This is a genomic window from Thalassotalea euphylliae (assembly GCF_003390335.1).
GTDB classification, from domain to species: domain Bacteria; phylum Pseudomonadota; class Gammaproteobacteria; order Enterobacterales; family Alteromonadaceae; genus Thalassotalea_F; species Thalassotalea_F euphylliae_B.
This window is the reverse complement of record NZ_QUOU01000001.1, coordinates 2190658-2248328: the sequence shown is the minus strand read 5'-3', so window position 1 is coordinate 2248328 and position 57671 is coordinate 2190658. Positions and strand designations below refer to the sequence as shown.

Sequence of the window (57671 nt, the reverse complement as noted above, 5' to 3'; positions counted from 1 at the left end):
CAGCATTAACCACTTACGCCCAGCAAGCTTTAGCCTTGATGGATTTAACCAGCCTAACTGATAAAGAAACGGTTGCCGATATCGAGGTGCTGTGTAGCCAAGCACACAGCGTTGCAGGCGATACGGCTGCTATTTGTATTTATCCGCGCTTTATTCCACATGCGAAAAAGAAATTGAGCGAGTTAAACGCAGCAAACATTAAAATTGCAACCGTCACCAACTTCCCTGGTGGCGGTGACGACCTTGCGATTGCTGTAGCAGAAACGAGTGCGGCGATCGTTTATGGTGCCGATGAAGTTGACTTAGTGTTCCCTTACCAAGCCCTAATGGCAGGTAACGATAGTATCGGTTTTGACATGGTCAAAGCGTGCAAACAAGTATGTGAAAAAGCCGATGTCGTCCTTAAAGTGATCATTGAAACTGGCGAGTTAAAAACAGATGAATTGATCCGCCAAGCAAGTGAAATTTGTATTAACGCAGGTGCTGACTTTATCAAAACATCTACGGGAAAAGTTGCTGTTAATGCCACACCACAAGCTGCAAAAGTGATGCTAGAGGCGATTAAAGCGACCAATCCAAATGTTGGCTTTAAAGCCGCTGGTGGCGTGCGCAGTGCTGAGGATGCAAAAGTCTATATCGACATGGCAGCGAATCTACTCGGTGATGATTGGATTGATAGCCAACGTTTTCGTTTTGGTGCCAGTGGCTTGCTTAACAACTTATTGGATACGCTTGGCCACAATACTCGCAGCGATGCATCATCAAGTAGCTATTAAGCCAATGTAAATTGCAATTAATAAGAAGAAAAAGCACCGAGTGCAATAAATGGTATAAGTAAATGGCACAACTTTATTTTTATTATTCAGCAATGAATGCCGGTAAATCAACGCACCTATTACAATCGGCCTACAATTATCGCGAGCGCGGTATGCAGTGTGTGTTGTTTACCGCAAAACTCGACGATAGATATCAGCAAGGCAAAATTACGTCACGCTTGGGTATAGATGCTGATGCTCAGCTATTTGACGAGCACACTGATCTTTATCAAGCCCTTTGCCATGCTAATGAAACAGCAAAAGTAGATTGCCTACTCGTCGATGAGTCTCAGTTTTTGACGCAGCAGCAGGTAAAGCAATTAACTGACGTTGTCGACTTACTGAAAATTCCGGTACTCGCTTACGGTATTCGCACCGACTTTTTAGGTAACACATTCACCGGCAGTGCCGCCCTACTCGCTTGGGCTGATAAGCTGATTGAGCTAAAAACGATTTGCCATTGTGGTAAAAAAGCTAACTTTGTTGCCCGTATTGACGAAACCGGTAAAGCAGTCACTGCTGGTGCGCAAGTCGAAGTGGGTGGTAATGACAGGTACGAATCGCTGTGTCGCAAGCACTTTAAAGCGCTAGTTTGGTAGTACCAATAAAAAAGCTAACAGCGGTTAAGTCGATTTAGATTAACTTGATTTAGTTCGATGAATATAAAAAACGGCCACTTCAATTTGAAGTGGCCGTTTTATTTTCTACCGTCTTTGGCGGCAGACTTATCTAATCACTTGTTTAACCACTTATTTAACTACTTAGTTAACTACTTAGTTAACTAATGATTTGATAAATTTCCGGTGGTGCTTCAACGGCTTGTTCGCTAAAGCTTAATGCCGCAAGATATTGTTTTGCCGCTGACTCGGCTTGTGCCTGATCTTTGCCGTGAACACGAGCGACAACGTCACCCTTAGACACTTTAGTACCAATTGGCTGGATTTGATCAAACCCTACGGTGTGGTCAATCGCTTGATCGTTAGCCGTACGGCCACCGCCCATACCGACAATAGTTAAGCCAATATCACGCGTATCCATACCCGCAATGTAACCGTCTTGTGGTGCTGTGACGTCTAACATATTGTTAGCTTTAGTCATTGAATCCCAAGGTGATTCAAGTAAGTTAGCTGGGCCGCCCATGCGATGGATCATACGACTAAATAATTCAGCCGCAGCGCCAGAATCTAATGCATGATTAATTTTTTCTAGTGCCTGTGCTTCATTGCCAGCAATGCCTGTGTTGATCAACATGCTTTGCGCTAGACGAACAGTAACATTGTGCAAACGCTCTTCACGATAGGCGCCTGTTAGATAATCGACAGTTTCGATAATTTCTAACGCATTACCCGCACTGTTACCTAATACCTGATTCATGTCGGTAATAATTGCTTGGGTTTTTACACCAGCACCATTAGCCACATTGGCGATGCTTTGTGCAAGTGCCACAGCATCATCCATATTTTGCATCATGGCACCATTGCCAACTTTAACATCCATCACTAACGCATCTAAACCTGATGCAAGCTTCTTCGATAAAATCGAGCCTGTAATTAGTGGAATAGACTCAACCGTTGCAGTGATATCACGAATACCGTATAAGCGTTTGTCAGCCGGTGCTAAGTCATTGGTTTGGCCAATAATAGCAATACCAAGTTCTTTCACTAATGCTTTAAATTCAGGGATAGTTGGCTGAGTGTTAAAACCAGCAATGGCTTCTAATTTATCGACCGTGCCACCTGTATGCCCTAGACCACGACCTGCGATCATCGGCATGTAAGCGCCACAACTGCCCACAATTGCAGCTAGCATAAAGCTAACTTTATCGCCGACACCACCAGTAGAGTGCTTATCGACAATCGGTCTATCTAGCTCAGGCCAGCTCAATACCGTACCTGAGTGCATCATGGCTTGGGTAAAAGACACGATTTCTTGTGTTGCCATGCCTTTTTGGAAAATTGCCATGGCCATAGAACCAACTTGTGCGTCATTAAACTGGCCGTTCGTAATACCATCGACAAAAAACTGAATTTGTTCTTGAGTTAATTCGCCGCCATTGCGTTTTACGCGAATCACTTCTTGTGGAAGTAACATATGTTTCTCTTTGATTTGTATGTGTTTGTTAATTTTCATTAAACGCGCGGTGGCGCACTACTTACTATCTTTCCAAGCCGCTAGAGTAGATCTTTAGGGGTAAATGCATCTGGCAATAATTGAGCAACCGTCCATGTTTTTTCATTACCTAAGTGATTCATTGCTTTGACTTCACTCTCAGGTGCCATAAATTCTGCGATGACTTGACGACAAGCGCCACAAGGTGGCGTCAGTTTTTCTTGCTCTGTGTAAACCACTATTTGCGTTAACGTTTGGCTGCCATTGATAACAGCTTGCGCAATACAGTTGCGTTCAGCACACACAGTTAAACCGTAAGATGCATTTTCTACATTACAACCAAAGAAAACATTGCCATGGTCATCAGTGGCTGCCGCGCCAACTTGAAAGTTGCTATATGGCGCGTATGCGCGATCAAAGCCTAGCTTGGCTGACTGTTTTAATTGGTGCCAAGTTTCTTGTGTCATTTCGATTACCACTTGTTGTATTTTTATATACGTCGATATAATTAAGCCTAAATTGATAGACCATGCAAAGTTCAATGTTCCCAACTGACATCATTTTCTCTGTTGGTATAGCCGAGCTTTAATTCATACTGACCACATGGTCAGGTTTAATGATAAAATACTCACCGTTTAATTACTAGCGAAAAATAAAAAACCGCGCTAAATAGCGCGGTTTTTAAGGCTTTAAGACAAGCTAGTTTTAGAAAGTGTACTTAACACCAATCTTGATACGGTACGCTGAATCACGTGCTTCAAACGTAAAGTCATCGCTCAAGATATCACCGTAGATGTACTGACCTGTAGACGCGTCGATATCCATTTGGATAACTTCGCTAGTATTGAAGTTCTGACGGTATACTTTACCTTTAGATGAGTCGATTAGGTTCAATAAGTTATTAACTACGAAGTAAACTTCACCTTTGTGACCATCCATTAGACCTGGTAACTCTTGCGAGATGTAAAGATCTAAGTTAGTTACCCAAGGAGATTGCGCTTGACCGCGGTCAACATGACCACCAGCGAAACCTGAAAGCCCTAAGCTGTCGAAGTGAGCTAGTACTTCTTGCTCAGTCACGCCTTCGTATCTTACATTTGGATCATTTGCTGTTGGTACGTACGCTAAGTAGTTACCGCCAAATGTGGTGAAGAAACCAGAAGGTTGGATCAAGTCTTGGTTGAAGAAGCGACCGCCTTGTAGGTTAGTCAAATCAACTAAGTGGCTGTAAGCAGAGCCTGAGTGACGTTCGAAGAATAAGTTAAAGCGTGTCGCGTAACCTTCGAAGAACTCAGTTTTGTAACCCAAGTTAAATACAAAACGGTGCTCTGTTTCGAACGGTGAAGTACCGATTTGTGTTTCTTGGTGATCTAAGAAGTGACCGAAACGGTAGTTACTGCGCGCTGTCGAAGAACTGCCCGGGTTACCTTCAGTAATGTCTTGATGCGTGTATGACATATCGAAGCTAAGGCCATTATCCCACTCTTTTGCAATACCTGTACTTAGAATCACTGAGCGACCGTCGCGATCGGCGTTGGTTAGCATGATTTCTAGTTCACGCGTATCGTAGAAAGGAAGTGCGCCACTTGATGTAGAGCCTACTACGTCGCCTTCTTGAAGCAATGCTGCATTGATCCACTCAGCTGAATTTTCTTTCTCTGTGTAGATTGCCGTTGTTGTCCAAGCGTAACCATCACCTAAGTATGGAATGTTTAACGTTACGTCTGAGTTAAGCATGTAAGTCCACTGTGACGGGATATCGAAGTTAGGATCGATAAAGTTCGTCACGCTGCCACGAGTACCACTATCAATAGCAGCAATCGCTTCTGGCGTTGGCGTTGTTAGGATGTTTGCTGGCGCTTCAAAATCACGTTGACCAAAGCGCTGTGCACTGACACCATCGTTTGAGTATGAGTTTGAAATCCAAACATTTGGATTACCACCCGCAAAGCGGCCAACACTACCGCGGAAAGTAACGTCATCGCTGTAAAGGTATGTGAAACCAAAGCGAGGTAAGATAATGTCAACGCCATCTAAGTTAAAGGTGTTGTCAAAACCTGTACGGTCAAGTAAACCTTGGTTGAACGTTGGTTTATCGTCTGACGATAAGCGCTCGTAACGCAAACCAAATGACAGTGTTAATTCGTCATTGAAGTCCCAAGTATCATTGATGTAAAGCGCTAAGTCTTTACGTTCAAAGGTAGCAGCCACGGCTAATGGGTCGTTACCTAAACCGTTTTCGTAGGTGTACTCCGACACTAGGCGGTTTTCGAAGTCAGCTAATGAATCGAAAGTCGTTGTACCACGTGAGTTTGGTAAGAATTGGTTCTCAATTTCTAAAATTTTGTAATCAATACCAAAATCAATCGCGTGATCTTCGTATAAGTAAGTACCGTCAAACTTTAGAATTGTTAAATCATTGCTTAACGAGTTCGAGTGGCGGAATTGGTCAGAGCCAAACGCGATTGAACCCGACTCACCATCGTTATCGGTATCGATATTGTTGATGGTGATATCACCTAAACCTAGCTCACTGCGAAGTGAAATTTGGCCTGTCTCTACTGATTTACGTGTAATACTAATTTCTGAAGAGAAGTCAGCTGTCCAGTCAGAGTAAAGCTTAGCACTGTAGTTCTTTAACTCTTGCGTATTGTTGTACCAGTGAGAGTCTAAACGTAATTCACGCTCGCTGGTCGTCGTGTTACGCGTGTCATTACCTTCGTTAAACATGTAAACGAAGTTCGCACGGTGATCATCATTGATGTTCCAATCTAGTTTGATGATGTATTTTTCATCTTCTAGTTGTGGTTGACTTTCAGCAGAGCCGATTTCAGAAACACCGTAAACGCGGTTAGCAATCTCTTGTACTGCTGCGACATCACCGACTGTTGCAGTCGTTTTGTTAGCACCTTTGCTAGAACCAGTTGGGCCGTATTCTAGTACTTGTGGAGAGTCGTATTTTTCGTATGCACCAAAGAAGAATAATTTGTCTTCAATGATCGGGCCACCTAACGTGAAGCCATAGTTCTCTTCTTCAAATTCGATTGGTACGTCTACGCCGTCATCTTTAGGTGTGCCCGCTAAAGCATCACTTGTTCTTTCGAAGAACATGTTGCCGTGAAATTCGTTCGTACCAGATTTGAATACCGCATCAACCGCGCCACCCGTAAAACCGCTCGATTTCGCATGTGTTGGTGCAACACTTACCGTTACTTGGTCAAGTGCGTCAAGTGGAAATGGGTTACGTTGAGTTGGGTAACCATTGTTGTTCAGACCAAAATCATCGTTCAATGGAATACCGTCGATGCTGATTGAGTTCATGCGAGGGTTAGAACCCGCAATCGTCATTTGGCTTTCGCTACCCGGCTTAATAACAACTAATGGGTTGTTGCGAACAACGTCTTTAAGATCGCGGTTCAAGCTTGGCGTTGACGTGATGTCTTCTGAGTTGAAGTAGCTGTCACTTGCGGTCGAATTGAATAAAACTCGGCTACCAGTTACAACAATAGTTTCTGTATTGTCGCTTTCTAACTGGCGATCGATACGCTGCGTTTCACCTAGTGAAAGGTAAATATTTTCAATTTCAGCGTCGCGGTACTCGTCAGAGTCGATGATCACCTTGTAAGGACCGCCAACACGTAAACCTTTCGCTAAGAAGCTACCGCTTTCGTTAGCCGTTACGGTTTTACGCGTGCCTGTTGGCTCGTGGATTACAACAATGGTTGTACCCGGTGCAACGTTGCCATCAGGGCCAAAAATAGTGCCTCGAATGCTAGATGCTGTATCAGCTGCCATAGCTGAAGTTGTCATGCCAAGCGCGACAACTACCGCACCAGCAATTCTTGAGAGACGATGACTTTTCATCATATTTTCCTTGGTTTTAATTTTTTTATGCTTTTGTGAAGTTCACAACTAAACACTTGTTTCACTTTTGTGACTGACGTCATTAAAGCACAGTTATTTTACAATATGATTACAATTTGTCTATTTGGTCAGGAAATAGCCTGTACGTACATTTACAATTCGCAACATTTAGTAATACGTACAAAAATCTCTTGCAAAGCCTACTGCTACTGCTTTTGGCAAGTAAAACGCCGCGTATTCTAATGCCGATTCAAACGAAAATAAACAAATTTATTTCAGCTATGTTGACTAAATGTTGAGGTATTTACGCGTAACAATTGATAACAAACAGGAGACAAGTAAATGACATGCATAAAAAAACCGCACTTAACAGCGCGGTTTTTTATCTTGGTTATATGACAGTTTGATGAATGAAACTAGAAGTCGTATTTAACACCAATACGCATTTCCCATAACGATGCATCGTTTTGACGGCTTTGTGTCGCAGGGTTAGTAAACTCTTGGAACACATATTGGTTGGCATCGTTGACGCTAGCAGCAACAGCACCTTGCAGCTGCGAACCTTGCTCTAAGACACCCCAATCGTCATTTAAGAAGTTAGTTAAGTTCTCAATCACGAAGAATGCACTAGCCTTATGACCTTCTGCAAAACCGGCAAATTCTTGCTCGATCTTAAAGTCGAACTTAACCCACCAATCACTTTGTAAACGGTTACGCGGTAAAATACGGCCGCGATACTCGTCTAAACCTTCCGCTTCGATAAAGCTGTTGAACGCGGCAAGATCAAAGTCATCTCCGTACACCACTGACGCATCATTCTCTAGTGGTATGTATAGCAATTGACGATCTGCATCGTTAAAGCCTAAGCCACGTGTTCTGCTGGTAAATGAGTAAGTATATGGTTGACCTTGGTTCGCTTGGCCAAACAAGCTAAAGGTGGTTTCATAGCCTTCGAAAAATTCATGGCTATAGCGCAAGTTCAACGTAAATCGGTGAGGAATTTCATAGTTAGACGCTGCTAAACCAGGATTTTCCGGATCAGACGTTGCGATATTGTGGTAGTTAGAGAACGCCACTGAGCTGGTCATCGGATGTACTTCTTTAGCATCGGTATAAGCGTACGACGCAGAGAAGTCGAAGCCATTATCAAAGCTCTTACTCACCGATAGCGAAAGAATCGTCGCTTCACCATCTTCACCACTTACGTTAGTTAACAAGAAATCAGAGTTTCTTGGGTGGTTAACGGAATCATAAACTGGACGTCCATCAGGTGCTGTACCTACTTGAGCGTCAGCTAAATTGCGAACAATCGCTGAATCTTTCTTATCTGTGTATAAGAAGTCAGCCATAATGATGTAGTCGCTTTCGGTGACATAGGTAGCACCTAACGAGTACTTCCATTCAGATGGGATCTCAAAATCAGGATCCGTTACGTTAGTACTTGCATCCGCTGAGCCTGAGCCCACGGCATCAAATAACTGCTGAGGAATATCAAAACCAGGGCGACCACTGCCGTTAAAGGCAATCGCATCAGGTCCTAAGATTTGCAGACCACGTTGGTTGATTTGGATATTGCGAATACCATCGTTTGAGTATGAATTAGAGATCCATACATTCGGGTTACCGCCGGAGTATAAACCTAAGCCTGCGCGAACTTCTAACTGGTCGTTAACACTCCAGTTCAAACCAAAGCGCGGTTGCAGTAGGTCAACGCCATCTAAGTTCTGCTCGTTAGAAAAGCCGTAGCGGTCTTGGAAATTTTGGTTGAATTCAGGGACGTCATCACTTGTGTACCAATCGTAACGCAAACCTGCCGTGATGGTGACGTCATAATTCTCAAGCTCGAATTTGTCCTGGAAGTATACGGTGTTCAACGCGTATTTAAATTCACCTGCGGCGTCGTTTGGATCTTGTGAACTTGCGTTACCGTAGTAAACGCGCGCGATACCATTTTCAAAATCGTCGATTGAGCTAAAGCGGTACTCACCTTGCGAGTGCTGAACGAACAAGTTAAATACGTCTAACTCTTCACGCTCATAACCAAAGTAAAGTTCGTGCTCATCTAAGTAGTACGTTGCCGCTAATTTCAACGACAAGTTGTCATATTTTAATTTGTTTGACTGACGAGAATCATCCGGGCCAAGGTAGACATCGATACCATTGGCTGCTGACACGCGGAATTCACCAAAACCGCTTTCTCTATCCAGTGAAATTTGGCGGTTATCGAGTGTTGAGTAGCCTATTCGCACTTCCGTTGACAGGTTATCAGTCCAGTCTGAGTATATTGATGTTACGTAGGAATTTAACTTAGCGCCGCGCTCATAAAAGTGGTTGTCAAAAGAAATGCGGCTCGAGCCCGCGTCTGATTGCGCTAACGTAAAACCGTCGTTGTAGTTATAAACGAAAGTCGCACGGTGATCGTCATTAATGTTCCAATCAAGTTTTACCAATAGTTTTTCGTCTTCTACTGGTAAGCTTGGTGTAAAACCACCTGGCTCATAGCCGTATGCGTCACGTGAAATTTGAGCAATGCGGTCAAGCGTTGCTTGATCGATACGACCATTAGTTAATGGATCGTATTGGAAAATTTGTGCACCTTCTAGCTTCTCGTAAGCAGTGAACAAGAAAAGTTTATCTTCAATCATTGGCAAGCCAACATTAAAACCATAACGCTTTTCATTAAAATTACCTGTTGGTACGTCTTCGCCCTCTAAGCTATCACCTTTTAGCGAATCGTTCGTGTAGTCGTAAAAGAAGCTACCGTGAACTTCGTTAGTCCCCGATTTAGTGACCGCATTGATATTACACGATGTAAAGCCACCGTATTGAACATCAAATGGCGCTAGCTCAACGGCGACTTGATCAAGGGCATCGAAAGAGAATGGGATGCGCTCTGTCGGATAACCGTTGCTGTTTAAGCCAAAGTTATCGTTCATACGCACACCATCAACCGTTAAACTGTTGAAGCGCGGGTTACCACCTGCACAGCGGATAGCATCTGAGCTTGATTCATCAATATAAATACGCGGGTCAACACGCACTACATCTTTAATATCACGGTTTACCGTTGGTGCTGCTGCCAAATCTTCGAAATTGAAATTGCTTGACGGGCTATTGCTACCATAGTTGCTGTGATAAGCACGGCCTGTGACTTCGATACGCTCAACGTTACTGACACTTTCCAGTGAACGATTGATTTCATATGTTTCACTTAGTGTAAGAAAAACATCGTCAACAACTTGATCTTCAAAAGTGTCTGAATCTATCGTGATGCGGTATGGGCCACCAACACGTAGACCTTTTGAACTGAATCGACCAAATTCATTAACGGTAACGGTTTTGCTTGTACCTGAAGGTAAATGGGTAATAACCACTGTCGTGCCTTGTGCCGGATCTCCAGCCGGGCCGGAAATTTCACCTTTGATACCAGATGATGTGGTATTTGCATATGCTGAAGCTGTCATGCCAAGCGCGACAACGACTGCACCAGCAATTTTTGAGAGACGATGACTTTTCATCAGATTATCCTTGGTTTTAATTTTATTAAGTACGTGAGCTTTGCTACTAATTCGCTAATAAAAGCTTGTAACTCTTGTTGACCAACGCTAATAAAGCATTTTTATTTTACAATTTAATTACATTTTGTCTATTTGGTCAGAATGTTTTTTATACAGTTTAATCAGCCGAGTTACCAGCGTTTTCTCCAACGCAACACCTTGTTATCAAAGTAAAAGCTAGAGGACGTCTTGCGTGCCAAGATCATTCGCCCGACAAATATGGCGATTAAACAGACAAAAATATTTCAAGTATGTGATGACTTTGATGACGTATGATTGACGTATTTTTGAACGACCGCACTAGATTTTGAGACGAAATAACATCTTCATAAAAGTTTAAAATTCAGCGCTAGATTCGTGTAAAATACTCGGTATGATCTTTGACTATTTGGTTAGTAGTCTATTTTGAGGAAAAATTCTATAGTAAACTTAGTAAGTTAACTCATATCGTAATTTTATAATTGGTCAAATAATTGGTTAGTAAAGGATGAATGAAGTAAAAAAAGAATCAAAACAAGGAACTATTCGCGCGTTAAGCGAGGCTAAAATTCTCGAAGCAGCGCAAGAGGAATTTATATTGCAGGGCTTTAAAGGGGCAACGGTGCAATCGATCGCTGATCGTGCAGGTTTACCTAAAGCTAATATCCTTTACTACTTCAAAAATAAAGACAATATTTATCACGCTGTCCTAGAGCGCACACTAGATATGTGGGATCAAGGGATCGGTGATATTGAGCCAGAAGATGGCCCAGCCGCGGCAATCGAAAAGATTATCGCGTCAAAGGTGAAAATGTCATTTCAGCATCCGGGCGCGTCAAAGATTTATGCGATGGAAATTATTCAAGGCGCACAACACCTAAAAGAGTTTGCTCGCACCTATTTACGCAAGTGGGTAAGAGAAAAAGCCGCCCTCTTCCAACATTGGATCGATACTGAGCAAATGGCTGATGTCGATCCTTACCATTTAATTTTTGCAATCTGGTCTACCACCCAGCACTATGCAGATTTTGAAACACAAATATTAACTGTAATGAATCAAGCCGACTACGAAGAGCAAGATGAACAGCAGGTCATCGCGTTCCTGACTGACTTTATTCTCCGTGGTTGTGGCTTGAAATAAGAAGCTAATTCATGAAAAAACTACTTGCCGGTTCAGGCTTATTACTTTCTACGATAACGACCGCCATGGCCGCTGATACAATAAAAATCGCTACGTTTAACGTCAGTATGGAAGCGCTCAATTACCTACCTAAAGGTGAACGAGGACAAGTGGTGCCATCAGGGAATGAATTAACCACGGCGCTCAATAGCCAGCACCAGCAAATCAAAAACATTGCTGAGATTATTCAACGAGTTAACCCTGATATTTTGTTACTCAATGAATTCGACCGCACTGACAACAATGCCATTGCATTACAAAAATTTCTGACCAGCTACCTGGCTAAAAGTCAACAAGGACAAACACCTGTTAACTACCCTTACTTTTATCAAGGGCCAGTAAACACTGGCGTAAAAGCAGCTATTGACATTAATGGTGATGGTCAAATTACAAGCCCGCAAGACACCTATGGTTTTGGTTACTTTCCCGGCCACTTTGGCATGGCGTTATTGTCTAAATTTCCGATAGATCACACCAATATTCGCACCTTTCAGAAATTTAAGTGGCAAGATATGCCCAATGCATTAAAGCCAATGCAATCAAATTCTGAGCAAGGCTATTACAGTGATGCTACGTGGCAGGAATTAAGACTTTCTTCCAAATCACATTGGGATATTCCGGTGATTGTTGACAATAAAACGGTTCACGTTTTAGCAAGCCACCCAACACCACCGGTTTTTGATGGCCCAGAAGATCGCAATGGCAAGCGTAATCACGATGAAATACGCTTCTGGCAAGATTATATTTCAGGTGACGCTGGTAGCTACATATATGACGATAATGGCCAAAAAGGGGCGATGAAAAACAAAGCTCCATTTGTCATTATGGGGGATTTAAATGCCTCAACAACTGATGGTGATGCCAATAAAGACGGCATCGGCAATCTAATTGAACACCCGGCTGTTAACGATCCTATGCCAATGAGTGATGGGGGCAAAGCGAGTAAGCCAGACAATCAAAATGCTCGATACCACACCGCACACTGGGGAATGCGAGCTGACTATGTGCTGCCATCAACTTTTGGTTGGACACTTACCGACAGCGGCGTGTTTTGGCCAACGCAAAATTCACCGCTTTATCGCCTAATCGACAGCAGAGCTGCGTCTTCAGACCATCGCCTAGTTTGGGTAGAACTTTCTTTAAAATAACTGAGAATATCAATGCGTAAATTACTCTCTTCACTATGTGTATTAGCCGCTTGCGGGGCTACAGCGAAGGAACAGCCGCACAATATTATTATGGTCATTGCCGATGGCATGGGACCAGCCTATACCACGGGCTATCGCTATTACAACGACGACCCAAAAACCAAAGAAGTCGAAGCGACGATTTTTGATAAGTACCTCGTTGGTATGGCATCTACTTACCCTGCTCCAGTTTCTGGGTATGTGACCGATTCAGCCGCTGGCGCCACGGCGCTTTCTGCCGGTATCAAAACATATAATGGCGCTATTGCCATGGATGTTGATAAAAATCCCGTTGAAACAGTGCTTGAGCGCGCCAAGCAGTACGGCTTAAAAACCGGTGCTGTGGTAACTTCTCAAGTGAATCACGCAACACCAGCGTCATACCTTGCGCACAATGAATACCGCAGAAACTACAACGAGATTGCCGACAGCTACGTCGACGAACGCATCAACGGAGAGTTAAAATTTGATGTCTTATTCGGCGGCGGCTGGCAGTACTTTATCCGCGATGATCGCCAGCTAGTTAAAGAGTTAACATCACAAGGCGTGCAATATATTGATGCCTATCAGCAACTATCAACATTAAAAAATGACAAACCAGCGTTAGGCTTGTTTGCCGATGTTGGTTTGCCACACGCACTTGATGATAGTAATCGCTACCGTTTATCTGCAATGACCAAAACAGCAACTGAGTTATTGGCCAGTCAAGACAATGGCTATTTTTTATTAGTTGAAGCAAGCCAAGTAGATTGGGCTGGACACAGCAATGACATCAGCGCAGCGATGGCAGAGATGGATGACCTTGCCAAAACCATTGAATATCTCGAAAGCTATGTCGCTCAAACGCCTAATACTACTGTCATCCTCACCGCTGATCACAGCACTGGTGGATTAACCTTGGCAGCCCATGGCGAATACAAATGGCAGCCAGCGTTACTGAGAAAACAATTGCACTCACCTAAAGTCATTGCAGAATCAATCACTAAACAGAAGTTAGCGAAGTCGGCTATCGATAAATTGTTTAACTTCGAGCTGAATGAAGATGAGATTGCACTGATTACCGCTGCAACTGACGAAGCCGCAGAAAAACTGGCCGCTTATCAAAAACTAAGTGAAGAAGCACAAAATAAACAACGCAAGCCAAGCGCTGAATATATTGTGACTAAAACCGTTAAGAAAATCATTGACGGACGTACCAATACCGGCTGGACTTCTGGTGGTCACACCGCTGTTGACGTTCCAATTATTGCGTTTGGTAAATACGCAGATAAATTCGAAGGTCATTTAGACAATACTGATATTGCGAAAAAAGTGTTTAAGTTACTTGAGCAACACCGCGATTAACCTCTGTAAATAACGTACATAGGAGAACCAGCGTCATGTTTTACGCGGGTTCTCCTTATCTAAAGTAATTTAGATAACCTAATTAAGCTGATCTGAACTTCTACACTTTTTCTAATGGCAACTCAATCATTCATCGTGAGCGCTATAAATATTGATTGTTAGCTTTTGTTTTTTTCGTGATTGGCGTTTTGTGACACCAATTTACGCATAATTACCTCATTTTATTGCCAACTTTTACATCCCAGACTAAGGTTTATTTATAGTAAATTTTTCCTAACAGAAAATTGCTGTGGCCTTTTGAAAACGGACTTTTGGCTGTTTATCCCGTTTCAACAACGCTTTTTAACTGTGCTGTTTGGAAATCAGGCATTGTTTAAATTTGCTTAGTTGTTTTTAGCAAACACTTTTATTGAGCAATTCAATAGCTAAAAAACGGGAGAAAAATAATGAAAAAAGGCTTTTTATACTTTAGTACGGTGGCTTGCGCTATCACATTACTAGCCGGTTGTATGAGCACAGCACCGAAAATGGGCGGTGGTCAAGGCGGTGGCACCATCACAGGTGGGGCTGGTGGCGCTAATACCGATAACAAAAATAGCCAATTGGAAAGCTGTGATAAAACCCTAGGCACTATGTCGGTATTTGAAGATCGCAGTCTACCTTGGTGGTCTATGTATCAGCGCAGAGCCCCAGACTTAGGCAGTACTGTTCCTGTTATTCGATTGATGATTCAACAATCTAACTGTTTTGTTGTGGTTGAACGTGGCGCAGCCATGGCGGCGATGAAAGCTGAGCGGGAATTAATGTCATCTGGTGAATCGCGCGGTGGCAGTAATTTTGGTAAAGGGCAGATGGTTGCTGCAGATTACACGCTTTCCCCTTCTATCCAATTTTCTGAAAAAGGCACAGGTGGCATAGGCGCGATTGCTGGTGCCTTATTTGGCTCAGTAGGTGCAGCGGTCGCTGGTGGCTTCAAGAAAAATGAAGCCGCGACCACCATGTTGTTAATCGATAACCGATCAGGCGTGCAAGTATCAGCTGCAGTTGGCAATGCAGAAAACCAAGACTTTAGGATTGGTGGCGCACTCTTCGCTGGTGCCCTATTAGGTGCTGGGGCTTATTCTAATACCCCCGAAGGTAAAATCGTCACCGCGGCGTTTGCTGACTCATATAACCAAATGGTTAAAGCGCTGCGAAATTATAAAGCACAGCAAGTTGAAGGTGGTCTGGGTACTGGTGGTAAACTCGGCGTTCAGCAGTAAATCGCTTGCAAGCACTGGAGCATCTATTGCCATGCTCTAGTGCTAAGTTTTATCTAACCTTACGGTCTAAATGACAATAGTGGCAACCAGCCGTGTTCCCCTTATTTCGGTCTAGGTTACTGCGCCACTAGCTGCATGATTTGCTCAGTAAGTAACGCTGTCCCTTCGCTCTTCCGATAAAAATCGCTATAAATTACCATAGACATTTTCCATAAATTACCGCCTAATATTCTTCATTAGCAACAAGACGTTAATCAATATGTCATTAAATCACCTGTCTATCGTCGTAGGCTCAAAAAACCCCGTTAAAGTGAACGCCGCAAAAGCTGCATTCCAATTGTATTTTCCTCAACATGAAATTAGTGTCGCCTCGGTAAATGCTCCCTCAAGTGTTGCCGAGCAACCGATGACCGAGGCTGAAACTTTATTGGGTGCAAAGAATCGCGTACTGCATTGCCAGCAAGAATTTGATGATTCTGCGGATTTTTATATTGCCATCGAAGGCGGTGTTGATCATTACCATTATGGCCCTGCCGCGTTTGCTTACGTGGTTATTTCAAGTGCCAATACAAATCAAGAAACCATTGGTCTTAGCGCCCAACTGCCTTTACCAGAAGGCGTTTATCAAGCATTGCAACAAGGTGAAGAATTAGGTGATGTCATTGATAAGCTTTTTAATACTCATAATGCCAAGCAAAAATCTGGCGCTATGGGATTATTCACTAATGGTTTAGTCACTCGGCAATCTACCTACCAGCAAGCGTTAATATTGGCACTGGCGAAAATTGCCAACGCTAACTTATATCAATAATAACGAGAACAGATAGGTAAACGACTTTGTCGCACCATAAGTTTTCGCTATATTGAGCACAATTAGCAAAACAATGTCCTAATTAAAAATCCAATTAACCCTAATTAAAACTAAAACCCAGTTATGACCTTTAAACTTTCGGTATTAGATCAATCGTTCGCTCGTACCTTTGACTCAGCCACAACCGCATTACAAGAAACCATCGAGATGGCACAGTTTTGTGAACAGCTCGGCTATGAGCGCTTTTGGATTTCAGAGCATCATGGCTTTGTAGCCTTAGCAGGTAGTGCTCCAGAAGTATTACTTGCGGCATTGGGTGCAGCGACCCGAAAAATTCGCTTGGGCTCGGGTGGTATTATGCTGCCCCACTACAGTAGTTACAAAGTTGCCGAAGTATTTTCAATGTTGGCCAACTTATACCCAGAGCGCATTGATTTAGGTATCGGCCGCGCCCCAGGTACCGATATGCTCACCGCTTCGGCACTTGCGCCCAATGGTCGCCCAGATTTTCATAAATTTCCACAGCAGGTTGAAGAGCTGTGGCAATATCTAAACAATGAACACGCTGAACCAATTGTAAGCCCTAAACCGCCCAAGAACTTGCCGATGTGGATGTTAGGGTCAAGCCAAGATAGCGCCGTTTTAGCGGCTCAACATGGCTTACCATACAATTTAGCACTGTTTATTAATCCCCATGCGGCAACGCAAGTGACCAATTATTATCAGCAGAACTTTAAACCAAGTGGACAGCAACAAACGCCTTACACCTCAGTGACAATTGCCACTTTTTGCGCCGAAGATGAAGGCTATGCGCACCTGCTCGCGAAAAGTTACGAGGTCAATTACTACCGCTATATTACCGGTGAGTGGCAAGGTGACTTCTTAACGCCTGAGCAAGTGGCGGAATACCCGGTGTCACCTCAGCTAAGTGCGTTTATCCAACAACGTTTACCAAGGCGGGCAATTGGCACACCAGCGCAAGTCAAAGCAACTATAGAAGAGATACAAGCGCAGTTTAATGCCGACGAAGTGATGATGGTCTCAAACGTTTACCATTTTGAAGATCGTAAAAAGAGTTTTGAATTGGTGAAAAAAGCGTTTAGCTAAGCGTTATCTGCTTTTTACCAACTCAAAATGTATAAAAATAGCTGAAAAAACAAAGCCGCTAGCAAACGAGCTATCGCTCACCTAGCGGCCTTTATGCGCTTTCAGAAACGTTAGGGTAGCAACTGAGCTAACGCTTCCACAGGGTGTCGAGCTTTAACCTTAGCAAAGCGCTTCGCCTGACTACGACACGAAAAGCCCGTGACAAGCACTTGCTCGTCGCTAAGTTCGTTTAACTTGCCTTGCCAACTCATTTCAAATAAGGTCTTTGAGTTATCCAGGTTAGTTGCCTCATGACCATATGTACCCGCCATGCCGCAGCAACCAACGGCAACCTTATCCAGTGATAAACCAAAATGCTCAAATATTGTTAACCACTGCTGCTCTGACTTTGGTAATGCCGTTTTTTCGGTACAATGGGCAAATAACTTATACACAGTGCTTGAGAGGTTTTCTTGCGCTCGGCTGTTTTTGTCACTACCTGTGTATGGTGACTCAGCGAGTACTTTCGTTAACCATTCATGCGCTAGCAGCACGTTAAAGTCACCGCGCTGCTCACCCAATATTTGCTTATATTCGTCTCGATAACAAAGTGCTAACGAGGCATCCATCCCTACCATAGGAATGTTGAGCGCATGCAGTTCATTCAAAAATGCTGCCGTTGATTTAGCCGTTTTCGCAAATCGCGCTAAAAAGCCTTTAACGTGCTGTGCTTTACCGTTTGGTTTAAAAGGTAGCAAGATAGGGTCATAGCCCAGCTTTTTCGCCAACACTAGTAGTGCTTCGACAGATTTGGCATCGTAAAACGTTGTAAACGGGTCTTGCACGACTAACAAGGTTTTCGCCTTTTCTTCGTCGGTGCGGAGCATTAATTTAGCTAAATCAAACTGGGTAAAATCGCGGTTCGCTAATCGCTGCTTTAGCGTTGGGTAGCTTAATAGCGGTGTATCAACATAGCCAATGGCCGTTTTCGAAAATGAGTGATACAAACCAGAGCTAAGTACGGCATTGGTTAACTTGGGCATTTTCGCCATGAGAGGTGTTAACGTTTCGACATTAGCCACTAAGTGATCTTTCAGTGGTCTAAAGTAACGGCTGTGATACAAATTAATAAAGCGGGCTCTAAAGTCAGGTACATCAACTTTAATCGGACACTGACTAGCACAGGCTTTACACGCTAAGCAGCCCTGCATCGCATCCATCACCTCATGCGAGAAATCGTGATTGTTTTTATCAGACCAACCGCTAACAACGCGATTGCGCACTTTATCGACTAAGCGCTTAACAGACCAACCGTGAAGGTCTTCTTCGACTTTCAGTAGATCGACACCTTTATTTTCCATCAAACGCAGCCACTCTCGCATCAAGCCGGCACGACCTTTCGGTGAATGTCGTCTATCGCGTGTCACTTTTGACGACGGACACATCGGGCTTGCAGTATCGTAGTTAAAACACAAGCCGTTGCCATTACACCCCATCACAGAATCGAACGACGTTTTTAGGGGCGTTGATATTTGGCGATCAAAATAGCCGCGTTTAGTATCATCAACTGATACGAGTGACTCTGTTGAATCAATTGGCGTACAAATTTTGCCTGGGTTCATTTTATTGAATGGATCAAACGCAGTTTTTACCTTTCTAAGCTCTTGAAACAGCGTCTCACCGAAAAACTCTGGCCCATATTCACTGCGATAGCCTTTACCGTGCTCACCCCACATCAAACCACCGTATTTTGCAGTTAACTGAACCACTTGATCGGAAATCACACGTAGCAGTTTTTCTTGCTCAGGGTCGCACATATCAAGCGCTGGGCGCACGTGTAACACCCCGGCATCAACATGGCCAAACATGCCGTAATTCAACCCGTGGCTGTCTAATAAGTCACGAAATTCAGCAATAAAATCAGCGAGATTTTCAGGGGGTACCGCCGTGTCTTCGGCAAATGCCAATGGCTTTTGGCTACCTTGCGTGTTACCCAGCAAACCTACTGCTTTTTTACGCATCGCGTACAAGCGGCCAATACTCGCTAAATCATAGGTAATTTGATAACCAATAATGCCCTTATCTGCCGCCATATCTTGCTGCAATATTGCTTCTAGCACTTCAATGCGGTTTTCGAGTGCCTCAATTGACTCATCGTTATACTCAACCATGTTAAGGCCATCCATCACCTTATCTGGTACATCTGTAATTAAATCACTCACCGTGTGCCAAATAATGTCTTCTTTAGCTAAGTTGAGTACTTTACTGTCAATGGTTTCTACTGATGTTGCTTGTGCTTTGACTAAATCTGGCGAGTGGCGAAGTGCCGAATCAAAACTGTCGTATTTAACGTTAACCAACGCCTTGGCTTTAGATATCGGTGTAAGATTGAGTTTTGCTTCGCAAACCACCGCCAATGAACCTTCAGAACCGGTGATGACACGCGTTGGGTCAAATACCGTAAGGTCATCATTAAACACGTGCTCTAAATCGTATCCGGTCAAGAAGCGATTTAAGCGCGGGAATTTGTCTAAAATTAAATTGCGATTACCACGACAACTTTCTAACAGTTGTTTGGTAATTTTCCCTAAGCTGCTATTTTCTGTTGCTAGTTTTTCTGCTTGCTCAATGGGCATTGGCTGAGTGTCTATGATTGAGCCATCGGCCAGTACAGACGATAACCCCAGTACGTGATCTGAGGTTTTGCCATAAACCAGAGAGCCTTGCCCTGAGGCATCAGTGTTGATCATGCCACCGATTGTCGCGCGATTTGAGGTAGATAAATCAGGAGAGAAAAAGAAGCCATAAGGGCGCAAATAGTCATTTAACTGATCTTTAACGACACCTGCTTCCACCCTCACCCAATTTTCTTCCACATTGATATCTAAAATGCGACTCATAAACTTTGATAAGTCGAGCACCACACCCGGCGTTAAGCTTTGGCCGTTCGTACCTGTACCGCCACCACGTGCGCTAAATTTAATGTCGTTAAATCTCGCTTGGCTGGCAAGCTCAGTAATTAATTGAATATCTTGTTTAGTGCGCGGACAAAGCACTAACTGCGGTAATTGTTGGTAAACACTGTTGTCGGTAGCTACCGCTAAACGCGCACTGTACTGGCTATTGATTTCGCCTTTATAGGCAGTTTGCGAAAGTGCGTTAATAAAATCTTGATAGATGGGTTTGATTAATTCAACAGGGTCTAACCGAGGAAGCATACGTTCAGAAATAACAACAGAAAAATACGGAAATTCAGTATAGCATGGCGCTGATTGAATGGGAGTGATAAAACAAAAAAGCCTAAGCAATTTTTACACTTGCTTAGGCTTTTATTTAATAAACGATGTATCACCAAAACTGATCTAAATCATGCATCAGTGTATTCATTTTACATATTGGTTTGACGCTAGCTATTGTATTGCTCGGCTAGGTACAACCAAGTTGGTAATACGGTATCAGGGTTTAACGAGACGCTATCAATACCTTGCTCAACCAACCAAGCAGCAAAATCGGCGTGATCGCTCGGCCCTTGACCACAAATACCTACATATTTGCCGCGCGCTTTACAGGCTTTAATCGCCATCGCCAATAGCGCTTTAACCGCTGGGTTACGCTCATCGAATAAGTGCGCGATCAAACCAGAGTCGCGATCTAAGCCCAAGGTTAATTGCGTTAAGTCGTTTGAACCAATCGAGAAACCATCAAAGTAGTCTAGGAACTGATCTGCCAACAGCGCATTTGACGGTAATTCACACATCATAATGATTTTAAGATCGTCTTTACCGCGCTCAAGCCCATGTTCGGCAAGAATATCGATAACCGCCGAAGCTTCTTCAAGCGTGCGCACGAATGGGATCATAATTTCGACATTGGTTAAGCCCATTTCATTGCGAACGCGTTTTACCGCTTCACATTCAAGTGCAAAACAGTCGCGGAAGTCCTCAGAAATATAGCGAGACGCACCGCGATAACCAATCATAGGGTTTTCTTCTTCTGGCTCGAATTCCTCACCACCAACAAGGTTCGCATACTCGTTTGATTTGAAATCAGACATACGCACGATGACGCGCTCCGGAGCATACGCCGCCGCGAGTGTTGAAATGCCTTCCGTTAGCTTGGCAATGTAGAACTCAACTGGGTTTTCATAACCAGCGATAATATCGTCAATTTCAGCTTTTAAGTCGGCTGATTGCGCGTCGTAGTTAATCAACGCCTTAGGGTGCACGCCAATCATTTTGTTAATGATAAATTCTAAACGCGCTAAACCAATACCCGCATGAGGTAAACGTGCAAATGAGAACGCGCGATCTGGGTTACCCACATTCATCATGATTTTTAAGGGTAACTCAGGCATCTCGTCAACTTGTGACGTGGTTACAGAGAATTCAAGCTTGCCATCGTAAATAAAGCCAGTATCGCCTTCTGCACATGAAACCGTAATTTCATCGCCCGCGTTAATTTTGCTGGTTGCATCGCCACAACCCACAACCGCTGGAATACCCATTTCACGGGCAATGATCGCAGCGTGACACGTACGGCCACCGCGATTTGTGACAATAGCAGAGGCGCGTTTCATGATAGGCTCCCAATCAGGATCTGTCATGTCGGTAACCAAGACATCGCCCGGCTGAATTTTATCCATTTCTTCCAGTGACGATAAAACTTTTGCGGTACCTGAGCCAATTTTGTGACCAATGGCACGACCTTCACAAATAACCGCCGCGGTTTCTTGTAATTGAAATTGTTCCATTACGTTGGCGCTTTCACGACTACGTACCGTTTCAGGACGCGCTTGGACAATGTACAGTTTACCGTCTAAACCGTCTTTCGCCCATTCAATATCCATTGGACGGCCGTAGTGTTTTTCAATAATCACCGCTTGTTTGGCCAACTCCATCACTTCATCATCAGTAATTGAGAATTGATTTGAAAGCGACTCTTCCATATCAACAATTTCAACTTGCTTGCCGTGTTCTTGGCTGTCTGCGTAAACCATTTTAATCGCTTTGCTGCCAATCGTGCGGCGTACTACAGCTGGTTTACCATTAGCAAGCGTTGGCTTGTGCACATAGAACTCATCCGGGTTAACTGCGCCTTGCACAACCATTTCACCTAAGCCATAGCTTGAGGTAATAAATACGACATCTTCAAAACCAGATTCAGTATCAATTGAGAACATTACGCCACTGGCGGCAATGTCACTGCGCACCATGCGCTGAATACCCGCTGATAAGGCAACACCGCGATGGTCATAACCTTGGTGGACGCGGTAAGAAATTGCGCGATCGTTGAACAAGGACGCAAATACATGCTTAATCGCCACCATCACAGCATCTAAGCCTTTGACGTTTAAGAAGGTTTCTTGCTGACCAGCAAAAGAAGCATCCGGCATATCTTCTGCCGTTGCTGAAGAGCGCACGGCGAATGAAGCGTCTTCAGTAAACTCACCAGCAAGCTTTGCATAGGCTTGTTCGATATCTTGTTGCATTTGCGGTAAGAAAGGCGTGTCAATAATCCATTGACGAATGGTAGCGCCGCAATCTGCTAAAGCGTTTACATCGCTGACATCTAAAGTGTCGAGTAGTTGATAAATTTTGTCGTTGAGGCCGCTCTGCTCAAGAAATTCATTGAAAGCGAAAGCGGTAGTAGCAAAACCGCCAGGCACTTGTACGCCAACGTTCGCTAAGTTTGAGATCATTTCCCCTAATGATGCGTTCTTACCGCCAACGCGGTCCACATCATTCATACCCAGTTGCTCATACCAAAGTACGTTTTCTTGCACGACAATATCTCCAAGATCAGTCATTTTGTTAAAGTATATAGTCAAGTAACTCTATCGCTAGCAATAGGCAAAAGCTACTTGAGTATAGACTTCAATCAAAACAAAAAAGAATATACAAGAATCGAATTGATATTTGATGGGCGGCCATTCTACACTGGTGTCCCTAAATACCAAACTATATTTTGAAAGTTTTCAAAAGTGAGATCATAATGCGCACAGCTTTCTATATTTCTGACGGTACAGCAATCACTTCAGAAGTTTTTGGACATGCCCTACTTTCCCTTTTTCCGATGGAATTTGACCATCAAACCATCTCTTTTGTCGAAACCCCTGAAAAGGCAGAACAAGCCAAAGCCAAAATTAATGCCGTAGCCAAGCAATCAGGTGAGAAACCTCTGGTGTTTCACACTTTCGTGAATCCTCAAGTTCGCAGCATCATTGATAGCTGTGATGGGGTAATTTACAACTTTTTAGAGCACTTTGTGTCACCGCTTGAGAATGTACTAAACGCTAAGGCGAAACCTAAAGCACATCGCACGCACAGTATTCACGAAAACAGTTATGATTACCGTATTGACGCCGTGAACTATGCGCTCGCTAACGATGATGGCTCGAATGTTACCAATTACGGCGAAGCAGATATTATTTTAGTGGGTGTCTCGCGCTCTGGTAAAACGCCAACGTCTCTGTACTTAGCGCTGCAATATGGCATCAAAGCAGCTAATTACCCATTTACTGACGATGATATGGACGAACTGAGACTGCCCGATTTCCTCAAAAGTCATAAGAAAAAGATCTTCGGTTTAACCATAGATGCTGAGCGTTTAATGGATATACGTGATAACCGTAGAGCCAACAGTAAATATTCATCAGCGCGTCAATGTCGAATGGAGCTAAGAGAAGTAGAAAAACTTTACAAAAAGGAAAAAATCCCATTTGTGAATTCCACCAAGTTTTCGGTCGAAGAAATCACCGCGAAAATACTCGCCGAAACAGGACTTCGTCGCCACAAGTATTAGCGCGTGTCTGAGCGGGTCAAAGCACGCAATAAATAACAGGTGAAACCATAAAATCAATTCACTTTAGGGAGCTTTTTCGCTATGTTAGGCGCAATTATCCTATGCTGACTAAGGCACTAAAGTGACATGCCTTAGCAGCGCGAAAAAGTTAACCTTAATGACTATTAAAACCGACGAAATTAGAACCACGCTCATCGAGCATTTGGCCTCGCCTGCCGAACTCGCTGAGCAAATTCCACTATCCCAAGCGACTGCTGAATTTATCCTTGATAGCCGCGCCAAACTTGAGCGCATTATCAATAAAGAAGATGACCGCTTGGTGGTCGTCATTGGCCCTTGCTCAATACACGATCCTGACGCGGCGCTAGATTACGCTAAAAAGCTCAAAGTTCTGCACGACAAATACCAAAATGAATTAATGATTGTGATGCGTGTGTACTTCGAAAAACCGCGCACAACCGTTGGTTGGAAAGGATTGATCAGCGATCCTGATTTAGACAAATCATTTAAAGTTGCCAAAGGTTTAAATTTGGCGCGCAACTTACTTGTCGACATTAATGCGCTAGGCTTGCCCGCAGGTACTGAATTTTTAGATATGGTCACCGGCCAATATATCTCAGATTTAATTACTTGGGGTGCAATTGGTGCACGTACGACAGAAAGCCAAGTGCATCGCGAGCTTGCTTCTGCGCTATCGTGCCCTGTTGGCTTTAAAAATGGTACCGATGGCAATGTTAAAATTGCTGTTGATGCAATCAAAGCATCAAGTGTACCGCATGTGCTGTATTCGCCAGATAAAAAAGGCCAAATGTGTATCTACCAAACACATGGTAACCCACATGCACACGTTATTTTACGTGGCGGCAAAACGCCAAATTATCAAGCTAACCACGTTGAAGCTGCACAAGATGCCTTGTTTAAATCAGGCATTAACAAACCGTTAATGGTTGATTGCAGTCATGGCAATAGCAGCAAAGATCACAACAAACAGCCAATGGTAGCACAAGATATCGCCACACAAATTGCAGGTGGCTCAACCTCGATATTTGGTGTCATGGTGGAGAGTTTCCTAATTGAAGGGCGCCAAGACGTGGTAGACGGCAAAGCCGAAACATACGGTCAAAGTATTACGGATGCGTGTGTTAACTTTACCACGAGTGAGGAAGTGCTCGCGGTATTAGCAGACGCGGTCGCTAAACGCCGCGCAAGTTAATCGCTAACATAAGTTAATAGCTAACGTAAGTCGCCTGTTTTAATCGCGAATCAAAATTACAGTAAAAAACCGAGTTATCAGCATTAAGTTAACGACTCGGTTTTTTTATTCGCTTTAGTCACTCACGCTAGTGATTTAATTTTTAATCTTCGAGATTAAGCCATCGCTCGCATCTTCGATTAAATCTACGACAAACTTAAAGCCACCAGCGCCGCCGTAGTATGGATCAGGCACTTCGCGCTCTTCAAAGTTATTAGCAAACTCCAGAAAAAGCTTTATTTTGTAATGAAACTCTTGGGGTGAGACGCTTAATAAATCCCGCAGATTTTGCTCATCCATTGCCAGTATCAAATCAAATTTTTCAAAATCTTTGCCATTCACTTTGCGCGAGCGAATACCTTCAAAAGAATAGCCCCGCTCAATACCCGCTTTTTGAGAGCGGTGATCGGGTTTTTCTCGACTGTGAGCACCTATAGTGCCTGCTGAATCTATAGTGATGCTCAGTCCGGCTTGACGTGACTTTTCACGAAAAACAGCTTCAGCCGTTGGCGAACGACAAATGTTGCCCATGCAAACAAAAAGTATCGAGTCAATTGATGGCAAAAATAAATTCATAGGATTAATCCATTAAAAAACCTTGTCCACTCTTAGTTATCCACGAAAGCAAAATCTTTTTCAACCGTGAAAAACACTGTAAACGAATGATGATTGATAACTAGGTTAACTAAAGTGCGCGACTTCGTCTATTTGAAAAATAAGTAGATGATAAAATGCACCAAATGTTTCGTTTGTTTGTTATATTGTTCAAAACTCAATCAAAATTATGTGTTTAGCCTAAACGCATGATGTATTGAGTGTCGCTGAAAACAATAAAACCTCAATGATGGAATATAAAGTGTCGGTAGCATATGAAGACATAAAGCGCTTTTGTGATGAAGTCACGAAAACCAAACAAGGGAATGTGATCGAAGCCCTATTTGATCAGTTTGATGCTCCTCAGCAGCAATTGCTTGGGCTCTTCAATCAGTGGCGCGACGAACATCAACACCAAAAAGCCCAATTACCTACCCTCAATGATCACATACTGCAGCAAATAAATGCTGATATGCAAAAATCTGTTGAACGCGCGGTGAGTGAGCTCCAGCAACAAATTACACATGCCGCTCAGGTAGAACAGTACTTGGCAAAACAGTTGGATGATACCGAACAGCTGTTAGTGGAAGCGCGGCAAAACAATGCCCAGTTGACTGAAAGCATCGCAACATTAAAAAAAGCGCAAACTGAGGGTTTTGAGCAGTTAGCCAATGAACACCAAACACTATTGGCACAAAAACAAGGCGAGCATGCTGAGCTCATCGAGCAGCTAAAAAGCGATCATCAGCAAGCCGTGGCGAGCCTTAGCAATGAGCGCGATGAACACCTAGCCAACTTAACGCAACACCATGCGAGTGAACATCAGCTTCGCCAAAAGCTCAATGACGTAACAGATGAATTTGAGCAGTTTAGAACACAGTCGCAACATGCTAAACAATCTGAGCTGTCTGCATTAGAGCAACAATTAACAGAGAACTACAAAGCAAATGAGCAGCAATTAACAGAGCACTACAAAGCAAATGAGCAGCAAATAAGCCAGTCGCGTAATGAAGCACTAGCAAGGTTAGCCCAGTATAAAGAAAACGCAGCGCAAGAAAAAAGTACCTTAATCGAAAAGCATCAACAGGCATTATCGCGAGCAACAGACTCGTTAAGTCATACCATAGCTGATTTAGAAAAACGTTTATCAACCACTGAGGTTGATTACAATGACACTATCAATTCACTTAACCTTGCACACGAACAAGCATTGACTCACGAACAAAGTGCCATAGCAGAGCAATATCAAGCAAAGATTGCAACGTTAGAATCAATCACTAATGAGCAACAACAGCAAATTGATGAAATCAATCAACAGCATGCAAAAACAATAACCGCTTTAAAGAGCGAACACCAACAAGCATTAGCTGACACTCATGATCGTCAAGCGTATTTACTTTGCGAGGCGACGAAAGGATCGGATGATGTTATCCAAGAGCTCAATCAAGAATTAGCCGAACGTCAACACGCTATAGATGAATTAAAAATTCAATTAGAAAAAGCTGAACAACAAAGCCAACTGCTGACACAAGAGATAAACCAGCATACGAATCATACGTTATCGCTCAATGAGCAAATCGATGCAAAAGATGATGTTATCGAGCAGTTAAAAACGTCGGTATCAGCAGCCGCTACTAAGATTAATCAATTAACACAGGAGCTTGAAACGAGCACACAAGCTTATCAAGCAGACAAGACTTCATTTACTCAGCAACAGCAATCTTTCGCTCAAGCAAAAGCACGTATTGGAGGGGCTGAAGCGCAAGTTGAACAGCTCAAACAAGAAAACGCTAAGCTTGCCAGTCAAATTGAATTTGTTAAAAGCAATAACATTGCCACAGTGGCAAGGCTTACCACTAAGTCTGAGCAAGCGCAGCTTAAAGTACACGCATTAGAAAACCAGCTTGAGCAAGAGCAAGCCAACAGCAAGGAAGCGAAAGAAGAGCGCGTGATACTTAGAGAAAAAATTAAATTAATGGAATACAATCAAACCAACACGTTTGAGCGACTGACCAACAGCGCAGAGAAAGCCAACCATCGCGTTAAAGAGCTTGAAGCTGAGTTGGAAAAATATAAAAGTTAACAATAACGATCTAATGTATCAGGCCGACCAAAGGACGCTTGAGTTTTACTAGCTCAGGCCTGATCTAACGATGACCTATTTCAATAAATTAAACTACTTTTCAGCGCCCGACATAACCAATTCATTAAAGTGGTAGTCGCTACGCGTTAGTCCGGGTGTGTTTCTGCCAACTCGACGGGTTTTGTCCCAACCAACGCCGAAACGCTGCTGAAAACTTAGCAGGATTAGCATAACCAACCGCCATCGCGGTGTCAGTTACAGAACAACCTTTACGCAGCAATAACTGTGCGCGTGCCATCCGCTGCTTGGTCAAATACATAAAAGGTGTGTAACCCGTGCGCTGCTTAAACAACCGGGTAAAGCGACGCGGGCTCAAATTCACTACATTGGCTAAGTCGGTTACCGTTAAATCTTGATCTAAGCGCTGCTCTATCTCCGCTAATGCGTCGTTGAGCTGTTGATTTCGTCCTTGCTTATCGTCTTGTCGTGACTGCGCCGATATTCGTTTTTTTAAGCGATTGAGGATAAGTGATAAGCCATGCTCAAAAAATGCCGAGCCAGCACCATGAGCTTCTGCATCACGTAAAATTGCTACCATCACCGCCGAAATTAGCTCGTCTTCAAACAAGTCATTACTCAATAGCTCAAAGCCATCAAGTGAAAACGGCTCGCTGTGACAAAAAGGAATGTCACTGGGGTTAAAGGCGATAGTCAAGGTTTCCAGCTCAGGTGTAAAGCCAGCAACGGCTGGCGTTGGCATCGAAACCCCCAATTTACCAGGCTGCCAAAAATCATCTAAAAAAACGCCCGGCCCTTCTCTGCGAGCACGGCCGCCACCGCCGGTACACAATGCAATGACTGCATAGGGAAATGCTCGCCCCTCACCACTAAAAGCCGGATAGCGAGTATGGGCAACCACCACAGAGCCAGAGGCGGTTGAAGTCAGTACTTTCGCCTCAGCACCTAATGTCGGTACTTGCCGATAGAGATTGTCGCGACTTATTGACCAGTTATTTTTGTTATTGCCTGACATATTGGAGTAATTAATGACGTTTTTGGAGTGGTAGCATATGCCGAGTAGATTAAAATAAATGAGAATTATTTTCAATTAATAACATGTAACACCGCAACACCATATGTAGAGTGCAAAATACCAACCAGTAAAACCGTGGCAATTGAACTATGCGCAAACCAAAATAAGTAGTACAAAGGTAATATCAGTGAACAAAACACTTCTAGCGATCAGCTCAATCGCACCACTCATCACTTTGCCCATTGGCAGTGCTAATGCTGCGCCGACAAGCGAAAACGAAACCCTCAAAGTACTGGAACGCATCATAGTAACTGGCGAAAAGAAACGCCAATCACTGCGACAAACCGCGTCAAGTATTTCAGTTCTAACCAATAGCGACCTTGACCAATTTGGTTTATTCGACTCAAGCACAGTGCTCGACAAAATCCCCAATATTGTCACCGTTGAACCCGGCAACGACGCTCCTGCCATTCGCGGTGTTGATGGTACAGGGCCAGCGTCTGGTGCCAATGCCTTTTTTGCGGGAACCCGACCACGGCTTAACTACCAAATTGATGGCCGTACCTTAGGCTTTAACGAAGCACTGTTTCAAAGTGCCAGTTTATGGGATGTCAGCCAGGTCGAAGTCTATCGCGGGCCACAAAGTACCTTACAAGGCCGCAATTCCATTGCTGGTGCAATTGTTATCCATACTGAAATCCCAAGCTTTGACTGGCAAGGTAAGGCGCGATTGATGTTCGGCCAACACGACTACAAAGTTGGCTCTCTGGCACTATCAGGGCCATTGATTGACAATGTGCTAGCCTTTCGATTGGCAGGCGATTATCAACGCCGAGACAGCATTGTTGATTTTACCCCTTACCCCGAAGAGTCAAACCCCTCAGAGTACAAAAATGAAACTGTAAACGAGAAATTCCTGTTTACCCCCAATGATGATATCGAGTCCTTGTTAACCATCGGCTTTAGCGATGGCAAAGCGCCTCAATCAGAGCGCGTGGTGCGACCTTTTCAACAACAGCAGGCACAATTTGCTACGCAACCCACCTTTCGCTCAAAAAACAATATTGTCATTTGGGATACTAGCTGGTTAGTCTCAGATCTTGTCACACTTGAGCTGGATATTTCACGCACCGACTTTACCACCACACGGCGCGCATTGCAGGGGCTAGGCAACTTGACCATTGACGGTAAAGAAACCGTGTTCCAGCCTTTTGTTCGACTGCAATCGGACGACGAGCAGTGGTCTGGTTTTATCGCTGCTTATATTTTTGACAGCGAACAAGACGAGTATATCGACTTGTTTGGCGGTGGTACTTTCGACGATGAAACAGAAAATCGCGCGCTTTATGGCGAGTTAAATTGGCAAATTAACGAGCAAGTAAACCTGAGCTTAGGTGGTCGTTATGAGCGTGAGGAACGCTATCGCAAAGGCGGAGCGGGTCCACTGCGTATTGACTTTAGCGACACCTACCACGAGTTCTTACCCAAAGCTACAATCGCGTGGCACGTTGACGACAACTGGACGGTGGGGGTGACGGCTGGTAAGGGATACAATGGTGGTGGCGCAGGGATCACCTTTAGCCCCCCGTTTGTGACTTACACGTACCAGCCTGAGTTTGTCACTAACCTTGAAGGGTTTGCCCGCGCCGATTTACTGGCTAACCGCTTGAGTCTTACCGCAAATGTTTTTTACAACAGATACAAAGATATGCAGTTGCCCTTTTCGCTCGGTGCCGACGCGACAGTAATCCGCAATGCCGAACGAGCCAGCAGCTATGGCTTGGAAACCAGCGCAACTTATTACTTGTCAAAGCAAAGTCAGATCTTTGCGAATTTTGGGCTGATAGAAACGGAAGTGGATCGCTACAGCGACCCCACGGTTGAAGGTAAAGATCTCGCCCGTGCACCAGCATTTTCTGCCGATATTGGCATGATTATCGAGCCGATTGACAAACTCAGCGTCAGCGCCAATATCAGGTACACAGACGCCTATTATTCAGATGCGACCAATACCCCAAGAGGCAAAGTTGGCCCCTATACCGTCGCCAACATGCAAGTCAGCTATCAGTTCAACCACAGTCGCGTGTTTGTCAAAGCCGACAATATTTTTGACGCCGACGACGAGGTATCCATTATCACACCGTCCGCAGCACGAGCAGACTCTGCTAAGAGCGCGCAGTCTTAGCGCGGGGATTGAGTTCCATTTTTAAGCCTTAGTACCGACTAACCTTCACCAAAAACAAGCTGGCCGATACAAGCTGCTATCATGCTTGATAATGCTTTATTGTGCTGGCTTTTGTCCTTTAATTATTGCTAATAATACTATGACCCGTTATACCCAACTCAAGGATCTCGACCACAAACTCGATATTATTGACCACGTCAATCAAGATCACAGCGAACAACTTTTAGCCATCGCCCAGCACCAACACCCTGATCAACGGATCGCGTCAGCAAGGTTAAGTAATGTGGTTCACGAAGGCATTGAAATAATTGTCTACATTGAAGATAACCATTGCAGGGAATCAACAGAAACGATTTTTGTCGCCTTTGATATTGACGGCGATCTCGAAGAAAAGATTCTGTACCTAGCCTATGCAGCCGTAGTGCAACAAGGGCGTGACTTTAGCGGCACTGGCAAGCGCTTTTTTGAAGTGACAAACAAACAAAACATCACCACCAATATGGTTCGTCTAACGGTTAAAAGCAGCACTCCTCTGCCTGAACATTATCCCGGCTACGCCTGTGCGTTTGTGCTTAAAACCCTAAATAAAGTGCCAAAAAAAGCTGCGCTGTCAGTGCGTCAAAAACCTCGCTTGAAGCAGCTATTCGACCAATTTTTTATCTGGCTGGTCAAGCGTTTATCAAGCTCCAAGCGGCAACAATTACTAAGCCGCATCAATCACAATATTCGACTTTATACCCTGCGCAAAGTTTGGTCCTTGCCCCCTGAAAACCCCGTCCGCGAATACGGTTATATTGACATCTTTACTCACGATAATAGCCCCGGTAGTCAGTGGGTTAAAGAGCTGACCGTTGGTAACATTATTGTCAGTCGCTCAGAAACTGAAGATCAGCACCGTCACCTAAATTGCGGTCATGCATTGCTGATTGCGGATGAAACCGCTTACCCAGCCTTGGCAGGTATACTGGAATGCTGGCAAAATCCGATACCGCCACAAGTTATAGTGATCAGTACTGACCAAGCAGAACAACCTTATTTTAGTGATGAGCAACTGAGAGCGTGCAGCAAATATCACCGCCTTGTCTGTCCGCCAACAGAGCAAGGCCAGCGAGTTATTGGCCTAGTTCAACAGCTTACCAATATTGATGTTGTCTGGGGCGCACTCGAATCTAGCGCGGCTAAATCAGTACGGCACTATTTGCGTAATGAGCGCGGTATTACTGGCCGTAATAATCACACAAAAGGCTATTGGCACTTGTCAAAATCGAGCAAATAAGAATAATTATCACCCTCTGGCCGTACATATTAATAATCCGTAGAGCTCCTATGAACATCAAACCTCTTCCTTGGCTCATGTTGGCCAGTGTTTATATCACGCAGTATATTGGCATCGCTTTTATTATGTCGGCAGCCGTCGCGATATTGCGGCAACAAGGTGTCGCCCTCGACAAACTTGCGCTCCTGAATCTAGCGGCAATTCCATTGGCAGGTAAAGTGCTATACGCGCCACTAATCGACAATTATCGCTTGTTTTTTCACGGCCAGTATCGCAGCTGGTTACTGGCCGCTCAAGCGGGCATGACCTGTTTGTTGTTGCTGGCCAGCTTGCTCGACATCAACCAAGCCTTTAGCGCAATCTTCATCATTCTGATCGCTTACGTACTGTGTATTGATATTCAGGATGTGTCGATAGATGGCTTGGCTTGTAAGCTCTTTGATAGCCAGTCGCATAAGTTTGCCAATAGTGTCCAAATTTCTGGTAATTTACTCGGCAATATCATTGGCGGTGGCATTATTTTAATGCTCTATCCTTGGCTGGGTTGGCAAGGATCTTTGCTATTGCTCGCAGGCTTAACTAGTATTGCCTTACTGCAAGTACTGCGGTATGTAGAACCGCACTTACCACATCAGCAACAGGCCAATGAACAAGCAAGTCCGTTATGGCGAGATTTATGGGGATTTGTCAAACAGCAACAGCGTTGGTTTGCTGTGCTTGCAATTTTTCCGCTCGGCTTTACCAGCGGTTTTGCCATCCTTAATCCACTATTAGTGGACTCTCATTGGACACTCGTAGATATTGGTTTTGCCACTAAAGTATACGGATCGGCAGTTGGTTTTCTCTCAGCCTTACTGGCAACACTGCTAATCGCTCGCCTTGGCAGAGTAAAGACCTTAATTACCCTGAGTCTGTCCCAAGCCGCTGGCTTATGCCTAATGTTGCCACTCACCCTTGGTGACACTGAAAAACTCAGCGTCTATTTGGCGATAAGTGCTTATTTTATTAGCTTTCCTGCGATTTTGGTAACGCTCGCAACGATTGCTATGGATAAAGCAGCAGACACTGTGCGCAAAGCGACTTTTTTCACTTTGCAATTTAGCTTTGTCTCCTTGATGGGGTTTATTTATTCAGCACTGACGATGGCACTCGCCAAATATCTGGGTTACTACAAGGTGATTGTGTTCGGGGTTTTGACCACCGCATTAATGTCACTGGTGGTTTATCTGGTACTATACAAAAATCAACGGACTCAGTCAGACGCTCGTGCTCATGACACATATTAGGGCGCGGTGTTCCAGTGGCCGATCACAAAGCGCGTAAATAAATACCTAACTCAGTTGAGTAGCCCATTGATTTACTCTCAACATTGTTATCTTCGTTTAATACGTAATAGCTTGGGTAGCCGCTTACCATAAGTTCTTGTTTGATACGCTCGTTGCCGTACACAACGGGGAACGTTAATTGATGTTGCTTAGTAAAGCGCAAGACTTCATCTTGTTCGGTAAAATCGAGTGCTACGGCAATAACATCGATGTCGCTATTCTTTTCATAGATTGATTGCAAGTTGCCTATACTCATGTGGCAAATTTGGCACCAAGGCGCAAAAAAATACAGCACCAGCGGCTTCTCATTTGCTTTGATGGCCACTTCGTCGCCATCTAAAGACGTGAGTACGATATCTTGCGATACTTGCGTATCACTGGCGAGCATATTCGTTTCACGTACCCAAGAAACAAATTGAAAAATTAACACAAAAACGACAGCTTGAATGAGAAGGTTCTTTAGCAAAATACAAAATTCCGAATAACTTTTTCATCAAGACCCGAGAAGACTTAAAACCATTGCAGGAAAATATATTTTATCAACGCTAAAATCAAAAAATCCGGCTACTGCCGGATTTCTTACATACTGCTAACATTATCATTAACTTATGTTAACTTGCTTAGCTTCTAATTACTCCAAGAGGCTATTTGCCAATGTGGGTAGCACCTTTCATATAAGGTTGTAGAACTTTTGGTATTTCAATTGAACCATCAGCTTGCTGGTAGTTCTCTAAAATCGCTACTAAAGTACGACCTACAGCTAAACCAGAGCCATTAAGCGTGTGAAGCAATTCTGGTTTGTTCGTTTCGCTGTTGCGGAAACGTGCTTGCATTCTGCGCGCTTGGAAGTCGCCCATATTTGAACACGAAGAAATTTCACGATACGTATTTTGCGCAGGCAACCATACTTCAATATCAAATGTCTTAGTCGCACTAAAACCAATATCACCCGTACATAGCACAACCGTTCTAAACGGAAGTTCTAACTTCTTCAAAATATTTTCTGCGTGAGCTGTTAGTTCTTCTAACGCATCAAATGAAGTTTCTGGTTTAACAAGTTGCACCATTTCAACTTTGTCGAATTGATGTTGGCGAATCAAACCGCGAATATCGCGCCCTGATGAACCAACCTCACTTCTAAAACATGGCGTATGTGCAGCCATTTTGATCGGTAAGTCTTTCTCATCAACAATTTCATCACGCACTAAATTCGTTAGTGGCACTTCTGCCGTAGGAATAAGTGAGAAAGTCTTTGATGACAACTCCGTATGAAACAAGTCTTCACTGAACTTAGGTAACTGGCCGGTACCATATAAAGAATCATGGTTGACTAAGTAAGGCACGTACATTTCCTGATAGCCATGCTCTTCAGTGTGAACATCTAGCATAAACTGTGCAAGTGCACGATTTAACTTAGCTATTTGACCGCGCATGACGACAAAACGTGTACCAGTGAGTTTAGCGCCGCTTTCAAAATCTAAACCTTTATCAAGCGCTGTCGCGATATCTACATGATCTTTAACTTCAAAATCATAAGTTTTGGGTTCACCCCATTTGCGAACCTCAACGTTGTCATCTTCGCTATCACCTGCTGGTACAGATTCATGTGTTAAGTTTGGTACTGCTGAAGCTATGTCGTTAATCGCTTTTAACACGTCTTTTTCTTCGTTTTTAGCCGCTTCAAGGTCATCACCTAACTGACTGACTTGTGCAAGTAGCGGTTGAATATCTTCGCCACGCGCTTTTGCCTGACCAATCGACTTTGAACGCGTATTGCGCTCACTTTGCAATTCTTGGGTTTTCACCTGAATCGCTTTACGTTGTTCTTCAAGCGCTGTTAATTTTTCTACATCAAGTGTAAAACCGCGTTTCGCGAGCGCTGCTGCTGTTTGTTCTAATTCAGTTCTTAAAAGTTTTGCGTCAAGCATTGTTAGTCACTTTACCGATGGGTTACTAAAAATATACCAAGTGCTGCTGCACCCACACAAAGCACAACATTAAGCAGTATATTGGTAACCGCTTTAATATACTCACCGTGCTGAATAAGCAGCACAGTATCTAATGAAAACGTTGAAAAGGTAGTAAATGCGCCGAGAAAACCAATACCTATTAGCGTTCGGGTAATGGCAACTTGCATCACTCCTTGTTCAATAAGCCCGTATAACAAGCCCATAATAAACGAGCCAGAAATATTAACGATCAATGTCGCAAAAGGGAATCCCTTTCCGAGCCAATTTAGTACGAATTGCGAAATAAAAAAACGCAAACTAGCACCACAGGCACCGCCTAGCGCCACTAATAAATAAACACTGAGACTATTTAAAGCGCTGCTCATCACTTTCCCTGTTCAATTGATCCAAATATTCGCGTTTTGCTTTGAGTTGCTTTTCCAAGCCACGCTCGCTTGGTTGATAAAATCGTGTGTGGCTAATTTCAGGCGGGAAATAGCACTCGCCCGCGGCAAAGGCATTTGGCTCATCGTGAGCATAACGGTATTCCTGACCGTGCCCTAACCCTTTGGTAATATTGCTGGTGGCGTTTTTCAAATGAATGGGAACATCCAAATCACTGGTTTGATTCGCCATCGCCATAGCTTGTTTAAAGGCGGTATATACCGCGTTGCTTTTCGGGGCAAGCGCCAGATAAACCGCCGCTTGTGCGATGGCTCTCTCACCTTCGGCTGGGCCAACACGTTGGAAGGTATCCCACGCATTAATGGCAATCGTTAGTGCTCTGGGATCTGCATTACCTACATCTTCACTGGCTATAGCCAACAAACGCCTAGCGACATATAAAGGGTCGCCACCAGCGGTTAATATTCTGGCGTACCAGTAAAGCGCAGCGTCAGGATCTGAGCCACGTACCGATTTGTGAAACGCACTAATTAAATCGTAAAAGGCATCGCCGCCTTTGTCGTATAGCGCAATTTTGCTACCAGCAACCTCTAATACTTGTTGCTCTGTAATCGCCGAGCCATCAAATGAGTGAGTAAGGCTATTCTCAATTAAATTCAGTAATCGGCGAGCATCACCACTGGCGACCGACAACAAACTGCTAACGGCATCAGGTTCGAACGCAATGGGCGCGTGATTATGCTGTAATCGCTCTTGGTTAAGGTGTTCAAGCGCGTTGTGGTAAACCTGAGTAAGATCTTCTGCGGTGAGTTTATTAAGCACATAAACTCTCGCTCGCGACAATAAAGCACGATTGAGTTCAAAAGCGGGATTTTCCGTCGTCGCACCGATAAACACTATGGTGCCATCTTCAATATGCGGTAAAAACGCATCTTGCTGACTTTTGTTGAAACGATGCACCTCGTCAACAAACAGCACAGTGCGTTGCTGACGATGGATTAACCTTTCTTTTGCCGCCTCAATCGCTTTGCGAATCTCTTTAATGCCGTCAGTTACCGCCGAAATACGCTCAATTTCAGCATTGGCATGGTTCGCCATAATCTCGGCAAGGGTCGTTTTTCCGGTGCCGGGTGGCCCCCAAAAAATAACCGAATGGCTATGGTGCTGCTCAATCGCTTGGCGCAGCGGCATGCCTTTTCCTAAAATATGCTGTTGCCCTACGTAGTCATCTAAGGTTTTGGGGCGAAGTCGCGCCGCGAGCGGCATAAACTCGGTGGGCTGTTCAAAACCTAAATCTAGCTCTAAGCCTCGATTTAAACCTTGATTAACACCAGATAGACCTTTACCGCTGGTCATCTAACAATACGCCCTCAGGAATGGTAAACGAGAACACTTCACTGGCGATCTCTTGGTTAACAACTGTGTTTGCTAACACAAATTCACTGTGCTGACCTGTTGCATCAACAATCGTAAAGCTTGATAACACATCGCTGTTAAAGCCAAGTAATAGCGCTTTAACTTGTGCATCTTCGCTTTTCGCGGTTACTTTAAACTGGTGATTCGTTAGTTGGTTAACCTCATACTGCTGCCAAAGCGATTCATCGTTACTGGTGAGTAAGAGAATTGGCGTGTTGTTGATGCTGTTAGCGAGTGAATAAGCCGTTACTTGCTCTATAAACGGGTCAAACAACCACAAGGTTTCACCGTCTGAAACCATAGTCGACGCTTCTGGTGATGTCGTCTGCCAGTTTACATAGTTGGGCGCAGCTAGCGTAAACTGCCCTTCGCCACTTTGCAGTAAGTTGTTATCTACATCATAAATATGTTGCGTAAAGCTCGCGGCCAAATTCTCTAATTTAGCAAGCTTTGCCAATAATGTGATTTGCGCTTGGTCGTCGCTGACGCTTTCTTTCCTTTGCGCTTGCTCAATAGCGACATTTGACGCATGAGCGTCTGCGGCACTTGCGTTACTGGTTAACAGACTCGTCAATAATGATAACAGGACTACTTTGGATGATATCTTCAAATTAATTTCTCTTTTTAGCGGATAACTAATCTTTTACCGGAGGTGGCGCCAATACTTCCCGTGCACCATTATGACCGGGCGATGACACAGCACCTTGCATTTCCATATCTTCGACAATGCGCGCCGCACGGTTATAGCCAATACGGAACTTACGTTGCACACTGGAAATAGACACTCGTCGCGTTTCACTGACAAATGCCAGTGCTTCGTCGTAAAGTGGGTCTAGCTCTGCCTCTTCCATGGCTTCTGCTTGCTCACCCGGTAGCAAGATTTCTTGCTCAGTATCACCTGATTTGATTTCATCTAAGTAATTTGGTTCACCGCGAGATTTCCAATCACTTACCACGGCATGCACTTCGTCGTCGTTAACAAAAGCCCCATGAACACGCACTGGCACAGCTTCACCTGGCGGTAGGTAGAACATGTCCCCCATCCCCAATAATTGCTCAGCTCCTTGCTGATCAAGAATAATGCGCGATTCAATACGCGATTGTACGCGCAGCGCCATACGGGTTGGAATATTTGCTTTGATCAGACCAGTAATAACGTCGGCTGATGGACGCTGCGTGGCCAAAATTAAGTGAATACCCGCAGCACGCGCTTTTTGCGCAATACGTGCGATCAACTCTTCTACTTTTTTACCGACAATCATCATCATGTCGGCAAATTCATCGACGACGATAACAATCGAAGGTAATTTTTCTAATGTTGGTGGTGTGTTACTAAAGGCATCTGTTGGTTGCCATAACGGATCAATTAAAGGCTCACCTTCGGCAATAGCTTTAGCCACTTTATCGTTATAGCCTTTAAGATTACGTACGCCGAGTTTAGACATCAGCTGATAACGGCGTTCCATTTCGCCAACACACCAGCGCAGCGCATTAGCCGCCTCTTTCATATCGGTTACCACTTCCGACAACAAGTGCGGAATACCATCGTACACTGAAAGTTCTACTTGTTTCGGGTCAATCATGATCATGCGCACATCTTCAGGTGAAGACTTATACAAGATACTGACAATCATGGTATTAACCGCTACCGACTTACCCGAGCCCGTTGTACCAGCGACCAACAAGTGCGGCATTTTGGCAAGGTCGGCCACAACCGGTTCACCGGAAATATCACTACCAATAGCCATCGCAAGGTTTGAGCTTGATTGTTCAAACGTGTCACAAGAGAGCACATCAGAGAAGTAAACGGTTTCGCGATGTTTGTTTGGCAATTCGATACCAATCACCGACTTACCTTCAATCACTTCAACCACGCGCACACTTTTTGCCGATAGTGAGCGGGCAATATCTTTAGAGAGATTGGTGATTTTGCTGACTTTAACACCTGGCGCTAAGTCAAGCTCAAAGCGGGTGATCACAGGGCCAGGAAATACATCAACAACATCTGCTTTGATACCAAATTCACTTAACTTAGCTTCCACTAAACGTGATACTTGCGTCAGTTGCTCTTGGTCAATTGGGTGTTTTTGTTTGTCAGAGCGATCAAGCAAGTCCAGTGATGGCAGTGAAACAAAGTCTGGCGCGGCTTCCGCCTCTGCCCTCGCCTGCTCAGTCAGCTGATCATTTATTTTGTCGTGCAGTGTTTGTGGCTCTGCGACTTGGATTTTTTCAACAGGCTCAAATGCTGCCGCAATCTCAGATTCACTGACATTCTCTTGCACATTCACCGTCAATGGACCAGTGATTAGCTCATCAATCTCGATAAATGGCTCGACGCGATCGTTGCCGATATCACCAATATGCGGCTCAACATTGTTCGAATCAAAACTATCGTTATCTATGGCAAATGGTGGTTCATCAAAGTGGTTATCATCACGGCGGTTTGATTCGGCAATGGCTAACTCGTCAGCAGCATCGAACTGTGATTGCTCAAAGGCGTGCTTCACTGGCTCTGGCGTCTCATCAAATGCCTTATCTTCTTTAGGGGTTTCACTAAATAGCGGGTCATTCGCGTCTACATCTGCATTGTCCTCTGTTGAACGCTTATGAGTCACCAAAGGCTGCTCTTTGGGTTCACTACTGAACTTTTCGCCAATTAACTTGGGTAAACCAGCGATAAACAAGGCTGCGGCGATAGCATAACGGCCGATGTTATCAATCACTTCTAACCAAGAAATACCAGTTAAAAACACAAAGCCCGTACAAGTTAGCAATAAAAACACTAAGGTTGAGCCAACAAAAGAAAAATAAGGAAGAAATGCACCACTGAGAACATCGCCTAAAATACCGCCGGCGGAAAAGTAGAAAATATCGTCAAAATTCATGCTGGCCAGCGATGTAACGCCAATATAAAACATAAAAAAGCCAACAAGCTTTAAGCCTAGCGTTAAATAATCCAACTGCATTAACCGATAAAACCGTTGGAACAATAACCAACCGACAATGGCAATAACAAAGGGCAAAGTATAAGCAATGACACCAAACAGATTGAGCAATAAATCAGACAAATAAGCGCCAACAGAGCCGCCTAAATTGCGTACAGGTGTTTGGTAACCGGTTTGCGACCAACCAGGATCGGCTGGGTCAAAGGTAAACAGCGCTAACATTAAATACATCGCAAGCACTGAGCAGATCAATAAACCTGCTTCGAGCAATCGTTGTGCGCCAGTTAATTTTTCACGAGAAGAAGACAAAGAATTACCACTTGGAAAATTATTGTTTTAGTTTATGTAAAATAACAAAATTTACGGCAAGAGAAAACGACAAATCACCGTTTAGCCTACCTTGGCGCGCCATTGGCGAACACTTACCGACCAACTGAGACAAGATTAACGGGAATGACATTGGCAGATTTCACTTCTTCCATCACCACATAAGTGCGACTTTCACTTACGGCTGGCAAACGCAGCAAGGTATCGCCAAGTAATTCACGATAAGCCGCCATGTCTTTTACACGGGTTTTTAACAAGAAATCAAAATCCCCCGACACTAAGTGACATTCTTGGATTACATCAACATCTTGTACCGCTTTGGAAAAGTCATCAAATACATCTGGGCTCGTCTTTTCTAACGTGATTTCGACAATTACCAACAGCGCTGCATCTAACAGCGCTGGTTCTAAAATGGCGCGATAGCCCGTGATATACCCGTCATTCTCAAGTCGTTTCACGCGCTCAAGGCAAGGTGTTGGGCTTAACCCGACTCTTTTAGACAATTCGACATTAGACAAGCGGCCATTTTTTTGAAGCTCTTCAAGGATATTGCGATCAATACGGTCAATTTTCTTATTCGTGGCATGGCGATTATTGGAGCGACTTAACGGCATTTTTTATTTTTCTCTATAATTTTTAGTTTTTACAGTTTTATTCTCTACAAAATAGCAAATAACGACAGGATGCTCTACATATTTACTACTATACTAGTCACCAATTTCAACCCATAGAGAAAACGAATATGATCATCGGTGTACCAAAGGAAATAAAAAATCACGAATATCGCGTAGGTATGGTGCCTGCTAGTGTCCGTGAACTAATTAACCATGGCCACAGCGTTTTTGTAGAAGCCAATGCAGGTATTGGCATCGGCTTTACAGATCAAGATTATATTGACGCTGGCGCTAGCATTGTAGCAACGGCAGAAGAAGTTTTTGCCAAGGCAGAAATGATCGTTAAAGTAAAAGAGCCACAAGCAGTTGAGCGTGCGATGTTACGCGAAGACCAGATTCTCTTTACTTACTTACACTTAGCACCTGATTTACCGCAAACTCAAGACTTAGTGAAGAGCAAAGCGGTATGTATTGCTTATGAAACGGTTACTGACGACAACGGCGGCTTACCTTTATTGGCTCCTATGTCTGAAGTTGCAGGTCGCATGTCAATTCAAGCCGGCGCCCAAGCACTTGAGAAATCAAATGCGGGTCGCGGTATGTTACTTGGCGGTGTACCTGGTGTAGAGCCAGCAAAAGTTGTGATTATTGGCGGTGGTATGGTGGGTGCTAACGCGGCGAAAATGGCTGTTGGCATGGGGGCTGACGTGGTAATTCTTGATCGCAATGTTAACGTATTGCGCAAACTTGATGATTTATTTGGCAACCAAGTTAAAGCGATTTACTCAACAGCAGATGCACTAGAAAAGCATGTCGTAGACGCAGATTTAGTGATTGGTGGCGTGTTAATTCCCGGCGCTGCTGCACCTAAGCTAGTCACCAAAGAGCACATCAAAAACATGAAGCCTGGCGCGGCGATTGTTGATGTGGCAATCGACCAAGGCGGCTGTATCGAAACGTCAACACCAACAACTCACGCTGAGCCAACTTATATTGTTGACGATGTAGTACATTACTGTGTTGCTAACATGCCGGGGGCTGTGCCACGCACATCAACCTTCGCGCTAAACAATGCAACGCTGCCTTACATCATTCAATTAGCGAACAAAGGCTACAAGCAAGCGCTTAACGACAACAAACACCTACTTAACGGTTTAAATGTGATTAACGGTCAAGTGACGGTGAAAGAAGTTGCAGAAAATTTAGGTTTTGATTTTATCGAGCCAGCAACTGCATTAGCCAACGCTTAATTTAAGTAGTCACTGGTTAAGCATTGTGCTGAAATGCTCAAAAAGCGCTCTTAATATAAGGAGCGCTTTTTTTTATTGACGAAAAGTTATTTCCCTCACTTGAATAACTTTATTAAAATCCCAATCAATAGAAACCATATTGTCGAAACGAATTTTTTGGAGATCCCATGAGCGAAGCAAGACACGTTCCTCTTCTTATTTTAGGCTCAGGCCCAGCAGGTTACACGGCAGCAGTATATGCAGCTCGCGCTAACTTAAACCCTGTGATGATCACAGGTATGCAACAAGGTGGTCAATTAACCACCACCACAGAAGTAGAAAACTGGCCAGGTGATGCAGATGATCTGACTGGCCCAGATTTAATGGTGCGCATGCAAAAGCACGCTGAAAAGTTTGATACTGAAATTATTTTTGATCACATCGAAGAAGTTGACCTTGAAACGCGCCCATTCCGCTTAAAAGGCAGCAGCGAGTACACATGTGATGCGTTAATTATTTGTACTGGCGCATCCGCACAATACTTAGGTTTGCCTTCAGAAGAAGCCTTCATGGGTAAAGGTGTTTCCGCTTGTGCAACTTGTGACGGTTTCTTCTACCGCAACCAAAAAGTGTGTGTTGTTGGTGGTGGTAACACCGCTGTTGAAGAAGCGTTGTACTTATCAAACATTGCATCAGAAGTTCACTTAATTCATCGTCGTGACACTTTCCGCTCAGAAAAAATCTTAACACAGCGTTTAATGGATAAAGTAGAAAACGGTAATATCGTTTTACACTTAGACCGCACATTAGACGAAGTTCTAGGTGACAATATGGGGGTTACCAGTGTTCGTATTAAAGATACAAACTCTGATGCCACTGAAGAGCTTGAAGTTCAAGGTGCGTTTATTGCCATTGGTCACAAGCCGAACACTGACATTTTCAAAGGTCAATTAGACATGAAAGATGGTTACCTAACCATCAACAGCGGTACAAACGGTAATGCAACGCAAACCAGTGTTGAAGGCGTATTTGCAGCAGGCGATGTTGCTGATCACATTTACCGTCAAGCGATTACCTCTGCTGGTGCTGGCTGTATGGCGGCATTAGATGCAGAGCGTTACTTAGATGCTAAGAGCTAGATGCAAAAGGCTAAACCTAAATTAGCCCTACCCTAGTCGTTCTGAACAAGTAATCCACGTATATGAGCCAAACTATTTCCTTTATTCATCCCAGTAGTTTGGCTTTTCCTCCTTTAGAGTCCGCCTTAACTGAACCCAATGGTTTACTCGCTGTTGGCGGTGACTTAACCCCGCAACGTTTAGTGCAAGCCTACAGCGAAGGGATATTCCCGTGGTTTAGTGATGGTGAGCCGATTATGTGGTGGTCACCCGACCCGCGCGCCATCATTCCCACCAGCGATATTCGCATTAACCGCAGCCTGCGCAAATTCTTGAATAAAACCCCTTATCAAGTATCAATCAACCGTGCTTTCGATCAAGTGATTGAACTATGTGCTGATGCGCCATTTCGTCATGATGAGACTTGGATCGTGCCTGAGATGATGTCAGCTTATCGTCAACTGCACTTGTTGGGACACGCCCATTCTGTTGAAGTCTGGGATCAAGAAAAGCTGGTAGGTGGTTTATACGGCGTCGCTATCAATGGATTCTTCAGTGGTGAGTCGATGTTTTACAAGGCTCCTAATGCTTCTAAAATTGCATTGGTGACGCTTGCCAAGCAGCTAGAAGCCCAAGGTATCACTTTTATTGATTGCCAAATTACCAACCCTTTCCTAGAAGACATGGGCTGTGTTGAAGTAAGTCGTAGTAAATTCATAAAGCAGAAACAAGCAATGCAAAGTGTTTCGCTTACTTGTGGTTTTTGGACGCCACGTATTGTTAGTTATTAATAGTGAGTCGTTATTAGCAATTATGGATAAGCAGTTATAATTTAGCAGAGGTATTGCTAATGATTTATGATTTTCGCTTGGGAATTAGTAAAGAGTTTCCGTGCAACTATTTACCCGGCAATCAAGAGCGCTTGTTAATTGTGGTTGATGAACTCAATGAACAAGCGAAACAATACGATTACTTAATGCACCAAGGCTTTCGTCGCAGTGGCGAGCAGGTCTATCGCCCGCATTGTAAAACTTGCCAAGCTTGCCAATCCGTTAAAGTCATGGTGCAAGCCTTTACGCCAAGTAAAAGCCAAAAACGCTTATTAAAGAAAAATCAGCATTTAACACTTGTTAAAAGCCGCCAGCCTAAAGACGCCTACTACCCGCTATTCGAGCGCTATATCAATGAGTTACATTCAGATGGTGCCATGTACCCTGCTAGCTTTGAACAATATCAGAGCTTTTTGTTTACCCATATTTGTGAGCAATATTTCATAGAGTTATACGATGGAGACAAACTGATTAGTGTCGCAGTAACCGATGAACTCCCCAGTGCGCTATCTGCTGTTTATACCTTTTACGACCCTGATTATCGCAAAAACGGCTTAGGCATCTATTCGATATTGCAGCAGATACAGGTAGCACAATCACTCGGTAAAGAGTTTCTCTATTTAGGCTATCAGATCGATGATTGCCAAAAGATGAACTACAAAAACAAGTTCTTTCCCTATCAGCGCTTATACGGTAACCAGTGGCATATTATCCCAGGCCAATCAAAATAGCGGCGAATATAAGGCGCTACGTGAAATAAATAGCCTAGGTGCTTTACTTTGTCATCACAATTGGGCATGATCTGCGCAGCTTTATATCCATGAACTTTAGAGGTTAAACGCCCAATGGCGAAAGAAGAAAATATTGAAATGCAAGGTACTGTTTTAGAAACATTACCTAACACCATGTTCCGCGTTGAGTTAGAAAACGGCCACGTTGTTACTGCACACATCTCAGGCAAAATGCGCAAAAACTACATCCGTATTTTAACTGGTGACAAAGTAACGGTTGAATTAACGCCGTACGACTTATCGAAAGGTCGCATTATTTTCCGTGCCAGATAACGTTTAAACCTTTCTTTTAAAAAGCGTTAAAGAATTATCTACAAAAAAGCCCTGATATTTCAGGGCTTTTTTGTGTTTAGAGTTACTAGCTAGTACACGAGCAGAGAATTGGCAGCTTAATGCTCTACCAATTCTTTTTTGTTGCTTTCGGTTTTGATCACTAGCTCATCTTTTTTGTTAACGGTGACTTTAACCACGCCACCGCCCACTAACTCTCCAAACAACAATTCGTTTGCTAGTGGCTTTTTGAGCTGTTCTTGAATTAAGCGCGCCATTGGCCTCGCCCCCATGTTTTTGTCATAACCGCGCTCGGCTAACCAAGACTTAGCATCTGCACTTAACTCAAGCGATACACCTTTTTCGTCGAGTAAGGCTTGCAGTTCGACAATAAACTTATCAATCACTTGATAAATAATATCGGTATCAAGGTGGTTAAACCAAACAATGTTGTCTAAGCGGTTTCTGAACTCCGGCGTAAATACGCGGTTGATTTCATCCATCGCGTCTAAACTGTGGTCTTGCTGCTTAAAACCAATCGACTTACGAGTGGTTTCGGTCACACCCGCATTAGTCGTCAGTACTAAAATCACGTTTCTAAAATCAGCCTTACGGCCATTGTTGTCAGTCAAGGTACCGTGATCCATCACTTGCAACAAAATGTTATAAACATCTTGGTGGGCTTTTTCGATTTCATCCAACAGCACAACCGCGTGTGGATGCTTGATTACCGCATCGGTTAGCAAACCACCTTGCTCATAACCGACATAGCCAGGAGGTGCACCGATTAAACGACTCACCGCATGTTTTTCCATGTACTCAGACATGTCGTAACGCAGTAATTCAACACCAAGAATTTTCGCGAGCTGTTGCGTCACTTCCGTTTTTCCGACACCCGTTGGCCCCGCAAACATAAATGAGCCAATTGGCTTACTCTCATTGCTTAGCCCCGCTCTTGACAGTCGAATAACGGAGGTGAGTTCGTCGATGGCTTTGTCTTGACCAAACACCACCAGTTTTAGGTTGCGATCAAGGTTTTGCAGGTTATCTTTTTCTGAACTAGACACAGATTTTTCTGGAATACGTGCCATTTTCGCAACTATCGACTCGATATCGTTATTGTTAATCACTTTTTTGCGCTTCGATGGCGCAACTAACTGCTGCTTGGCACCTGCTTCATCGATAATGTCGATGGCTTTATCCGGCAAAAAGCGCTCGTTAATGTATTTGTCGGCTAGCTGCGCTGCGGCTTTCAATGCTTTATGGGTATAGCGAATGCCGTGATGGCTTTCGTACTTCTCTTTCAAACCTTGTAAAATTTTAGTGGTATCGTCAACACTTGGCTCAGCGATATCAATCTTTTGGAAACGACGAGCTAGCGCGCGATCTTTTTCAAAAATACTTTGATATTCTTGGTACGTGGTAGAGCCTAAACAACGCAGTTTGCCAGATGACAACAATGGCTTAATTAAATTAGACGCGTCCATCATGCCACCCGACGCCGCACCCGCGCCAATAATGGTATGGATTTCATCAATAAATAAAATCGCGTTCGACTCTTTTTCAAGCTCTTTTAGCAGCGATTTGAAGCGTTTTTCAAAATCGCCGCGATACTTAGTACCGGCAAGTAGCGCCCCCATATCCAGTGAATAAATAGTCCCATCAACTAAAAACTCGGGTACTTTTTCACTGACAATCATGGCCGCCAAGCCTTCGGCAATAGCTGTTTTACCTACCCCAGCTTCGCCCACAAATAAGGGGTTGTTTTTGCGACGGCGACTTAACACTTGTAAAGTACGCTCTAATTCATTATCACGACCAATGAGTGGGTCGATATTACCTTTCTTCGCTTCTTCGTTTAGATTCACCGCAAAGCTTTCAACCACTCTTGGCTCTTCATCTTGCTGTTGCTCAACTTCTTCATGGCTTGCATTGTCACCATTATCAATTTTTGAGATACCGTGAGAGATAAAGTTAACGATGTCTAAGCGAGTAATATCGGATTTTTTCAGAATGTAAGCCGCTTGGGATTCCTGCTCACTAAAAATAGCAACCAGTACATTCGAGCCATTAACTTCATTTTTACCAGATGACTGCACATGGAATACCGCACGCTGCAATACCCGTTGGAAACCCAGCGTAGGCTGTGTTTCTCTGTCATCTTCACCCGCGGGAATGACAGGCGTTGTTTCACCAATAAAGTCTTCCAGATGCTTGCGCAGCTTTGACATATCCGCGCCACAGGCTTTAAGTGCTTCAACCGCGGAAGGGTTATCAAGCAAAGCTAATAATAAATGCTCTACCGTCATAAATTCATGGCGAGAATCCTTAGCTTGACGGAAGGCTAAGTTTAACGAAATTTCTAAATCTTTATTCAGCATAGATACTCCAGCTTACTTAAATCTTGCACTGTTACGCTTTTTCCATTGAACATTGCAATGGATGTTGATTTTCTGCAGCGTATCGAACAACTTGGTCTACTTTAGTTTCTGCTATCTCAGCAGAGTATGTGCCACATCGAGCTTTACCTTTGTAATGAATCGTTAGCATGATTTCGGTAGCCTTTTCAGAATCCATATTAAAAAACCTACGTAAAACTTCAACCACAAAGTCCATCGGCGTGTAGTCATCGTTTAGCAGAACGACGTGATAACGAGGGGGTTCCTCAACTCGTTCCTTTGTTAACTCCTCAGTGCCTTGTTGTGATTCGGTTAATTCTTTCCAGTTACTCATAAATCTATATTAGTCTCTACGCGTTAATTTTGCTGAACCTTTTTACGAAAAATAGGTTATTAGAAATTTGTAAAAAATACTGTAAATATCTTGACTATTTTGCCACATATTCTACGATTTACAGGTGGCTATTTTTTGGCCGCTGCGTTTATACGCATATGTTATGGGAAGCATACCTAAATTATACCGCAGGATATAGAAGGAAGTAGAAGTATGGCTCACGGTACGGTTAAATGGTTTAACAACGCAAAAGGGTTTGGTTTTATTCGCCCTGATGATGGTGGAGAAGACATATTTGCTCATTACTCTACTATTCAAATGGAAGGATACCGAACGCTGAAAGCGGGTCAAGATGTAAATTACGAACTAAATGAAGGCCCTAAAGGTCATCACGCGGCAAGTATAGTACCTATCGAACCTGAAGCGGAAAATTGATTTATTGCATAAATCAGTAGCGCTAATAAAAAAACACAGCTTATGCTGTGTTTTTTAATGTCTTTCTTTACATGCCGACGTATCGCTAAAGCTCAAGTAAAGATGTACAAGAGCCGCTGCTGAAAGGTATTCGTTAAAAAATAAGTTAGCGCAGCAGCAATGCCAGACTAACCCAGATGTTTGATAATTTCGTCACCAAATTCTGAACAAGACACTAGCGTTGCGCCTTCCATTAAACGCTCGAAGTCATAAGTGACGGTTTTCGCACCGATTGCACCAGACATGCCTTTAAGCATTAAGTCAGCCGCTTCTGACCACCCCATATGACGTAACATCATTTCAGCAGACAAAATCACAGAGCCTGGGTTAACTTTATTCAGGCCTGCGTATTTAGGAGCTGTACCGTGCGTTGCTTCAAAAATTGCCACTTCATCACTAATATTTGCCCCTGGTGCAATACCAATACCGCCAACTTGCGCCGCTAACGCATCTGATATGTAATCGCCATTTAAGTTCAGTGTAGCAATAACACTGTACTCTTCTGGACGCAGCAAAATTTGCTGCAGCATGGCATCGGCAATAACATCTTTAATAATGATCTCTTTACCGTTGTTTGGGTTTTTCATAGACAACCACGGGCCGCCATCAAGCAATTCTGCACCAAATTCATCGTGTGCTAGTTGATAGCCCCATTCTTTGAATGCGCCTTCGGTGTACTTCATGATGTTACCTTTGTGTACTAAGGTTACCGAGTCGCGATCATTGTCAATGGCATATTGAATAGCTTTGCGCACTAAGCGCTGCGTACCTTCTTTAGAAACAGGCTTGATACCAATACCACAATCTTGAGTAAAGCGGATTGACGATACCCCCATTTCTTGGGTCAAGAAGTTAATCATTTTTTCGGCTTGTTCAGTACCCGCTTTATATTCGATACCTGCGTAGATATCTTCGGAGTTCTCACGGAAAATAACCATGTCGACTGCTTCTGGGTGCTTAACTGGGCTAGGGACGCCCGTAAACCATTGCACCGGGCGCTGACAAACATATAAATCTAATACTTGACGAAGCGCAACGTTGAGCGAGCGGATGCCACCGCCGACAGGCGTTGTTAACGGCCCCTTGATACCTACGCGATACTCGCGAAACATGGCAAGCGTTTCTTCTGGTAACCAAGTTTCAGAATCATAAACTTCGGTCGCTTTCTCACCAGCGTATACTTCCATCCAGCTTATCTTTTTCTCGCCTTTATAGGCGATATCTACCGCGGCATCGACAACCTTGCGCATGGTTGGCGTGACATCAATGCCAATACCGTCACCTTCGATAAAAGGAATAATTGGATTATTCGGTACTGTTAATCGACCGTTTTCGATGGTAATTTTTTGCCCGTCTGCTGGAATTGTTATTTGCGAAGACATAAGGCTCTCCCCTGAAATGCTGAGTTATTATCACTAGGTACGCTGACCACAGGTGTAACCTAAACGAAAAAGAGTAATGACACTAATTTTTCAAAATCGATAGCCAATATAAATGTGATGAATAAGTAAAAAACTACATTCCATCTGCTTTTAATAATGACCAAAACGCCTTAGGTTCACTCTAAGAATAACTACCCATCTAGAATAAACCAAGCAAAAAACTCTGTTATTTGAGAATTATTTAGCGAGCTTTTGGCTTTGCTAAATAATTATCGACAATGGTTTTAGCAATCGCCATACTAGCGGTTTCGTTTGGGTGAAATCCGTCTGCCGTGAAGTGACTTGGCTTGGGAATTAATTGATAGTTGACTACGGTAAATTGCTGCGATGCGCGCTTTTGTAATTCACTCGTTACTGCATTTAAACGACTGCTGCGAAAGCCTAACACGTCCGCAAGCGGTTTTTTTAAGAGCGGGAAGCGCTCTAACGGTGGAATAGCGAGCAGTAAGATTTGTTGCGGCCGAAATTTGTGTTCAATTAACGACATCAGTTCCATAAGTTGCATTGACCATTTACCGCTCGACTTAAAGCTTTTTGCATCATTAACACCAATAGAAATGATGACATAATCATATGCTTCTGTTTGCTGACGCTTCATTGCGGCTTGCAGTTGCTCAATTTTATCACCGGATTTAGCCAATACAGACAGTTTAACATCGACTTGATGCCGTTCACTTAGCTGGCTGGCAATATGACCTGCCAATGCATCTTTTAGTGCCCCTATACCAACACCTGCGGCGACCGAATCTCCTATCACGGCAACGTTTAGCACTTGCTTTTTACCAGCAACAACTGGCGGCTCTACCACAAAGCAACGTTCGCCAGATGCTTCTGGCAAGCGAGTTGCTATTCGTTTGGTATGTATGCCTTGCAATACCCATACTGGAGCGCTGAGCAGCGTATAGGTGTACTGAAAAAGCCTAGCGTTAATCATCAAATAAAGTCAGAGTTTTTTAGTTTAAAATAGAGCTAGTTAATTTTACTGGTCAACACTTTTATGCCCATGAGCAACATAGCACCACCTAGCACTCTGTCTAGCCAGTGGCCAAATTGTTGAAACCGATTGTTTATTTTAGGTCGACTTAACAGCATGACGACAGTGGCAAACCATGCAAACTGCAATATCATCATCCATACGCCATAAATAGCGAGCTGATACAGTGGCATATCGGGTGATAGCACCATAGTAAACAAGGCAACAAAATAAATAGGTGCTTTGGGGTTTAACGCATTACATAAAAAGCCTTTCGCTAACGTTCTGCGAGAAGCGAGCTGTTCCACAGTATCAGGTGACTTACGCGCAATGCTATCTTCGCTTGCGCTATTGGAATTATTTAAGCGCTCCAACTTTTTAGCTTTTAAACCCTGAATACCAAGGTAAATCAGGTAACTCCCACCCACTAACTTTATACCCCACAAAATGGTTTCTGAACTGGCGATAATCGCGGCTAACCCTAGTGATGAATACACAATATGCACCGCTAGCCCTAATGCAATGCCCAAGCTACATAACAGACCAGTTTTCTTTCCATGTAAAAGCGTTTGCTGTGAGACCAGCACAAAGTCAGGACCAGGTGATGCTGCTGCAAGTAAGTGTATGGTCGTGATCAGTAATAAGCCTTCAGACAGCTCCATGCTTCTTCCTTGTTTATCTCGTTCACAAGCGAGTTAATTCAAGCTTTGTCATACGTCTTTTGATTTACTTATGTTTATTATGTGATGTCAACCCCTGTTAACTCAGAACTACACATTTTCAAAATAAACCATCGTGAATTCAAACACTGAGCTTTACTGTAGGCGAAAAAAAGCCCGCAGCTGCGGGCTTAATTATGTGAATTTTATACTTGCTAACTTGACGTTATAGCAGCGTAGATAAAATCGTATTTAGTGTGTCACTTGGACGCATGGCTGTTGAGGCTTGTGCTTCATCAGGGAAGTAGTAACCACCAATATCCATTGCAACGCCTTGTGCATCGTTTAATTCAGCAACAATCTTCTCTTCTTGCTTAGTTAACGCCTGCGCAACTGGGCCAAATGCCTGTGCTAACTCAGCATCTTTGTCTTGTGCAGCCAATGCTTCTGCCCAGTAAGTTGCTAGGTAGAAGTGAGAGCCACGGTTATCTAGCTCGTTAACACGACGCGATGGCGACTTGTTCTCTTGCAAGAATTTCGCTGTTGCCGCATCTAAAGTATCCGCTAGTACTTGTGCTTTAGCGTTACCGGCAAAGTTTGCTAAGTGCTCTAAAGAAGCCGCTAGCGCTAAGAATTCACCTAAAGAATCCCAACGTAAGTGGTTTTCTTTTTCAAACTGTTGAACGTGCTTAGGTGCTGAACCACCAGCGCCCGTTTCAAATAGTCCACCACCGTTCATCAGCGGTACAATTGATAGCATTTTCGCTGACGTACCTAACTCTAAAATTGGGAACAAGTCAGTTAAGTAATCGCGTAACACGTTACCCGTCACAGAAATCGTATCTTCGCCTTTTTTCATGCGCTCTAGTGAGAACTGACAAGCATCAACTGGTGCAAGAATACGAATATCCAAACCATCAGTGTCGTGCTCTGGCAAGTACTGGTTTACTTTTTTGATTAACTCAGCATCGTGTGCACGGTTTTCGTCTAACCAGAATACTGCAGGCATGCCTGATAAACGTGAACGATTAACCGCTAGTTTTACCCAATCTTGAATTGGTGCGTCTTTCGCCTGACACATACGGAAAATATCACCCGCTTCCACTGCTTGCTCAAGTAATACTTGACCAGCAGCATCAACTACGCGAATGGTACCGTTTGCTGCAGCCGTGAATGTTTTGTCGTGTGAGCCGTACTCTTCCGCTTTTTTCGCCATTAGGCCAACATTTGGTACGGTACCCATAGTCGTTGGATCGAATGCACCGTTTTCACGACAAAAATCAACAACTGCTTGGTATACACCCGCATAGTTACGATCTGGAATCGTAAACTTAGTGTCTTTTTGCTTACCGTCTGGACCCCACATTTGGCCAGATGCACGAAGCGCTGCCGGCATAGACGCATCGATAATAATATCGCTTGGTACGTGTAAGTTAGTAATACCGCGATCTGAATCAACCATCGCCATTGGTGGGCGAGTTTCGTAAACCGCTTGTAAGTCAGCTTCAATTTCAGCTTGCTTTTCAGCAGGTAAACGACCGATTTTCGCGTAAACATCGCCAATACCGTTGTTAGCATCAACACCTAATTGGTCAAATACCGCAGCGTGCTTTTCAAACACGGCTTTGTAGTAAACTTTTACACAGTGACCGAAGATGATTGGGTCTGATACTTTCATCATGGTTGCTTTCATGTGCAACGAGAAAAGTACATCTTCTTCTTTCGCTTTTTCGATTTCTTGTTCAAAGAAAGCAACGAGTGCTTTAGCGTTCATGACTGACGCGTCAATCACTTCTTTGTCTTCAAGGGCAATATGCTCTTTTAACAAAGTCACATCACCATTTTCAGCGACGAATTCGATATTCGCGTGTGTTTCACCTGCGATAGTAGTCGATTTTTCACTACCGTAGAAATCACCTGCATCCATGTGTGCAACGTGTGATTTTGACTCGCTTGACCAAGCGCCCATCGAGTGTGGGTTGTTCTTTGCGTATTGTTTTACTGAGCCCGGTGCACGGCGATCAGAGTTACCTTCGCGAAGTACAGGGTTAACAGCTGAGCCTAATACTTTTGCGTAAGTCAGTTTGATTGACTCTTCCGCTTCACTTTGTGGCTCTTCTGGGTAATCAGGTAAGTTATAACCTTTCGCTTGTAGCTCTTTAATCGTTGCTTGTAATTGCGGAATTGACGCACTGATATTTGGTAGCTTAATAATATTGGCTTCTGGTGTTTTCGCTAATTCACCTAATTCTGCCAGAGCATCGCCAATGCGTTGCTCTGCCGTTAAGTACTTAGGAAAATTAGCAATTACACGACCAGCTAACGAGATATCACGAGTTTCGACATCGATGCCTGAAGACGCCGTATAAGCTTTAATAATAGGTAGTAACGATTGAGTCGCCAGTGCTGGCGCTTCATCAGTAATGGTGTAAATGATCTTTGATGTATCTTTACTCATTGATAATCCTAGTTTCGTTAAGAACGTGCCACTAAGCTCGTGACAAACTCAGCAACAAAAATTTTTTCGATGGCGCATATTACTTAAAAACAAACTACTTTAAAATAGCAAGCACCGAACCAAGTATTAATTTTATAAGGCAAGAAACGTTGACACGCCTCAACACACACGCCAGAACAAGGGCTAAAGGTCAGTTTTCGAACAAGAATAGACCAACGAATAAAAAACCAGAAATTAATGAACAAAATCGAAAAGTTGTGTTATTTAACAAGCCCTTTGATGTGCTTTGCCAATTTACCGATGATCAGCACCGCCAAACGCTGAAAGACTTTATCCCTATTCCAGAGGTATACGCAGCTGGCCGGCTTGATAAAGACAGTGAAGGCTTATTGTTACTGACTAATGATGGCAAGCTACAACATAAAATTGCGAGCCCGAAATTTAAAGCGCCGAAAACCTACTGGGTACAAGTGGAAGGTGTGCCAAGTGACGATAAGCTAAAAGCACTTCGCCAAGGCGTGGTGCTAAACGATGGTCCAACTAAGCCTGCGAAAGTAAAAATTATTTCAGCGCCAAACGTCTGGCCGCGTAACCCACCAATTCGCGAGCGCAAGAATATCCCGACCACTTGGCTGGAAATTGTTATCACCGAAGGTCGAAATCGCCAAGTTCGACGTATGACCGCTCATATTGGTCATCCTACATTGCGGTTGATTCGTTACGCTATCGGTGAATGGACATTAGACAATATCGCCAATGGTGAATTTGTCTTGGTCAAATCAGCACAATCACAGAGCCATATCGATAAATTTAAACGTCAAGATGCAGAGCATCCGCCTGCCAGCAAACGTGATGATAGTCGTTGCCGCAGTAGCGCCAAGGTCAAAAAGCCAAACAACACTAAGCTTCATCTAGCGAAAAAACCTAAGAACATCAATAAAAACAATAACAAAGCGAGAACTTAATGCAAGATCACGGTGCTACCCAATTCAAACCCAATACAACAATTGCCGCTATTGTGCATTACCAAGGTAAATTTCTCTTAGTCGAGGAAGAAGAAAACGGCGCTACGGTTTTCAATCAGCCTGCTGGCCATTTGGAAGCAAACGAAAGCCTTATCGCTGGTGCAAATCGTGAATTATTGGAAGAAACGGGGCTAGTTGGCGAGCCTGCTTATGCTTCTGGCATTTACTACTTTCATCGCTCTGAGTTAAATCTTTATTTTTTACGCTTTTGCTTTGTCTACGAGTTAAGCAATTTAGCCCAAATCGATTCGGATAAAGAAGACAGTAAGTGGCCTGTCTGCCAGCCACAGGATAGCGATATCATCGCTTGCCACTGGTTTACCCTAGAAGAAATTAAAGCGATAAAAAATCAGCTTCGTAGTCTTATGGTACTTGAATGTATTGAAGACTATTTAGCTGGGCATAAGATATCGCTATCTATGCTAAAAACTAACCTATAAAACTGAATGGAGGCGACTTGTGGCCTCTATGCTATAAAAAATCCCTATGCTATAATTCGGCGCCTTTTTTCTATCGTGGTCAATTAATTAATGTCATCTATTGCAACTTCATCATTAGCCATCGCACCAAATACAAAGGCGCCACAAGACACGCGCGTTATTGTTGGTATGTCTGGCGGAGTCGATTCATCTGTATCAGCCTACTTGCTTCAGCAGCAAGGCTATCAGGTTGAAGGCTTATTTATGAAGAACTGGGAAGAAGACGACAACGACGAATACTGCGCCGCAGAAGAAGATCTAAAAGATGCACAAGCCGTGTGTGACAAGCTTGGCATCAAGTTACACACCATCAATTTCGCCACTGAGTACTGGGACAACGTATTTGAATACTTCCTTGCTGAATACAAAGCAGGTCGTACACCTAACCCAGACATCATGTGTAACAAAGAAATTAAGTTTAAAGCCTTTTTAGAGTTTGCTTGTGAAGACTTAGGCGCTGATTACATCGCCACAGGTCACTACGTGCAGCGCGAATATCGCGAAGACGCGAGCGGTGAAGGCAAATGGCATATGATCCGCGGTTTAGACAACAACAAAGATCAAAGCTACTTCCTTTACACATTAAGCCATAAGCAGGTAGGCCAAACGCTATTCCCTGTGGGTCATATCGAAAAGCCAGAAGTACGCGCTATCGCCGAAGAGGCTGATTTAATTACTCACAACAAAAAAGACAGCACGGGTATTTGTTTTATTGGCGAGCGCAAGTTTAAAGATTTCTTGCAAAAATTCTTACCAGCTCAGCCGGGTAAAATTGAATCTGCCGAAGGTGAAGTGATTGGCGATCACGATGGTTTAATGTACCACACGCTAGGTCAACGCAAAGGCTTACGCATTGGCGGTATGGCCAATGCCGGTGATGAGCCTTGGTATGTGGTCGACAAAGATTTAAAACGCAACGTACTGATTGTGGGTCAAGGTCATAACCACCCTCGCCTATTTTCAAAAGGCTTAATTGCGAATCAATTACATTGGGTAGATCGCAACGCGATCACAGCGCCATTTAAATGCACAGTCAAAACCCGTTACCGCCAGCAAGATGTAATCTGCACAGTAACGCCACTTGAAAATGATGAATATGAAATTTTATTCGATGAGCAACAAAGCTCAGTAACACCGGGCCAATCAGTGGTGTTTTACCAAGACGAAGTGTGCTTAGGTGGCGGCATAATTAATACACTAATTCGATAAGCGGTATGAGAGATCAAACTATCACTTTTGCGGCTATCTGCCAGATAGCCAGCATGGTACAAAAGCTTGCTCGTCAAGGGGAAATTGACGAGCAACAACTCGGCATGATGCTAAGCGGTATTACCAATACCTCGCCTGAAAATACACTAGCGGTATATGGCGGTAACTTGGCCAACATCAAACCGGGGTTACAGGTATTAGTCAGCCACCTTGGCGATCAAACGAAGCAAAAAGACCCAGAATTAACCCGCTATATCGTTAGCTTGTTAAATCTAGAGCGCCGTTTAACTAAAAATCGCAAGCAACTTGGCGTGTTGGGCGAACGCATTGACCAAGCCAAGCGTCAAAGTGGCCACTACGACGTAGACAGCAATACCTTACTAAACAGCTTTGCCAGCATTTATAGCGATATTATTAGCCCGCTCGGTGCGCGCATTCAGGTAGCAGGTGAACCTGCTATATTAAAGCAAGAAAGCAATCAGCATAAAATCAGAGCACTATTATTAGCTGGTATTCGTAGCGCCGTTTTATGGCGACAAGTTGGCGGCAAACGCCGCAATATTTTGTTTTCACGCACGAAAA

44 protein-coding genes and 1 pseudogene (2 of these 45 only partly in view) are annotated in these 57671 nt (G+C 43.8%); 24 read left to right on the top strand and 21 right to left on the bottom strand.

Annotation, left to right across the window (positions count from 1 at the left end; translation table 11 throughout):
• Both deoC and DXX93_RS09870 read left to right on the top strand, forming a co-directional pair.
• A protein-coding gene (gene deoC / locus DXX93_RS09875) for a deoxyribose-phosphate aldolase (protein ID WP_116007953.1) crosses the window boundary here: on the top strand, window positions 1–776 show its 3' portion. 10 nt of this gene lie to the left of the window's left edge; only the last 776 of its 786 coding nucleotides appear in the window; its start codon lies off the left edge, out of view; it ends in the stop codon at window positions 774–776.
• Between the two features lie 62 nt (window positions 777–838).
• On the top strand, window positions 839–1414 hold the full coding sequence (locus DXX93_RS09870) for a thymidine kinase (protein ID WP_116007952.1): 576 nt from the start codon (window positions 839–841) through the stop codon (window positions 1412–1414).
• 178 nt (window positions 1415–1592) lie between these two features.
• Here the strand turns inward: DXX93_RS09870 and deoA are convergent, their stop codons facing one another.
• From deoA to DXX93_RS09850, 4 genes are all read right to left on the bottom strand, one after another.
• Window positions 1593–2906 carry a thymidine phosphorylase gene (deoA, locus tag DXX93_RS09865; protein ID WP_116009906.1) on the bottom strand — a complete coding sequence of 438 codons (1314 nt, stop codon included), beginning with the start codon at window positions 2904–2906 and terminating at the stop codon, window positions 1593–1595.
• Between the two features lie 80 nt (window positions 2907–2986).
• The gene (locus tag DXX93_RS09860) at window positions 2987–3391 is read right to left on the bottom strand and encodes a cytidine deaminase (RefSeq protein ID WP_116007951.1); all 405 of its coding nucleotides are present in this window, start codon (window positions 3389–3391) and stop codon (window positions 2987–2989) included.
• 238 nt (window positions 3392–3629) lie between these two features.
• A complete protein-coding gene (locus DXX93_RS09855) occupies window positions 3630–6788 on the bottom strand; it encodes a TonB-dependent receptor (RefSeq protein ID WP_258872643.1) in 3159 nt (1052 codons plus the stop codon).
• Between the two features lie 416 nt (window positions 6789–7204).
• On the bottom strand, window positions 7205–10306 hold the full coding sequence (locus DXX93_RS09850) for a TonB-dependent receptor (RefSeq protein ID WP_116007949.1): 3102 nt from the start codon (window positions 10304–10306) through the stop codon (window positions 7205–7207).
• A 526-nt stretch (window positions 10307–10832) separates the two neighbouring features.
• Between DXX93_RS09850 and DXX93_RS09845 the strand changes: the two genes are divergently transcribed.
• The 6 genes from DXX93_RS09845 to DXX93_RS09820 all read left to right on the top strand — a co-directional run bounded on the left by DXX93_RS09845 (window position 10833) and on the right by DXX93_RS09820 (window position 17215).
• Window positions 10833–11465: a TetR/AcrR family transcriptional regulator gene (locus DXX93_RS09845; protein ID WP_116007948.1), complete on the top strand. Its 633-nt coding sequence runs from the start codon at window positions 10833–10835 to the stop codon at window positions 11463–11465.
• A gap of 11 nt (window positions 11466–11476) precedes the next feature.
• Complete coding sequence (locus DXX93_RS09840) at window positions 11477–12652, top strand: endonuclease/exonuclease/phosphatase family protein (RefSeq protein WP_116007947.1); 1176 nt, start codon at window positions 11477–11479, stop codon at window positions 12650–12652.
• 12 nt (window positions 12653–12664) lie between these two features.
• The gene (locus DXX93_RS09835; RefSeq protein ID WP_116007946.1) at window positions 12665–14035 is read left to right on the top strand and encodes an alkaline phosphatase; all 1371 of its coding nucleotides are present in this window, start codon (window positions 12665–12667) and stop codon (window positions 14033–14035) included.
• A gap of 509 nt (window positions 14036–14544) precedes the next feature.
• Window positions 14545–15297: a CsgG/HfaB family protein gene (locus DXX93_RS09830; RefSeq protein ID WP_220347565.1), complete on the top strand. Its 753-nt coding sequence runs from the start codon at window positions 14545–14547 to the stop codon at window positions 15295–15297.
• 259 nt (window positions 15298–15556) lie between these two features.
• Window positions 15557–16108 carry an inosine/xanthosine triphosphatase gene (gene yjjX / locus DXX93_RS09825; protein WP_116007944.1) on the top strand — a complete coding sequence of 184 codons (552 nt, stop codon included), beginning with the start codon at window positions 15557–15559 and terminating at the stop codon, window positions 16106–16108.
• Window positions 16109–16231: 123 nt separating this feature from the next.
• Entirely contained in the window at window positions 16232–17215 is a 984-nt protein-coding gene (locus tag DXX93_RS09820) for an LLM class flavin-dependent oxidoreductase (RefSeq protein ID WP_116007943.1), read from the top strand.
• 110 nt (window positions 17216–17325) lie between these two features.
• On the opposite strand, the gene ydiJ is transcribed toward DXX93_RS09820, so the two are convergent.
• Both ydiJ and ppsA read right to left on the bottom strand, forming a co-directional pair.
• Window positions 17326–20412 carry a D-2-hydroxyglutarate dehydrogenase YdiJ gene (ydiJ, locus tag DXX93_RS09815; RefSeq protein WP_116009905.1) on the bottom strand — a complete coding sequence of 1029 codons (3087 nt, stop codon included), beginning with the start codon at window positions 20410–20412 and terminating at the stop codon, window positions 17326–17328.
• Window positions 20413–20600: 188 nt separating this feature from the next.
• Window positions 20601–22976, bottom strand: coding sequence for a phosphoenolpyruvate synthase (gene ppsA, locus DXX93_RS09810; protein ID WP_116009904.1), 2376 nt, complete (start codon window positions 22974–22976; stop codon window positions 20601–20603).
• 209 nt (window positions 22977–23185) lie between these two features.
• On the opposite strand from ppsA, the gene ppsR reads away from it, so the two are divergent.
• On the top strand, window positions 23186–23995 hold the full coding sequence (ppsR, locus tag DXX93_RS09805; protein ID WP_116007942.1) for a posphoenolpyruvate synthetase regulatory kinase/phosphorylase PpsR: 810 nt from the start codon (window positions 23186–23188) through the stop codon (window positions 23993–23995).
• Between the two features lie 157 nt (window positions 23996–24152).
• Complete coding sequence (locus DXX93_RS09800; protein WP_116007941.1) at window positions 24153–25208, top strand: 3-deoxy-7-phosphoheptulonate synthase; 1056 nt, start codon at window positions 24153–24155, stop codon at window positions 25206–25208.
• Window positions 25209–25343: 135 nt separating this feature from the next.
• Here the strand turns inward: DXX93_RS09800 and DXX93_RS09795 are convergent, their stop codons facing one another.
• Window positions 25344–25823, bottom strand: coding sequence for a low molecular weight protein-tyrosine-phosphatase (locus DXX93_RS09795; protein ID WP_258872642.1), 480 nt, complete (start codon window positions 25821–25823; stop codon window positions 25344–25346).
• Between the two features lie 280 nt (window positions 25824–26103).
• Between DXX93_RS09795 and DXX93_RS09790 the strand changes: the two genes are divergently transcribed.
• Window positions 26104–27924 (top strand): hypothetical protein, encoded by a 1821-nt coding sequence (locus DXX93_RS09790; RefSeq protein ID WP_147302670.1) that lies wholly within the window; start codon window positions 26104–26106, stop codon window positions 27922–27924.
• Window positions 27925–28063: 139 nt separating this feature from the next.
• Here the strand turns inward: DXX93_RS09790 and DXX93_RS09785 are convergent, their stop codons facing one another.
• On the bottom strand, window positions 28064–28957 hold the full coding sequence (locus DXX93_RS09785; RefSeq protein ID WP_116007939.1) for a helix-turn-helix domain-containing protein: 894 nt from the start codon (window positions 28955–28957) through the stop codon (window positions 28064–28066).
• 187 nt (window positions 28958–29144) lie between these two features.
• Here DXX93_RS09785 and DXX93_RS09780 point away from each other — a divergent pair, with 187 nt between their 5' ends.
• The 3 genes from DXX93_RS09780 to DXX93_RS09770 all read left to right on the top strand — a co-directional run bounded on the left by DXX93_RS09780 (window position 29145) and on the right by DXX93_RS09770 (window position 33704).
• Window positions 29145–31142, top strand: a complete 1998-nt coding sequence (locus DXX93_RS09780; protein WP_181902189.1) for a TonB-dependent receptor — start codon at window positions 29145–29147, stop codon at window positions 31140–31142.
• 139 nt (window positions 31143–31281) lie between these two features.
• Entirely contained in the window at window positions 31282–32418 is a 1137-nt protein-coding gene (locus DXX93_RS09775) for a siderophore-interacting protein (RefSeq protein ID WP_116009902.1), read from the top strand.
• Between the two features lie 50 nt (window positions 32419–32468).
• The gene (locus DXX93_RS09770; RefSeq protein ID WP_116007937.1) at window positions 32469–33704 is read left to right on the top strand and encodes an MFS transporter; all 1236 of its coding nucleotides are present in this window, start codon (window positions 32469–32471) and stop codon (window positions 33702–33704) included.
• 22 nt (window positions 33705–33726) lie between these two features.
• Here DXX93_RS09770 and DXX93_RS09765 read toward each other — a convergent pair whose 3' ends face one another.
• The 7 genes from DXX93_RS09765 to lrp all read right to left on the bottom strand — a co-directional run bounded on the left by DXX93_RS09765 (window position 33727) and on the right by lrp (window position 41399).
• Window positions 33727–34173 (bottom strand): TlpA family protein disulfide reductase, encoded by a 447-nt coding sequence (locus tag DXX93_RS09765; protein WP_258872641.1) that lies wholly within the window; start codon window positions 34171–34173, stop codon window positions 33727–33729.
• 214 nt (window positions 34174–34387) lie between these two features.
• The gene (serS, locus tag DXX93_RS09760) at window positions 34388–35671 is read right to left on the bottom strand and encodes a serine--tRNA ligase (RefSeq protein ID WP_116007936.1); all 1284 of its coding nucleotides are present in this window, start codon (window positions 35669–35671) and stop codon (window positions 34388–34390) included.
• An 11-nt stretch (window positions 35672–35682) separates the two neighbouring features.
• Window positions 35683–36078, bottom strand: coding sequence for a fluoride efflux transporter CrcB (gene crcB / locus DXX93_RS09755; protein ID WP_116007935.1), 396 nt, complete (start codon window positions 36076–36078; stop codon window positions 35683–35685).
• Window positions 36059–37453: a replication-associated recombination protein A gene (locus DXX93_RS09750; RefSeq protein ID WP_116007934.1), complete on the bottom strand. Its 1395-nt coding sequence runs from the start codon at window positions 37451–37453 to the stop codon at window positions 36059–36061. Before DXX93_RS09750 ends, crcB begins: the two co-directional genes overlap by 20 nt.
• Window positions 37440–38123, bottom strand: coding sequence for an outer membrane lipoprotein chaperone LolA (lolA, locus tag DXX93_RS09745; RefSeq protein WP_181902188.1), 684 nt, complete (start codon window positions 38121–38123; stop codon window positions 37440–37442). Before lolA ends, DXX93_RS09750 begins: the two co-directional genes overlap by 14 nt.
• Window positions 38124–38148: 25 nt before the next feature.
• A complete protein-coding gene (locus DXX93_RS09740) occupies window positions 38149–40689 on the bottom strand; it encodes a DNA translocase FtsK (protein WP_116009900.1) in 2541 nt (846 codons plus the stop codon).
• 191 nt (window positions 40690–40880) lie between these two features.
• Window positions 40881–41399, bottom strand: coding sequence for a leucine-responsive transcriptional regulator Lrp (gene lrp / locus DXX93_RS09735; RefSeq protein ID WP_116007932.1), 519 nt, complete (start codon window positions 41397–41399; stop codon window positions 40881–40883).
• 128 nt (window positions 41400–41527) lie between these two features.
• Between lrp and ald the strand changes: the two genes are divergently transcribed.
• From ald to infA, 5 genes are all read left to right on the top strand, one after another.
• Window positions 41528–42649, top strand: a complete 1122-nt coding sequence (gene ald / locus DXX93_RS09730) for an alanine dehydrogenase (RefSeq protein WP_116007931.1) — start codon at window positions 41528–41530, stop codon at window positions 42647–42649.
• A 167-nt stretch (window positions 42650–42816) separates the two neighbouring features.
• Window positions 42817–43767, top strand: a complete 951-nt coding sequence (gene trxB / locus DXX93_RS09725) for a thioredoxin-disulfide reductase (protein WP_116007930.1) — start codon at window positions 42817–42819, stop codon at window positions 43765–43767.
• A 62-nt stretch (window positions 43768–43829) separates the two neighbouring features.
• Window positions 43830–44537: a leucyl/phenylalanyl-tRNA--protein transferase gene (gene aat, locus DXX93_RS09720; RefSeq protein WP_116007929.1), complete on the top strand. Its 708-nt coding sequence runs from the start codon at window positions 43830–43832 to the stop codon at window positions 44535–44537.
• Window positions 44538–44596: 59 nt separating this feature from the next.
• Complete coding sequence (locus DXX93_RS09715; RefSeq protein ID WP_116007928.1) at window positions 44597–45307, top strand: arginyltransferase; 711 nt, start codon at window positions 44597–44599, stop codon at window positions 45305–45307.
• 114 nt (window positions 45308–45421) lie between these two features.
• Window positions 45422–45640: a translation initiation factor IF-1 gene (gene infA / locus DXX93_RS09710; RefSeq protein WP_093328826.1), complete on the top strand. Its 219-nt coding sequence runs from the start codon at window positions 45422–45424 to the stop codon at window positions 45638–45640.
• Between the two features lie 116 nt (window positions 45641–45756).
• Here infA and clpA read toward each other — a convergent pair whose 3' ends face one another.
• Window positions 45757–48018 (bottom strand): ATP-dependent Clp protease ATP-binding subunit ClpA, encoded by a 2262-nt coding sequence (gene clpA / locus DXX93_RS09705; RefSeq protein ID WP_116007927.1) that lies wholly within the window; start codon window positions 48016–48018, stop codon window positions 45757–45759.
• Window positions 48019–48049: 31 nt separating this feature from the next.
• Window positions 48050–48370, bottom strand: coding sequence for an ATP-dependent Clp protease adapter ClpS (gene clpS / locus DXX93_RS09700; RefSeq protein ID WP_116007926.1), 321 nt, complete (start codon window positions 48368–48370; stop codon window positions 48050–48052).
• Window positions 48371–48583: 213 nt separating this feature from the next.
• On the opposite strand from clpS, the gene cspD reads away from it, so the two are divergent.
• Entirely contained in the window at window positions 48584–48805 is a 222-nt protein-coding gene (gene cspD / locus DXX93_RS09695; RefSeq protein ID WP_116000172.1) for a cold shock domain-containing protein CspD, read from the top strand.
• A 167-nt stretch (window positions 48806–48972) separates the two neighbouring features.
• On the opposite strand, the gene icd is transcribed toward cspD, so the two are convergent.
• The 4 genes from icd to DXX93_RS09675 form a co-directional block, all read right to left on the bottom strand.
• On the bottom strand, window positions 48973–50226 hold the full coding sequence (gene icd, locus DXX93_RS09690; protein ID WP_116007925.1) for an NADP-dependent isocitrate dehydrogenase: 1254 nt from the start codon (window positions 50224–50226) through the stop codon (window positions 48973–48975).
• Between the two features lie 241 nt (window positions 50227–50467).
• On the bottom strand, window positions 50468–51124 hold the full coding sequence (locus tag DXX93_RS09685; RefSeq protein ID WP_181902187.1) for an SGNH/GDSL hydrolase family protein: 657 nt from the start codon (window positions 51122–51124) through the stop codon (window positions 50468–50470).
• Window positions 51125–51255: 131 nt separating this feature from the next.
• Window positions 51256–51921, bottom strand: coding sequence for a LysE family translocator (locus tag DXX93_RS09680; protein ID WP_116007923.1), 666 nt, complete (start codon window positions 51919–51921; stop codon window positions 51256–51258).
• A 223-nt stretch (window positions 51922–52144) separates the two neighbouring features.
• Window positions 52145–54376 (bottom strand): NADP-dependent isocitrate dehydrogenase, encoded by a 2232-nt coding sequence (locus DXX93_RS09675; protein WP_116007922.1) that lies wholly within the window; start codon window positions 54374–54376, stop codon window positions 52145–52147.
• Between the two features lie 134 nt (window positions 54377–54510).
• Here DXX93_RS09675 and DXX93_RS09670 point away from each other — a divergent pair.
• The 4 genes and pseudogenes from DXX93_RS09670 to hflD all read left to right on the top strand — a co-directional run.
• Window positions 54511–55152, top strand: a pseudogene (locus tag DXX93_RS09670) (rRNA large subunit pseudouridine synthase E); the annotation flags it as partial.
• A 188-nt stretch (window positions 55153–55340) separates the two neighbouring features.
• On the top strand, window positions 55341–55841 hold the full coding sequence (locus DXX93_RS09665; RefSeq protein WP_116007920.1) for an NUDIX hydrolase: 501 nt from the start codon (window positions 55341–55343) through the stop codon (window positions 55839–55841).
• A gap of 90 nt (window positions 55842–55931) precedes the next feature.
• Complete coding sequence (gene mnmA, locus DXX93_RS09660; protein ID WP_116007919.1) at window positions 55932–57089, top strand: tRNA 2-thiouridine(34) synthase MnmA; 1158 nt, start codon at window positions 55932–55934, stop codon at window positions 57087–57089.
• Window positions 57090–57094: 5 nt separating this feature from the next.
• A protein-coding gene (gene hflD, locus DXX93_RS09655) for a high frequency lysogenization protein HflD (protein ID WP_116000164.1) crosses the window boundary here: on the top strand, window positions 57095–57671 show its 5' portion. Its footprint extends 41 nt past the window's final position; the window shows 577 of its 618 coding nt (coding positions 1–577); the start codon lies at window positions 57095–57097; the stop codon falls past the right edge of the window.

Excerpts from the sequence above, each read along its gene's own strand:
- trxB (WP_116007930.1), top strand. The coding sequence starts at position 42,817 with ATGAGCGAAGCAAGACACGTTCCTCTTCTTATTTTAGGCTCAGGCCCA.
- cspD (WP_116000172.1), top strand. The coding sequence starts at position 48,584 with ATGGCTCACGGTACGGTTAAATGGTTTAACAACGCAAAAGGGTTTGGT.
- DXX93_RS09665 (WP_116007920.1), top strand. The coding sequence starts at position 55,341 with ATGCAAGATCACGGTGCTACCCAATTCAAACCCAATACAACAATTGCC.
- DXX93_RS09840 (WP_116007947.1), top strand. The coding sequence starts at position 11,477 with ATGAAAAAACTACTTGCCGGTTCAGGCTTATTACTTTCTACGATAACG.
- clpA (WP_116007927.1), bottom strand. The coding sequence starts at position 48,018 with ATGCTGAATAAAGATTTAGAAATTTCGTTAAACTTAGCCTTCCGTCAA.
- DXX93_RS09775 (WP_116009902.1), top strand. The coding sequence starts at position 31,282 with ATGACCCGTTATACCCAACTCAAGGATCTCGACCACAAACTCGATATT.
- DXX93_RS09860 (WP_116007951.1), bottom strand. The coding sequence starts at position 3,391 with ATGACACAAGAAACTTGGCACCAATTAAAACAGTCAGCCAAGCTAGGC.
- ppsR (WP_116007942.1), top strand. The coding sequence starts at position 23,186 with ATGCGCACAGCTTTCTATATTTCTGACGGTACAGCAATCACTTCAGAA.
- deoA (WP_116009906.1), bottom strand. The coding sequence starts at position 2,906 with ATGTTACTTCCACAAGAAGTGATTCGCGTAAAACGCAATGGCGGCGAA.
- ydiJ (WP_116009905.1), bottom strand. The coding sequence starts at position 20,412 with ATGCTTCCTCGGTTAGACCCTGTTGAATTAATCAAACCCATCTATCAA.
- DXX93_RS09680 (WP_116007923.1), bottom strand. The coding sequence starts at position 51,921 with ATGGAGCTGTCTGAAGGCTTATTACTGATCACGACCATACACTTACTT.
- DXX93_RS09740 (WP_116009900.1), bottom strand. The coding sequence starts at position 40,689 with ATGTATTTAATGTTAGCGCTGTTTACCTTTGACCCAGCCGATCCTGGT.
- DXX93_RS09675 (WP_116007922.1), bottom strand. The coding sequence starts at position 54,376 with ATGAGTAAAGATACATCAAAGATCATTTACACCATTACTGATGAAGCG.
- DXX93_RS09785 (WP_116007939.1), bottom strand. The coding sequence starts at position 28,957 with ATGTCAGGCAATAACAAAAATAACTGGTCAATAAGTCGCGACAATCTC.
- DXX93_RS09845 (WP_116007948.1), top strand. The coding sequence starts at position 10,833 with ATGAATGAAGTAAAAAAAGAATCAAAACAAGGAACTATTCGCGCGTTA.
- mnmA (WP_116007919.1), top strand. The coding sequence starts at position 55,932 with ATGTCATCTATTGCAACTTCATCATTAGCCATCGCACCAAATACAAAG.
- DXX93_RS09715 (WP_116007928.1), top strand. The coding sequence starts at position 44,597 with ATGATTTATGATTTTCGCTTGGGAATTAGTAAAGAGTTTCCGTGCAAC.
- DXX93_RS09820 (WP_116007943.1), top strand. The coding sequence starts at position 16,232 with ATGACCTTTAAACTTTCGGTATTAGATCAATCGTTCGCTCGTACCTTT.
- icd (WP_116007925.1), bottom strand. The coding sequence starts at position 50,226 with ATGTCTTCGCAAATAACAATTCCAGCAGACGGGCAAAAAATTACCATC.
- lrp (WP_116007932.1), bottom strand. The coding sequence starts at position 41,399 with ATGCCGTTAAGTCGCTCCAATAATCGCCATGCCACGAATAAGAAAATT.
- DXX93_RS09870 (WP_116007952.1), top strand. The coding sequence starts at position 839 with ATGGCACAACTTTATTTTTATTATTCAGCAATGAATGCCGGTAAATCA.
- DXX93_RS09750 (WP_116007934.1), bottom strand. The coding sequence starts at position 37,453 with ATGACCAGCGGTAAAGGTCTATCTGGTGTTAATCAAGGTTTAAATCGA.
- DXX93_RS09830 (WP_220347565.1), top strand. The coding sequence starts at position 14,545 with ATGAGCACAGCACCGAAAATGGGCGGTGGTCAAGGCGGTGGCACCATC.
- DXX93_RS09835 (WP_116007946.1), top strand. The coding sequence starts at position 12,665 with ATGCGTAAATTACTCTCTTCACTATGTGTATTAGCCGCTTGCGGGGCT.
- clpS (WP_116007926.1), bottom strand. The coding sequence starts at position 48,370 with ATGAGTAACTGGAAAGAATTAACCGAATCACAACAAGGCACTGAGGAG.
- DXX93_RS09770 (WP_116007937.1), top strand. The coding sequence starts at position 32,469 with ATGAACATCAAACCTCTTCCTTGGCTCATGTTGGCCAGTGTTTATATC.
- aat (WP_116007929.1), top strand. The coding sequence starts at position 43,830 with ATGAGCCAAACTATTTCCTTTATTCATCCCAGTAGTTTGGCTTTTCCT.
- DXX93_RS09795 (WP_258872642.1), bottom strand. The coding sequence starts at position 25,823 with ATGAATTTATTTTTGCCATCAATTGACTCGATACTTTTTGTTTGCATG.
- serS (WP_116007936.1), bottom strand. The coding sequence starts at position 35,671 with ATGCTTGACGCAAAACTTTTAAGAACTGAATTAGAACAAACAGCAGCA.
- DXX93_RS09850 (WP_116007949.1), bottom strand. The coding sequence starts at position 10,306 with ATGAAAAGTCATCGTCTCTCAAAAATTGCTGGTGCAGTCGTTGTCGCG.
- DXX93_RS09855 (WP_258872643.1), bottom strand. The coding sequence starts at position 6,788 with ATGAAAAGTCATCGTCTCTCAAGAATTGCTGGTGCGGTAGTTGTCGCG.
- DXX93_RS09800 (WP_116007941.1), top strand. The coding sequence starts at position 24,153 with ATGACTATTAAAACCGACGAAATTAGAACCACGCTCATCGAGCATTTG.
- ald (WP_116007931.1), top strand. The coding sequence starts at position 41,528 with ATGATCATCGGTGTACCAAAGGAAATAAAAAATCACGAATATCGCGTA.
- crcB (WP_116007935.1), bottom strand. The coding sequence starts at position 36,078 with ATGAGCAGCGCTTTAAATAGTCTCAGTGTTTATTTATTAGTGGCGCTA.
- yjjX (WP_116007944.1), top strand. The coding sequence starts at position 15,557 with ATGTCATTAAATCACCTGTCTATCGTCGTAGGCTCAAAAAACCCCGTT.
- infA (WP_093328826.1), top strand. The coding sequence starts at position 45,422 with ATGGCGAAAGAAGAAAATATTGAAATGCAAGGTACTGTTTTAGAAACA.